The organism is Halolamina pelagica (assembly GCF_900115675.1).
GTDB lineage: Archaea > Halobacteriota > Halobacteria > Halobacteriales > Haloferacaceae > Halolamina > Halolamina pelagica.
Genome location: NZ_FOXI01000012.1, coordinates 1 through 52,456, shown reverse-complemented (window position 1 = coordinate 52,456; position 52,456 = coordinate 1). Strand labels below are relative to the sequence as shown.

The following is a 52,456-nucleotide window of genomic DNA, read 5'->3' as shown; positions in this document are numbered from 1 at the left end:
CGTCGCCGCGATGTTCGCCTACCCGCTCTACGCCGAGGAGGGAGACGTCCAGCGCTACGCGCGGGACGTGGTCGGCCCGAACGCGTGGCTCAACTACACCGACTCCGGCGAGGTCAGTCGCTTCGACCCGCTGAACTACGGGTTCGACGCCGCCGCGGGCTGGGACGGTGACCGGATGCACTTCTACCGGAGCGACGACGGCGAAACTGGCTACGTCTGGCGGCTGGTCTGGGACAGCGACGCGGAGGCGACGGAGTTCCGCGGCGCCTACGAGAGCCTGCTGGCCTACTGGGGCGCCGAACGGGTCGGCGAGGACACGTACCGCATCGCCGACGGCTCGTTCGCCGACGCGTTCCACGTGACCGTCGCGGGCGACACGGTGACGATCGTCAACGCGCCGTCGGTCGACTCGCTGAGCGAGGTCCGCGAGTCGGTCGAGACGGAGGCGTCGACGCCAGCGCCGACCGCGACTGCGGCGCCGGGCGAGGAGACCCCGACGGCGACGGACGCCACGACGACCACCGAGGCCCCCGGCTTCTCCGCCCTCGCCGCGCTGGTGAGCGTCCTGGGCGCGGCGCTGCTGTTCGGTCGTCGGTAGCTCTTTTCCCCTCGCCGGCGCACCCCTCGGTGTGAGGCTTCGACTGCTCGCGGTCGTCTGCTGTCTGGTGCTCGCTGGCTGTGCCGCGCCGGCGGCGCCGTCGCCGACTCCCGAAGCCGACCGACTGGGTGTCGAGAACGGCTACGCGGCGACCGACTCGCTGGCCGTCGACGCGAGCGACGGGCTGAACGAGACCGAACTCGACGCCGTCGTCGCCCGCACGATGGCCCGCGTCGAACTCATCCGCGGGCTGGAGTTCGAGCGGACGGTGCCGGTCGAGGTGATCTCCCGCGAGGAGTTCCTGAACGGGTCGAGCAGCGACACGACCGTCGATTCGCCGTTCGAGCGCGCCCGCGAACAGCGCTACGAGGCGGCGATGCTCGTCGGCGAGAACCGCACCGTCGGCGGCGCGTTCGGCGAGATCTACGGGGGCTCCGTGCTGGGGTACTACTCGCCGTCCGCCGACCGCATCGTGCTGGTGAGCGACAGCGAGACGCCGACGGTCGACCGCGCGACGCTGGCCCACGAACTCGTCCACGCGCTGCAGGACCAGCGGCTCTCGCTGCTGGGCGGCGCCGCCAACCCCGACGTACGGATGGCCGAGACCGGTGTCGTCGAGGGCGACGCCAACTACGTCGAGGCACAGTACGAGGAGCGCTGCGGGGCGGAGTGGGACTGCATCAACCGTCCAAGCGGCGAGGGTGGCGCCTCGATCGCCGACGAGAACCTCGGGCTCTACCTGACCGTCTACGCGCCCTACAGCGAGGGACCGACGCTGGTTCACCGGGTCCGCCAGCGCGGCGGCTGGGCGGCGGTGAACGAGCTCTACGTCCGGCCGCCAGAGTCGAGCGAACAGCTGATCCACCCTTCCGACTACCCGCGTGACCGCCCGGCACGCGTGGTCGTCCCCGACCGCTCGACCGCCGAGTTCGACCGCGCCGGCGCGACGCGGCTGGGCGAGGCGACGCTGTTCGCGATGCTCTGGCAGCAGCGCGCGATCGACCGCGGGACGCTGAGTCGTGATCCCGGACCGTACTCGGCGTACAACTACTCCCACCCCGCCACCGCGGGCTGGGAAGGCGACAAGCTGGTCCCCTACTTCGACGCGGACAGCGACGACCCCGTGGCGGACGGCTACGTCCTCAAGACGCGCTGGGAGACCGAGCGCGACGCCCGGCATTTCGTCCGGGCCTACCGCGGGCTGCTCACCGAGTCGCTGAACGCGACCGCCGGGAACGAGGGCGTCTACCGCGTCGAGAACGGCTCCTTCGAGGACGCGTTCCGCGTCACTCGCGAGGGGCGGACGGTCCGGATCGTGAACGCCCCCACCGTCGACGCGCTGGACGAGGTTCGCCGGGGCGACTGACCGCCGCCGTTCCGCTGTTCTCGGCGCTACCTCCCCACGAGTCGACCGACGACAACGTTTAACTACTCGGTAGTACCACGTGGTAATTGCATGTCCTTCGACGGCTTCACCGACGCGAGCGAGGCACAGGTTACCCGCGCGATCGCCGACGAGTGGCACGACGAGTTCATGGAGTTCACCGACAGCGAGGTGGCGATCGTCGGCGGCGGCCCCTCCGGGCTCGTCGCGGCGAAGGAACTCGCCGAGCGCGGCGTCGACGTGACCGTGATCGAGAAGAACAACTACCTCGGCGGCGGCTTCTGGCTCGGCGGGTTCCTGATGAACAAGCTCACCGTGCGCGAGCCGGCCCACGAGGTGCTGGACGAACTCGGCGTCCCCTACGAGGAGACCGACGAGGTCGACGGGCTCCACGTCGCCACGGCGCCGCACGCGAGTTCCGCACTCATCAAGGCCGCCTGCGACGCCGGCGCGCGCATCCAGAACATGACGGAGTTCACCGACGTGGTCGTCCGCGAGGACCACGAGGTCTCGGGGGTGGTGCTGAACTGGACGCCCGTCCACTCGCTGCCCCGTGAACTCACCTGCGTCGACCCCGTCGCCGTCGAGGCCGACCTCGTGATCGACGCCACGGGTCACGAGGCGGTCGTGGTCTCCAAGCTCCACGAGCGCGGCGTGATCGATGCGGCCGGGATCGAGGAGACCGGCGAAGCCGGGATGGACACGACCGCCGACGGCGAGTACGGCGCGCCCGGCCACGACTCGCCGGGGCACGACTCCATGTGGGTCGGACGGAGCGAGGACGCGGTCGTCGAACGGACCGGCAAGGTCCACGAGGGCCTGCTCACGACCGGCCTCGCGACGGCGACGACCCACGGGCTGACCCGGATGGGGCCGACGTTCGGGGCGATGTTGCTCTCCGGGAAGAAGGCCGCCCAGGTCGCCATCGACGAACTCGGCCACGACGCGCCCCGCGTCGGGATGCCGGGCGCACAGCCCGGGCCCGCCGACGACTGATGGGCCGCCCGGTCGCACTCGCCGTCGCCGGCTCCGACAGCGGCGGCGGCGCCGGGATCCAGGCCGACCTGAAGACCATCGAGGCTCGGGGCGCCTTCGGCGCGTCGGCGATCACGGCGCTCACCGCCCAGAACACTACGGGCGTGCGAGCCAGCGCGGCTACCGATCCCGGGATGGTCCGCGAACAGATCCGCGCGGTCGACGACGACCTGGGGGTCGACGCGGCCAAGACCGGGATGCTCGCGAACGCCGAGGTCGCCGCCGCCGCCGCCGAGGAACTTACTGACGCCGACTTCCCGGTGGTCGTCGACCCCGTCGTCGTCGCCGAGAGCGGCGACCGACTGCTCTCGGCGGCGGGCGAGGCGGTCGTCCGCGAGAAGCTGGTCCCGGCGGCGGCGCTGGTGACGCCGAACGCGCCGGAGGCAGAACTGCTCACCGGGATCGAGGTCGAGAGTGCCGATGACGCCCGCGAGGCCGGTCGCGCGCTCCGGGAGATGGGCGCCGACGCCGCGCTGGTCACCGGCGGCCACCTCGACGGCGCCGCGATCGTCGACGTGCTCGTCGGCGACGAGGTCCGGGAGTTCCGCTCGCCGCGCGTCCCGGACGCGAACAGTCACGGGGGCGGCTGCACGCTCTCGGCGGCGATCGCCGCCGACCTGGCACGGGGGTCCGCCCTCTCGACGGCGGTCGAGAACGCCGAGGCCCTGTTGGACCGCGCGGTCGCTCACGGTCACGACCTCGGCGACGGCACTGGGCCGGTCCACCACCTCGCCGACCTCCGTGCCCGCGCCGACGCGCCACGCGCGCTCCGCGAGGTGCGCGAGACGGTCCGGGCGTTCGAGACCCCGGCGATGGCGCCGCTGATCCCGGAGGTCGGCACCACCGTCGCCGTCGCGCCCGAGACGGCGACCGAGCCGGCCGACGTGGCCGCCTGCGAGGGCCGGCTCACCCGCGTCTCCGACGGCGTTCGCGCCCCCGGCGGCGCCGCACTGGGGGCGTCGAGCCACGTCGCGCGCCTGCTGCTGGGCGTGCGTGAGCACGACCGGCGTGTCACCGCGGCCTGTAACCTCCGGGCGAGCGACGCGGTTCGCGAGGCGGTCGAAAACGAGTTGACGGTCGCGACGGTCGACCGAACCCGGGAGCCCGACGACGCCGCCGGGACGATGGACTGGGTCGCCGAGCGCGTGCTGACCCGGCGGGACGGCGACGCGCCCGACGCCATCGTCGACGACGGCGCCCACGGGAAGGAGCCGATGGTTCGCGTGCTCGCGCCCGACGCCGAGACGCTGCGGGAACTGGTGCTGGGGGTGGCCGAGCTGACTCCGTCAGCGGTCAGATCACCGCCCGGCTGAGCACGACGACGCCCATCCCGCCGACCAGCGCCGCCAGCAGGCTCCCGGTTTTGCGGGTGAGCAGCACCACCGTCGCGCCGCCGAGCCAGGCGGTCGGCCCGCCGGCGACCAGCTCCGGGCCGACGATGGCGACGATGATCGCCCCGGGCAGCACCGAGAGCCCGGCTTCGAGCCGGTCCGAGGGGTCGACGTGGCCCAGCAGCCAGAACCCGCCGGCCTTCGTGAGGTAGGTCAGGGCCGCCATCGCGACGACGACGCCGACGACGACCGGATCCAGATCAACGACCGACACGGGCCACCTCCACGAGGCTGCCGGCGACGCCGCCGGCGAGGATGTACCACCGGCCGGGGAGCGCGCCGGCGGCGACGACGGCGACGACCAGCGCGACGGCCCAGGGCAGCAGCGTCGACTTCCCCTCCCAGAGCTGGGTGGCGATCGCGAGGAACACCGCCGTCAGGACGAAGTCGAGCCCGTAGCGGCTCGGGTCCCGGATCGCGGCGCCGACGTTCGCGCCGAGGGCCGTCGCCCCGACCCAGAACAGCCACGCCGCGATCCCGCTGCCGACGAGGAACGCGCCGCGGCCGTTCCCGTCGGTGAGTTCGCCCATCGTCAGCGCCCACGTCTCGTCGATGAGGAAGAAGACGCTGCCGTAGGACTCCCGGATGCTGAGCCGGGCGAACCACGGGCGCAGCGCCGCCCCCATCAGCACGTACCGCGCGTTGACGACGGCCGTCGTCGTCAGCACCGCCGCGATCGGGATCGGGTCGGCCCACAGCTCCACCGCGATGAGCTGGGCCGCGCCGGCGAAGACGGTCGCGCTCATCAGCGTCGCCTCCGCGGTGCTGAGCCCCTGCCGTGCCGCGACCATCCCGAACGCGACGCCGTAGCCGCCGATGCCGGCCGCGACCGGGAGGCAGCGGACGAACCCCTCGCGGAGCCCCGCCGTGGAGAACGTGACGCCGCCGTCGGCGCCCCCAGCCAGGACGGTATCGCCGCCGTCGGCGTCGCCGGTTACGGCGGGCTCTCCGCCGTCGGTGTCTCTCGCCATCGAGATGTGGTTCCAGTCCGGGGTTTCTAAGCCCTCCGTGTCCGGCGATCCTGTCCCCGTCTCTGTTTCTCTCTCGTCGCGCCGGCCGCGTATCGGTTCGGCCGGGGTTGATGTGGCTCGCCGCCGATGGCCCGGTATGACCGATCCAGCCACACGGCGGGAGTTCACGCTCGACTACGATCCCGGCGAGATCCGGTTCGGCCGCGGCGCCGCCGGCGACCTCGGCGACCTGCTGGCGGCCCGCGGCCTCGCCTCGGCGCTGGTGATGACCGGTGCGAACGTCGGTGCCAACCGCGACGTGATGGACCCCGTTGAGGACGGCCTCGGCGACTCCCTCGCGGGCGTGTTCGACGAAACGACCCCGGCGAAGACCCTCGGCGCGGCGCTCGACGCGGCCGAGCGCGTGCAGGCCGAGGGGATCGAGGCGATCGTCGCGGTCGGCAGCGGCTCCACCCTCGACGCCGCGAAGGTCGCGAGCGCGCTGGGGAGCTACGCCGACCCCGCTGCGGCCGCCGAGCACGCGCTGTCCGCGGGCTCGGTCCCGGTCGCCGACGACGGCCAGCCGACGCCCGTGATCGCGGTGCCGACGACGCTCGCCGGCGCGGACCTCTCGGTGATCGGCGGCGTCGGCCTGACGCTCGATTCCGACGCGGACCCGAGCGAGATCCCGAGCGGCGGCGTGAGCAGCCGCCGGCTGATGCCGACGGCGCTCTGTTACGACCCCGAACTGTTCGAGACGACGCCGCGCTCGGTGCTGACCGCGTCGGCGATGAACGGCTTCGACAAGGCCGTCGAGTGCTGCTACTCGCCCCACGCGACGCCGATCACCGACGGCACCGCGAGCCGCGGGCTGGCGCTAATGCGGTCCGGGTTCGCGGCGCTCCCCGATTCGGACCCCGACCCCGAGCAGTTCGACGACGCGGTCGCGGGCGTGGTCTGCGCCCAGTACGGCATCTCCACCCCCGGCGCCTACCGCGCGTCGATCATCCACGCGTTCGGCCACGGGTTCTCGAACGACTACGACGCCCACCAGGGGACGGTCCACGGCGTGCTCGCGCCCCACGTCCTGCGCTACGTTTTCTCCGAAGTCGACGGCCGGCGGCGCCTGCTCGCGACGGCGCTGGGCGTCGATACGGCCGGGATGGGCGACGCGGAGCTCGCCGACGCGGTCGTCGACGCCGTCGCGGGCGTCCGCGACGATCTCGGCCTCCCGACGGAACTCCGGGCGATCGACGGGCTCGGCCGCGAGCACCTGCCCGACATCGCCGAGACGATCCACGAGGACGGCCTGTTCGCCGAAGCGCCCGTGCAGCCCTCCGTTTCGGAGATCCTGGAGGTGCTGGAGGGCGCTTGGTGAGCCGCTGCGAAGGTTCACCGCCGCCGGAACGACCCACTTTTGCCCGCGCTGGCGGAACTCCGGCCATGACCGAGTTCGACACCGTCGGCGACGACGCCATCCGGCGGGGCGACGCGACCGCGGCGTACTTCCACCGCACCGAGACGGTGCTCGAGCACGCCGGCCGGAACCCGACCGTCGTCGCGGAGCTCGCCGCCGACCAGTTCCCGACCGGCGCGTTCGACCTGTTCGCGGGGGTCAAAGACGTGGCTGCGCTGCTTGAGGGCACCCCGGTCGACGCCGACGCGCTCCCCGAGGGGACGCTGTTCGACGGCGGCCCGGCCCTGCGGATCGAGGGCCCCTACCGCGCGTTCGCCCGCCACGAGTCCCCGATCCTGGGGTTCCTCTCGCACGCCTCCGGGGTCGCCACGGCGGCGCTGGAGAGCCGGGTCGCGGCGCCGGAGCGCCGGCTGCTCTCCTTCGGCACGCGCCACGTCCACCCCGCCATCGGCGCGATGGTCGAGCGGTCGGCGCTGGTCGGCGGCGCCGACGGCGTCTCCCACGTCGCGGCGGGGGAGGTGCTGGACCGCGAGGTCGGCGGGACGATGCCCCACGCGCTGCTCATCTGTTTCGGCCGCGGGAACCAGGAGGACGCCTGGCGCGCGTTCGACGAGGCGGTCGACGCCGACGTGCCCCGCGTCGCGCTCTGTGACACCTACGGCGACGAGGTCGACGAGGTCCTGCGGGCCGTCGAGACGCTGGGCGAGGGGCTGGACGCCGTCCGGCTCGACACCACCGGCTCGCGCCGGGGCGACCTGCGCCACATCGTCCGGGAGGTGCGCTGGGAACTCGCCGCGCGGGACCGCCCCGAGCCCGAGATCCTGCTCTCGGGCGGGCTCGCCCCCGCCGACCTCCGGGAACTCCGGGACGTGGCCGACAGCTTCGGCGTCGGCGGCTACATCGCCAACGCCGACCCCCTCGACTTCGCGCTGGACATCGTCGAGGTCGACGGCGAACCCGCGGCGAAACGCGGCAAGCTCTCGGGCGCGAAATCGGTGTACCGCACGCCCGACGGCGGCCACCACGTCGGCCTGCGCGGCCGTGACGGTCCCGACGACGGCGAGTCGCTGCTGGAACCGCTCGTCAGGAACGGCGAGGTCGTCCGGGAGTTCGACATCGACACCGCCGCCGAGCGGGCCCAAGCGGACGCGGCACGCGTGGGGTTCCGCGAGGACTGAGTGGCGGTTACCGGTCGTCGGCTTCCAGCTGTTCGGGGGCGTGATCGCGGCAGACCGTCCCCTCCTCGGGAACCCGGTGGATCGCTTCGAGCCGCCGGCAGTCGGGGTGTTGGCGGGGTTCGAACACGCTCGCTGGTTCGCCCCGAGAGCTACCCGGCCGCTGCCGGCGCGGACGCGCCGTCCACGGCCGGCTCCCCGACCCACCGAACCGCTTAACCGCGCCACCGACCTACGTTTAGCCGGCAGAGAGAGCCCGGTTCCCGCGCCCCGGCCCGCGAGCAAGGGGCGTGAGGAAAGTCCCCCCACCGTCCGGACGGGCGACCGGGCGCAAGCCCGGAGTCGGAGACGGCTGGCTCTGGAACAGAAACGAGACCGCCTGCCCCGACCCATGACGTGTGCGAACCGACCCGTAAGGGGAGGGAGCTAACCCACGGAGGGCCGACGGGCAGGAACGGATGGAACGGCGAACCCTCGCCGGTGCAAGCCCGTGCCCGAAGGTAGTCCGGACAGCCGGCGACGGCAGGGCGCGGGTGCTCAGCCGAATGTCGGGTCGAAACAGAAGGGGGCTTACTCCTCTCAGCCGCTCACCCTCGAAAGCGGCGGCGCCGGCCTCCCGAACGGTTTTGCCCGGCGGCCCCGTCGCTCCGACGATGGCACTCGATCGTGCAGTCCCGCTCACCGCCGGCGCCGACGGCGGCACCGAGCCCGGACGATGACCGACGACACGGCCAGCGACGGCGTGCTCGATCCCGGGGAGTTGGCGGCCGCGCTCGCCCGGTTCGGCGGCACCGAGTCGGAACGGCGTACCGTCGCCCGACAGGCCGTCGATCTCGCGGACTCGGGGCGCTACCGGAGCGACAGCGGTCGCCGGCTCACCGTCGATCTCGTCGTCGACGAACTGGCCGACGCGGCCGGCGGCTCGCCGGCGGACCGCTGGAACTGGTGGATCGGCGTCCTCTCGTTCGCCTACGGCGGCTACGAGGCGTTCGCGGTTGGGCGGTATCCGGGATCGGGGGAGTAGCCCGTGGCGCGCCGGCTCGCTCCCCACCGTCGCCGAGCAGCCGAGTGACCACCTGCCCCGCTTCCCCCACGCCGATCGTGGCTTCGGACGGGCCCAAACCGATATACTCGCTCCGCCCGATAGGTTCCCCATGCGTACGGACCCACGATCCTCCCGCCGACGGTTCATCGCCGCGCTCTCCGGCGGCGCCGCGTTCGGCCTCGCCGGCTGTCTCGCCACCCCCGGAGCGAACTTCGCCAGCTACAGCACGGTCGGTGACAGCGTCGACGACCTCGACTACGCGGCGGTCCTCGACCGGGCGCGCTCGGCGGGCTACGGGGTCGAGGCACCGTTCTACGTCAACGGCCGCGATCGGATCGGGCTCCCGCTGGACGTGCCCGCGCTGGCGGACCGGTTCGGCGAGGACGCCCGCGTCCTGCACGTTCGGTTCACCTACTCCGAGACCAAGTCCCTCGAGGGGGGTTTCACCGGCGCCGAGGCGCCGCGGCTGACGTTCGTCGACGACGAACTCGGCTTCGCGCAGCCGTTCCGGCCCGTGAACCTGCCGCCGGACGACTGGCTCCGCGAACGGATCGCGCTGCTGTTCCCGGACGCCGAGGCCGACGAGCTGATCGCCGACGCCGAGACGGCGGCCTCGCGGACCGACGACTCGTTGGTCTCCGTCGGCGTCGACGCCGACCCGGACTTCGCCGGCACGCACGCGGCCTTCGCCGAGCGCGCGAGCGAGACGACGGTCCCGGCGACCCAGGGCGACGGCTGGATCAACCTCGGTTACAGCGAGAACGGGACCGAGTTCGGCTCGTTCGCGATCGTCGTCCCCAGCGCCGAGATCGTCACCCGGGACGCGGGCCACCGCTACGAGATCAAACTCGACAGCGCGGGCGGGTTCCGGCTGCAGGTGCGACTCCCGGCCGGCGAGGAACTGCCCGAGTCGGAGTACCGCGGGGTGTTCCGGGAGATGTTCGAGACCGTCGGGCTGCCCGCGGAACGCGTCGACGACTACGAGTTCGAGTACAGCCCGAGCGTCTGGTAGCTCAGTCGGCGATCGACTCCGCCCGCGGCGACCCCTCGACGCCCAGCGGATCGTCGGTCGACGACGCGGTCACCAGCCGCAGGAACTCGCCGGCGTTGGTCAGGAGCTTGTTCTCGGCCTTGCGGAGGTGCTCCTCGTACGTCGACCGGGCCACCGCGGTCTGTTCGGCGAGCTCCCGCAGCGAGGCCCCACGGGGCTGTTCGTAGTAGCCGCTCTCGAGGGCGAACCGCAGCGCCGCCAACTGGCGGTCGGTGAGGTCCTCGAACAGCCGATCGACGGGCGCGAGCATGCTGTGGGGCAGCTGCTGTTCGGCGATGGCGGTCTTCGAGAGCACGTCGATCTCCCGGTCGGCCTCGAGGTCGCGGAACAGCGCCCGCACGTCGCCCTCGTCGAACGCGATCACGGTGTAGTGCTCCCAGCCACGGCGGTAGATCGTCGGCGGCTGGTAGAGGCAGTTGTGCGCCTCGAACTGGTCGACGATCGACTCCTCGAGCGAGCAGAGACACGCCTGCGTGACGACGTGGAGCCCCTCGTCGTCGACTGACTGGTGCAGCACCGTCCCCATGGCGTCGATCTCCGCGAGCAACTCCTCCGTCGGCGTCTCCGCCGAGGTGATTTCCAGCACCTGACAGTCGCTGAGGTACCACTCCCGGATCGTGAGGTCGGGGTGCCGCTCGGAGATCTCCCGGTACGGGCAGTCGTGTTTCACCCGGAAGGAGGCTTCGTAGAGGCTCATACCCCGGCTTGGGGGTCGACGCCCCTAACGGTACCGGTCATGACCGGCACCACCCATATCCCGGTCTGTGGCTTATCGGGGAGTACTGATGACAGACGTGGATCCGGACGAACTCAGTGCACGACTACAGGCCGACGATGACGACGTTCTCGTCGTCGACGTTCGGCACGAATCAGATTACGAGGAGTGGCACATCCCCGGCAGTGTCAACGTCGACGTGTACGACGAACTGCAGGATGACACCGAGACGGCGAAGGACGACCTCGCGGACCTCCCGGCGGAGAAGGAGGTCGTCACCGTCTGTGCCGCGGGCGTCGTCGCGGAGACGGCGGAGCACACCCTCGAGGAGATGGGGTACGACGCCGCGACGCTGGCCGACGGGATGAACGGGTGGAGCCGCGTCCACCGAAGCGCGCCGGTCGAGACCGATCTGGACGGCACGCTCGTCCAGGTCGCCCGTCCCGGGAAGGGCTGTCTCTCGCACGTGCTGGTCTCCGAGGGCGAGGCCGCCGTCTTCGACCCGTCCCACTACCTCGACAAGTACGACGGGATCCTCGACGAGTACGACGCCGAGCTCGTCGGCGTCTTCGACACCCACGCCCACGCCGACCACGTCTCCGGCGGCGCGGAACTCGCCGAGCGCCACGGCGTCCCCTACTACCTCCACCCGAAGGACGCGCTCGCGATCGACGCGACCCCGATCGAGGACGGCGCGACGGTCGACGTGGGCGCCGTCGGCGTCGACGTGATCCACACGCCGGGCCACAGCGAGGGCAGCGTCTCCTTCGACCTCGCTGGTGAGGCCCTGCTCACGGGCGACACGCTGTTCCACGAGAGCGTCGGCCGCGTCGAACTCGGCGTCGAAGCCGGGATCGAGGACTCCGACGTGGAGGGGAACGCGGCGACGCTGTACGAGAGCCTCCAACGACTGCTCGACCGCCCGGACGACGCCCTCGTCCTCCCGGCGCACGACCCCGGCTCGCCCGAGCCTCCGGTGACGGCGACGCTCGCGGACGTCCGAGCGCGGAACGCGGATCTCGACCGCGACCGCGAGGCGTTCGTCGAGACGCTCGCCTCGGACATCCCGGACCACCCGCCGAACTTCGAGCGCGTCAAGCGCACGAACGTCGGGCAGGAGGACGTGCCCGACGACGAACTGTCCGAACTCGAACTGGGCCCGAACCGCTGTGCGGCCGAATAACCGATGAGCCGGACAACTGACCTGAAGCAGGGCATCCGCGAACACCTCGGTCAGTTCTCGCTGCACGTCCTGCTGGTGTTCGCGACCGGGCTGACGATCGGGTCGGAGCGGACCGTCGTCCCCGTACTGGGCGAGGAGGTGCTCGGCGTCGAGTCCTTCCTCGTCATCGGCTCGTTCGTCGTCTCCTTCGGCTTCGTCAAGTCGCTGCTCAACCTCTACGCCGGCAAGTGGGGCGAGGAGTACGGCCGGAAGCCGGTGCTGATCCTCGGCTGGATCACCGCGCTCCCGATCCCGATCATCCTCATCTACGCGCCGAGTTGGAGCTGGATCACCGTCGGGAACGTCCTGCTCGGGATCAACCAGGCGCTGACCTGGAGCATGGCGATCAACGCCAAGATCGACCTCGCGAGCCCCGACCAGCGCGGGCTCGCGGTCGGCATCGACGAGGCGTTCGGCTACAGCGGCGTCGCCGTCGGGGCGTGGATCACCGGCGTCATCGCGGGGCAGACGAACCTCCGCCCCGAGCCGTTCTACTTCCTGGGGATCGTGGTGGTGCTGGCGTTCCTCATCTCGGTGTTCCTCATCAAGGAGACGCTCCAGTTCGCCCAGATCGAGGGTGACGAGGACCACCACGACGCGAACCTCCCGTTCTACGACGTGCTGAAGCGGGCGACCTACGGCGACAAGACGCTGTTCGCGGCCGCACAGGCCGGCCACATCGAGAACTTCGTCGACACGCTGTTCTGGATCGCGGTCCCGCTGTACCTCACCAGTCAGGGGCTCGCGATCGAGGCCGTCGGCGTCGTCGTCGGGATCCACAGCGCGATGTACTTCCTCCAGATCGGGACCGGCGGCCTCGCCGACCGGATCGGCCGTCGGCCGCCCGTCGTCGTCGGGATGTTCATCGCCGGGGCTGGCGTGCTCGGGATGGTGTTCGTCGACAGCTACCTCCCGTGGATACTGCTGTCAGCCGTCTCCGGGCTCGGGATGGCGCTGCTGTACCCGAACCTGATGACGGTGCCGAGCGACGCCGCCCACCCGACCTGGCGCTCGGCAGGGATGGGCGTCTACCGGATGTGGCGTGACTCCGGCTACGGCGTCGGCGCGATCCTGATCGGCCTCACGATGCAGTTCGTGTCGCCCGAGGCGGCGTTCTACCTGACCGCCGGGCTGATGTTCCTCTCGGGCGCGGTCGTGATCGTCTGGATGGAGGAGACCCATCCCGAGTTCGGGACCCACGAGCCGCCGGCCCCGGCGCCGGCGGACGACTGAGCCGCGTCGGACTGCCGCACCTCGCCGCCGAGCCGCCAGCGATCAGTGTCGATCCCGACGACCCTTGCCGCGTCGACGACAGCCGTGTCGACCGGACCGACTGTTCCCGCGTCGATCGGGCTGGTCGTTCCCCGTCGGTTCAGGCGACTGCCGGGCCGCGCCGTCGGGATCGACGGCGTCGGTCGCCGGCTCGGGTTCGGCGTCGATCCGGTTCGCCACGTCGGCGGCCGAACCGGTTTCCAGCAGCGTCTCCACCCGCCGATCGAACTCCGCCTCGCCGATCTCGCCGACCGCGTACTGCTGTTTGAGCGTCTCCAGCGCGGCGCTCTCCTCCGACGAGCCGGCGTCGACGCGCCCGGCGTCACCGTCCCGCTCGGACGGGAGCCACACCGCACCAGCACCGACGAGTACCGTCGGGAGGAGCCAGGTCCACGGGATCGCCGACTCCACGGCGACGAGGGCGGCGCCGACCGTGATCAACCCGAGGATTCGGAGCCGGCCCGCCGGCAGCCTCGATATTGTGCGATTCATACATTATCTTCGACTCCACGATCGCAAAAACCCTTGGAAGGCGGATAGCTGTCGGATTCGTATGCACTATCGGGCAGACGCTCCCCTCTCCCGTTATGGAAATGTGTTTAAGGCCCAATACCGTAACGAAACACGTAATCGGAGATTCCCCTCCGAACGGACGTCGACGCCACGCGCGAGTGACCGACGCCGACCGATTCACCACACCATGACACACAGTCGACGACAGTTCCTCGGAGCGCTCGGCGCCGGTGCCGTCGCCAGCACCGCGCTCACTCGGCGAGCGACAGCACAGGAGACCCCCGTCGTCGAGATGGGGAACAACTACTTCGATCCGATCGGGTTACACGTCGAACCCGGCACGACCGTTCGCTTCGAACTCGCGGCCGGGTCGCACTCCGCGACGGCCTATCCGGATCGGATCCCCGCCGGCGCGACCGCGTTCGACAGCGGCACCATCTCGGAAGGGAGTTTCGAGTACACGTTCGACGAACCCGGCACGTACGACTACTACTGCATCCCGCACAAGTCGATCGGGATGGTCGGCCGCGTGGTCGTCGGGGAGCCCGGCGGCCCCGCCGAGGACAGCGCGATCCCGGACGGCGACGTGCCCGACAGCGACGCGATCGTCGAGCAGGGAGCGATCGCCTACGGGACGTTCACCGACGACGACGGCACCAGCGGCGGATCGATGGGCCCCGGAATGGGTTCGGGAGGGATGGGGTCCGGAATGGGGGCAGGCCAGATGGGGCCGGGACCGACGGGTGGCTGGGCCGGCGGCTGGCTCGGTGGCCTGCCGTTCGTCGGCGGCGCACTCGCTCTCGGCGCCGGCGGCCTCTACTGGGCACTGGGTCGCGACGGCGACGGGTCGGCGGGTGACGCCGACGCGATCGCGGCGCTCGAGGACCGCTACGCTCGCGGCGAGATCGACGAGGAGGAGTTCCGCCGCCGCCGGGCCCGGCTGGAAGCTGACGAGTAGCGTCGGCCGGGCCTCGAAGGGCGCGCCCGTGATCGGCACTCCCCAGCCCCGGAAGGAGTTCTTTCGACGGCGTCAAACGGCCCCGCTCACAACCAGTTCCTGATGGAGCTTCGGGTTCTCGGCGGCGCCCGCGAGGTCGGCCGCAGCGCGATCCTCGTCGACGACTCGCTGCTGCTGGATTTCGGCCTCCTGACCGCCGAGCCGCCGCAGTACCCCGTGGCGACGCCGACGCCCGACGCCGTCGTCGTCTCCCACGGCCACCTCGACCACGTGGGGGCGATCCCGTCGCTCCTTTCGGGGTCGAACCGGCCGTCGATCCACTGGACGCCGCCGACCCGCGAGCTCGCGCTCACGCTCGCACGCGACACGCTCAAACTCCACGGCCACTCCCCGCACTGCCCGTTCACCGAGAACGACGTGAAACGGGTGACGGAGGTCTCCGAGACCCACGGCTACCGCGAGTCCTTCGCCGCCGCGGGCTACGAGGTGACGTTCTACAACGCCGGCCACATCCCGGGGAGCGCACACGTGCTCGTCGACGATGGCGAGACCCGACTCCTCTACACCGGCGACTTCCACGTCGACGAGACGGCGGCCGCCGACCCGCCCGCGGGCTTCGACGCCGGCGAGCCGCCGATCGGTCAGCGCCTCGTCGCGGGATCGACCGCACGCCCGGACGCCGACGTGGTGCTCTGTGAGAGCACGTACTCTGACGTGGATCACGAGCCGCGAGCCGCCGTCGAACACCGGTTCGCCCAGAGCGTGAAGACGACGCTCTGGGAGGGCGGCACCGTCGTCGTCCCCGCGTTCGCGATCGGGCGAACTCAGGAACTGCTGCTCATCTGCGAGCAACACGACATCCCCTGTTACGTCGACGGGATGGGCAAGCGCGTGACCGAGATGCTTCGTCAGTACCCCGAGTACGTCCGGGACGCCGACGCGCTCCGGCGCGCGAAGTCCCACGCCCGGTTCGTGACCGGCCGCGACGGCCAGCGCAAACGTATCGCCGACCAGCCCGCGGCGATCGTCACCACGAGCGGGATGCTCTCGGGCGGGCCGGCGATGACCTACATCCCCGAGATCCGGGCCAACCCCGTGAACAAGGTCACGCTGACCGGTTACCAGGTCGAGGGAACCCCCGGCCGCGAACTGCTCGAGACCGGGCGCGCGGAGATCGACGGCCGGGTGATGCCGGTCAGCGCTGGGGTCGAGGGGTACGATTTCTCGGCCCACGCCGACCACGACGGCCTGCGGCGCGTGCTCGACGCCTACGACGACGCCGAGATCCTCGTGAACCACGGCGACCGCTGCGGGGCGTTCGCGGCGGAACTCCGCGAGGACGGCTACGACGCGTCGGCGCCGGAACTCGGCGCGACCTACTCGGTCTGACCGGCGAACTGCTGCTCCAGCCAGTCGAACTGCTGCTCCAGCTCCCGGCGGCGCTGGCGCTTGATCACCGTCGCGTCGAGCAGTTTCCCGACCAGCGCCACGTCGATGGCGAACTCGGTCTCGGCGGTCACCTCGGTCCCCTCGGCCGTCGGCTCGAGCGTGTACCGCGTCACCATCTCCTCGAAGATGCCGTCGTGCTGGCGGTAGGCGAGTGCCGTGTCCGGGTCGTCGAACAGGTCGAGAACGAGTTCGATCGTGGCGATCCCGACGCCGTTGGTGATCGTGATCCGGTCGCCGTCGCCGGCCTGCGGCCGGCTGCCGGAGGGGCTTTGCCCCTCCCTGTCGACGGCCACCTCGTCGAACCCCGCGGCGCGCATGAACGCGCCCACGTCGTCCATCCGTTCCCGTACCGCGTCCGGCGGCGCCGCCACGTCACGCGAGACACTGACCGAGTTCATACCCCCGGCTAGGACCTCCCGACTGAAAGCTCCCGGCACGAACATCTCCGCGGGAGTCAGGCGTTCCCGTCGGCTATCTGCCCCGCCAGCCGCTCCGCCGACCGGAGCCGCCCGGGGATCCCGGCTCTCGCGGCGTAGTTCGCACAGAGGTCGATCCCGGGCGGCAGGCCCACTGCCTCGAGGGCGTCCCACGTCCGGTCGTAGGCGGGCATCCCGCGCCGGAGCCGGGTGGCGTCGACGGCCGTCGCCGCGACGCCGGTCAGCGCTTCGAACTCCCGCTCGGCGACCTCGCGGATCGTCGACGCCGGCGCCGTGACGAGCTCCGGGTCCCGTGCGCCGCCGAGGTAGGCGGTGTGGCGGCGCCCGCGGTCGAACAGCGTCCCGGTGCAGGTCACGCCCAGCGTGCGGAAGGGCTCCTCGTACTGGACCTGGAACCCGCTGGCGTCCAGGGGCGCCGCCGACTCGAGGTGGACGACCGCCAGCGGGTTGTACGCGAGCCGATCCAGCGCGTCGGCGCTCTCGGGCGCGAGCCCGGCGAGCAGGTCGGCCGTCACGTCCGCCGGCGTCGTGACCACCACGCGGTCGACGGCTGTCTCGCCGCCCGGCGTCGCGATCACGTAGCCGTCGTCGGCTTCCCGGACCGACTCGACGGGCGTCCCGAGGCGGACGCGATCGCCGTGACGCTCGGCCAGCGCCCGCGGCAGCGCCCCCAAGCCGTCCTCGAACGTGACCACCGGGGGCGGGTCCGGCCCCCGGAGTTTCGCCCGCGCGGCGGCGACCAGCAGGCTCCGGCCGACGCCGCGCTTCTCGAGGGCCCGCCCCAGCGAGTGGCGCATCGGCATCTCGGCGGGGTGACTGCCGTAGATCCCGCCGTACAGCGGGCCGACGACGTACTCGGCGGCCTCGGCGCCAAGCATCCGGGTCAGCCCCGCCTCGACGCTCTCGTCGCCCCGCGGCGGCCCCGTCAGCGGTTCGAGCAACAGGCGGAGCTTCCCCCGGGGCGAGAGCAGGTCGGTCGAAACGCCCTCGCGGAGCGAGAACGGGACCCGCCGGAGCCGCCCGTCGCGGTAGACGTACAGCGGCGCGTCAGCCGCCTCGACGACCGCGTCGCCGAGGCCGAGGTCGTCGACCAGCGACGCGACCGGTGGCGAGAGCCGGGTGCGCTGTGGGCCGTCCTCGACGACGCGGCCGTCGACGACCCGGCTGCTGATCACGCCGCCGGGTTCGGAATCCGCTTCGAAGACGACGCTCTCGACGCCCCGCTGGCGGAGGTGGTGGTGGAGCGCGAGCCCGCTGATCCCGCCGCCGACGATGCCGACAGTCATCACTCCAGCCTTCGTCGCTCCCGGCCTACTACCCACGGCCGAAGATGTTCCCCCGTCGGCCGCGCCATCGGGCCGAACGTTGCCGGTTCGCCCCACCCATCGGGTCGAACGTTCTCCCCCGACCGCGTGTGCCCGTCCGAACGTGTTCGGAACCACGCACAGGACGACCCGTCGCCTGGTGGGGGACGATGCCCGGGCACCAGCGATCGACCGGCGGCCGTCCGTCCCCGAACGATTTGTCTCCCGAGCCGAACACACGCCCGTGACGACCGCACCGGCGACCGTCTCGCGCTGGACGCGCCTGTTCGTCGTCGCCAGTCTCGGGTGGCTCGTCTGCTGGCAGGCGGCGGCCGTCGCGGGCGCGGGCCGGCGAGTGACGGTGACGCTCGGCCTCTACGGCTTCGTGCTCCACACGGTGTTCGGCAAGGGGTACGCGCTCGTCCCCTCGTACTTCGACCGGCGCCTCGCGTTCCCGCGGGCGCCGGCGGTCCACCTCCCGCTGGCCCTCGCCGGCACCGTCGTCCTGGCGGCGACGGCGGTCGGCGTCATCCCGTCGGGGTGGCACGCCCTCGGCGCCGGCCTCTGGGCGCTCGGCTGTTTGGTGTTCGTCGGGACCCTCGGCTGGAGCGTCCGGGACAACCTCACCGGCCGGGAGACGGGGACCGCGGACGCGAAAGCCGACAGGCGGGGGATCGACCGGCTCGCCAACGCGTTCGTCCCGGTCGCGGCCGGCTACCTCCTCGTCGCGGCGTTCCTCCCGATCGCCCGCGCGCTGGGGATCGCGGGCGCGTCGGCGCCCGCCGCTGGGCCGGCCCACTCCCACCTCCTCGCGGCCGGCACCGCCGCGCTGCTTTTGTTCGCCGTCGGCTTCCGGCTCCTCCCGCGGTTCCTCGTCGCCTCCCCGCGGCCGCCGCTGGTCGCCGGTGTCCTCACTGCCGGCGCACTCGGCCCGGTCGCGCTCGCGTCGTCGTTCGGCGCCGGCTGGCTGTTCCGTCTCGGGGCCGGCCTAGAGGCGGCGGCGCTCGTGGGGTTCGCCGTCGCCTACGTCGACATGTTCGCCCGGAGCGACCGGCGGCGCCTCGGGCTGGTCGTCCTCATCGCGGCCGCCGCCGCGGCGGCCGGCGTCGCCGCCCTCGGCCTCCACATGGCCTGGGGCGGCCTCCGCCCGGCCGTCGCCGACGCCCACGCCCGGCTCGCGCTCCTGGGCTTCCTCGGGCTCGCCGTCGTCGGCGTCAGCTACCAGTTCTACCCGCCCGCGATCGCCTCGGTCCGCGGTGTGGGCGACCGGACGGCGGCAGTCTCGGTCGCGCTCGTCGTCGCCGGCGTCGGCCTCGAAACCGGCGGCGCCCTGGCGGGGATCCCGGCCGCGGCCGGGCTCGGCCGGTGGCTGGCGCTGGCCGGGACGGTCGGGCATGCGACGGTGTTGCTCGCGGTGTTCTGGACGCGCCGGACGCGGCGGTGACGGCTGTCCGGCGCCGACGACTCAGTCGGCCGGCGTCCCGTCGGGGAGTGGCCCGTCGTACCCCTCGGGCACGTACGGACAGAGCGGGTCGCTCTCGAGGGGGTCGCCCGTGGTCGCGTACGCCCGCGAGCGGCTGCCGCCACAGACGTTCCGGAACTCGCAGGCGCCGCATTTCCCCTGGAGGGCGTCCGGATCCCGGAGGCTCTCGAACAGCGGCGAGTCGCGGTAGAGGCCGACCAGACTCTCCGCCCGCACGTTCCCCGCCGGCTCCGGCAGGAACCCGGAGGGGTAGAGTTCGCCGGTGTGGCTCACGAACGCGAAGCCGTCGCCGGCGGTGATGCCGGTCCGGCGGCCGACCCCGTCGCGGTCGGGCTTCTCGGTCCCGGAACGCTGCTGCTGCATCGCGACGCGGCGGTACTGCGGCGCCTCGGTGGTCTTGATCCCGAAGTCGGCCTCGTCGCTCACCTCGACCAGCCACTCCATCACGCGGTCGGCGCGCTCCGGGGGGATTGGGTCGAGCACCTGCCCGCGACCGACCGGGACGAGGAAGAACACCGACCAGAGCACGGCGTCGAGGTCCTCGACCAGATCGCGGATTCGCGGGAGCTGCTCGACGGTCTCGGCGCAGACGGTCGTGTTGATCTGGAGCGGGAGCCCGGCGTCGCGGGCCGCCCGCGCGGCGTCGACCGTCTGCCGGAAGCTGCCGTCCTCCTTCCGGAACCCGTCGTGGGCTTCGGGGCTGGCGCCGTCGAGGCTGAGTGCGAGCCGGCGGAGGCCCGCGTCGGCGACGGCGTCGATGCGCTCGGGGGTGAGCGAGGCGGTGCCGCTCGGGGTCAGCGTCATCCGGAGCCCGCGGTCGACGCCGTACTCGATCAACTCCAGGGCGTCGTCGCGGTAGAGCGGGTCGCCGCCGGAGAGGACGACGAGCTGGTTCTCGCCGAACGCGCGGGCCTCGTCGAGCAGTTCCTTCCCCTCCTCGGTCGTGAGTTCGTCGGGGTGGCGCCGGGGCTGGGCCTCGGCACGGCAGTGTTTGCAGGCCAGTTCACACGCCTGGGTCAGCTCCCAGACGAGCACGAACGGTCGTCGGCTGGTGTCGATGTCGCGTGGTGGCATCGGGATAGCGAGATCGTCAGTTCACGTGGACGCGCACGACGTGCCCGCCACAGCCGCACTGTTCGACGTACTCCCACTCCACGTCGTCGCCGAACTCTCGGTCGAGCGCGTCGTAGAGGTACGTCTCGGGGTGGCCGTGGTCGCCGTGGGTCACGAGGTTGACGTGGTTCCCGGCGGTGGTGTGCTCGACTGCCTCGATCCCCTGCTCGACGAGGAGTTCGCGGTCCGCGGCGTGCTCGGGCCCTTCGAGGTTCGCGGACCAGGAGTTGTCGTGGACGCGGTCGGTGACGGGGTCCGGCGTCTCGTGATCGTGCTGGGACATGGCGCTACCGCAGGTTCGGTCCACACGACCAAGTCCGATCGCCCGAACGTGTTCGCCGTCGAGGCCGTGCCCGATTCAGCCCGGAACGGCTTGCCACGGCGCCGGGAACACGCCGATCAGGGTCAGCACGACCGGCGCGAACCAGTAGGCGGCGACGAACTGGGCGGTGAGACCATCTCGCCCCCACAGGAACAGCGCGAGCAGCACGAACGGGACGACGAGGAGGCCCCAGACCGCGAGGGCTTGCTGGCTACTGGTGACCACACGCGAGGATACGACCCCGTCGCCGTAAAAGTCCGGAACCGCGACGGCTCGAGCGATGGATACCTCTCGTAACCCGGTAACTGGCAGTAACTGCTAAGTCGTCGTGGCGCCACCTCCACCTATGACGAGCGAACCCGACGACCCGGAGAAACTCCCGGTGTGGTGTGCGGGCGAGGAGTGGTGTCCCGTGACGACGACGGCGATGTTGGTGGGCAAGAAGTGGCACCCGGTCGTGATCGACCGGCTGCTCGTCGACGGTCCCTGTGGCTTCAGCGAACTCGAGGCGCGCGTCGACGGCGTCTCGAGCAAGGTGCTGTCGGAGGTGCTCGACGACCTGGAGAGCAAGCAGCTGATCGATCGGGAGATCGTGAACGAGAAGCCGGTCAGGACGCAGTACTCGTTGACCGAGCACGGCGCGTCGCTGGAGTCGGTCATCGACGCCATGCACGAGTGGGGCGAGGAGCACCTCGTCGAGGCGGCCGAGCCGAGCGCGTCGCTCGCCTGACTCAGCCGAGAGTCCCGTTCAGCACCTTCGCGGCGACGAGGATCGGGTCCCACACCGGGCTGAACGGCGGCGCGTACGCCAGGTCCAGCCGTTCGACCTCGCCGACCGTCGCGTCGCCGTCGAGCGCCGTCGCGAGCGTGTCGATCCGGATCGCCGCCCGGTCCTCGCCGGCGATGCTCCCGCCGAGGAGACGCCCAGTCTTGCGATCCGCGGTCAGCGTGACCGTCGTCTCGGCGCCGCCGGGGTAGTAGCCCGACCGCGAACCGGCGGTGACCGTCTCGGAGACGGGGTCGAAGCCGGCCTCGCGGGCGTGATCGTGGTCGAGAATGCCGGTCCGGCCACACTCCATCTCGAACGCCTTCACGACTGCCGTGCCCGCGATGTCGCCGACGGGTGTCGGCGTGCCGGCGACGGTCTGCCCGACCGCGCGCCCGGCGCGGTTCGCCGTCAGCCCCAGCGGCACCCAGTCGGGCTCGCCGGTGACGGTGTGGCGCATCTCCGCGCAGTCACCCGCCGCGTGGACGCCGTCGAGGTTGGTCCGGCCGTAGTCGTCGACCGCGACTGCGCCGGAGACGCCCAACTCGACCCCGGTCCCGTCGAGCAGCGCCGTGTTCGGCTCGATCCCGATCCCGACGACCGCGGCCTCGACGGGGACGCGCTCGCCGTCCGCGACGACCCCCGCGACGGCACCGTCGTCGCCGACGAGTTCGTCGACCTCGGTGTCGAGGTGCAGCGTCACGCCGTGGTTTCGTAGCGCCTCGGCGGCGCGCTCGGCGGGCGCCTCCCCGAACGGCGGGAGCAGGCGCTCGGGGCGCTGGAACAGGTGGACGTCGAGGTCGTGGGCGCTGAACGCCTCGGCCATCTCGACGCCGACGTAGCCGCCGCCGACGATCGCCGCCGACTCGGGCGGCTCGCGGTCGGCGTACGCCTCGACCAGCTCGCGATCGACGAACTCGCCGGCGCCGCCGAACCCGTCGGGGTCGAACTCCTCGGGCGGCGTCAGGAACGCGCGCAGCGCCGCCGCGGCGTCCATGCTGTGGATCGTGAACGCGCCCGCGAGGTCGGCGCCGTCGATGGGGTCGGAGACCGCGTGGGCGCCCGTCGCGACCAGCAGCTCGTCGTAGGCCTGTTCGAACTGCTCCCCGTCGGCCTCGACAGTGACGGTCTGTTCCTCAGCGTTGACGGCGACGACCTCGTGGTTCCGGCGCAGGTCGATCCCGCGCTCGCTGATCTGCTCGGGCGAGAGCGAGAGCATGTCGGCCAGCGACTCCACCTCGCCTTTCACGTAGTAGGGCATCCCGCAGTGGGCGTAGGAGACCCACTCGCCCCGCTCGAAGACGACCACCTCGCGATCCGGGTCCTCGCGCTTGCACTTGCTCGCGGCGCTCAGCCCCGCAGCGTCACCACCGACGACGACGAACGGATCGGTCATGGGTCGAGGGGCGGGCGCGAGCCACCTAATGCTACGTGTCCCGATCGGGGGGTCCCACCGGGGTCCGTCGCCGCCGTCATCAGCCGAGGACCCCCGCACTGAGCCACCCTCCGAGTACGAGCCCGTAGATCAGGTGGAAGAGCAGGAACCCGCCCGCCTGCTCGGGCTCCGGGTCCGTTGGGAGGACGACGTGCATCCAGAAGCCGGCGGCGCCGGCGAACAGGACGACGCCGTAGGCCAGCCCCCAGAGCACGCCGACCGTCACGCTCGCGACGCTCACGAACCCCAGTACGGGAACGAGCGCCGCGAACACGCCGCCGGCGGCGATCCCGTACGCCACGTGGAGCAACATCCCCGGCGTCGCGTACTCGTCGGGGTCGCCGTCGCCGACGTACGTCGCCAGGAACAGCGCCGTCGGCGGGGGCGAGTCGTCGCCCAGCGCCACCATGAACGCCGTCATCGCGATCGTCGCCACGAGCCCGCCCGCCAGTCCCCCGAGTAACGTTACCATACTGAGTTACCTCTAGTAACCCAGTTGGTCGCAGGGTGCATAAGCGTACTCTGAGGCCGGCGTAACGCGGTTACCCCGTGGTAACTGGTGATTGATTAGTCGCCAGTCCCACACTCCCGTATGGAAGAGTACGATCTCCTCGTCATCGGTTCCGGGTCCGGTCTGGACGTGGCCAACGCCGCCGTGAACCAGGGCCTGTCCGTCGCCGTCGTGGAAAAGGGGCCCCTCGGCGGCACCTGCCTCAACCGCGGCTGCATCCCCTCGAAGCAGTTGCTCTATCACGCGGACGTCTACGAGACGATCGAGCGGGCCGACGAGTTCCACATCGACGCCCGGGTTGAGGGCGCCGACTTCGCCGGGATCGTCCGCGAGGTCAACGCGGACGTCTCCGGTTCCGCGGAGTCGATCCAACGGGGGCTGCGCTCCTCGGACCAGCACCGCCTGTTCGAGGGAGAGGGTCGGTTCGTCGACGACCACACGATCGAGGTCCACGGGGGCGAGGACGACGGCTCGTCGGCACAGGCAGCCGACGGGGACGACGGTACCCAGGTCCGCGCGGAGACGATCCTGATCGCCGCGGGCACGCGGCCGGGCATCCCGCCGATCGACGGCATCGAGGACGTGGACTACCTCACGAGCAGGGAGGCGCTGCAGTTGGAGGCGCCGCCCGACCGGCTGACGATCGTCGGCGGCGGCTACATCGCCGCCGAACTCGGCCACTTCTTCGGCACGTTCGGCACCGACGTGACGGTCGTCGGCCGGCGGCCGAACCTCCTCCCCGACGCCGACCAGCAGGTCGCCGCGGCGTTCACCGAACTGTACGGCGAGCGGTTCGGGGTTCAGACGGGCTACGCAGCCACGGGCGCCCACGAGGCCGACGGCGAGATCACCGTCGAGGCGATGCCGTACGAGTACGACGACGACGGCGAACGCGGGAGCGTCGTCAAGGACGGCGAGGCGCTCAGCGTCACCAGCGACGAGCTGCTCGTCGCCGCCGGCAGGGTGCCCAACACCGACACGCTCGACCTGGAGAACACCGCGGTCGAGACCGACGACGACGGGTTCGTCGAGACCGACGAGTACCTCCGCACCGACGCTGAGGGCGTCTGGGCGCTGGGCGACATCGTCGGCGAGTACCTGCTGAAACACAGCGCGAACCACGAGGCCCGGGCGGTGATGCGGAACCTCTTCGGCGACGACCCCGAGCCCGTCGACTACTCGGCGATGCCCTTTGCGGTGTTCGGCTCGCCCGAGGTCGCCGGCGTCGGCGCGACCGAGGAGGACCTCCAGGCCGAGGATCGGGAGTACGCGACCAACACGTACCGCTTCGACGAGACCGCCCGCGGGAAGGCGATGCACGCCGACGGGTTCGTGAAGGCGATCATCGACCTCGAGGGGGAGATCCTCGGCTGTCACATCGTCGGCCCGGACGCGTCGACGCTGATCCAGGAGGTCGTGACGGCGATGACCGCGGGCAGCGGGACCGTCCGGGACATCCGCGAGTCGATCCACGTCCACCCCGCGCTCCCGGAGGTGGTCCAGCGCGCGTTCTCCGGACAGTTCACGCGCGGCGGCGACAGTGGCCACCACCGTCACCACTGACACCGCGGTAACACCGACGTAACCCCGTTACCGCGCGGTTCGCTCGCGCTTTTCCCGTCGGGGGCAGTACCACCGTTCGTATGACGAAAGCAGCAGTCGTGATCCTCGCAGGGACGGACGGCCACGCGAACCTCGGTCGGCTGGTCAACGGCCTCGAAACCGCCAAGGAGTTCGCCCGGAACGACGACGACGAACTCGAACTCATCTTCGACGGCGCGGGCACGCAGTGGATCCCCGAACTCGAGGACGAGTCGAGCGACTACCACGACCTCTACGCGGCCGTGAAGGACGAGGCGTCGGCGTGTGACTACTGTTCGGGCGCCTTCGGCGTCGACGAGGCCGTACAGGACGCCGGCGTCGTCCAGCTCGACGACCACGACGGCCACCCGAGCATCCGCTCGCTGGTCGACGACGACTACGAGATCATCACGTTCTAACGGTGTGGACTGTGTCCGAGCGGAAACGGATCGGCCGAGCGCGGGAGGCTTTTCCCGGCCGGCGCCGAACTGACCGGTGATGCCCCCCTCCGACCCCGACGACGAGACGCCGGTCCCCTCGACGGACCGTCGGTCGCGGGTCGGCGAGCCGGTCGTCCGCGCCGACCCGGAGATCACCGGCGAGCGCGCCGACGAGGCGATCGACTTCGACCCCGACGACCCCGAGAGCGTCGAGCGGGCGGCCGAGGTGCTCGCGGCCTTTGCCGACGGCGACGCCACGGGCGACTACCTCGACATGCTCCGCGGGGCGGCGGCGTGTGCGGCGCTGGTCCGCGGCGTCGGCTCCTACCGCGACGCCGCAGCGCGCGCCGACGGCGTCTCCGTCTCGTTCATCCGGACCTGGGCGCGGGTCCACGACCTGCCGCAGTCGGTCCGGCGCCACGTCGCGCGGGGGGACATCGCCCCCTCGGCGGCGAAACACCTCGCCCGGGTCGACGGCACGGCACGGCTGGATCTGGCCTGGGCGACTCTCGACCACGACCTCACCGTCCGCGAGGTGCGCTCGCTGGCGAGCCGGGTCAACGACGGCGTCCCGGCACGCGAGGCGCTGCGTGAGGAGGGGATCGAGCTCGGCGGGATCGACCTCTCGCTGCCGGTCGAGCAGTACCGCGAACTCCGGCGTGAGGCGTCGATGCGCAACGAGACGCCGGGCGAGCTGCTCGCCGAGGCGCTCGCCGAGCGCTACGACTGAAGGTATCGGACGGCGGTTTCGGCGATCGTTTCTCTGGCCCCTTCCACGTCCGCCCAGCGGATGGTTTCGTCGGGGAAGTGCGCCTGCTCGATGCTGCCGGGACCGAACACGACCGTCGGGATCCCGGCGGCGACGTAGTGTCGCGAGTCGGCGCCGTAGGTCGCTCCCCGCGGATCCGTGTTCGGGAGCCCGGTCTCCTGCATCGCCGCCTGGAGGTGCCGGACGATCGGTTCGTCGGCGTCGGTCTCGGCGGGTTCGAACTGGATGGAGAAGCGCTCGAACGACGGCGGGTGCTCGGAGAGCCACTCGTCGCCGTCGACGACCGCCTGGAGCGCCTCCTCGTACTGCGCTTCCACCTCGTCGACGGTCTCGCCCGGCGCGACGCCGAAGCGCATCTCGGCGGTGAGCGAACTCGGGACCGAGGACGCCCAGTTGCCGGCTTCGACGATGCCGATCACGATGGGCCACGGGACGGGGTACTCCTCGTAGAGCGGGTGGGTGACGGTCTCGCCGCGCTCGGCTTCGAGCCCCTTGAACGCCGCACGGATCCGCTCGAAGTGCGGGAGCACGTCCTCGCCGCGCCAGCGCGAGGCCGCGTGGGCCGCCCGACCCTGGATCTCGAGGCGCTTCATCACCGTCCCCTCGACGGCCGTGACGGGGGTCAACTCGGTCGGTTCGGCGACGATGGCGGCGTCGCGCTCGAAGGGGTAGGGGTTCGAGAGCGCGGCCGCGGCGGCGCCGATGCCGCCCTCCTCCTCGCCGGCGACGGCCTCGACGACGAGCCGGCCGTTCAGGTCGGCCGCCTCGGCGCGCTCGGCGGCGTCCAGCGCGGCGAACACGCAGGCTGCGACGGGCGCCTTCATGTCGACGGCGCCGCGGGCGGTCAGGGTCTCCGCGCCGTCGTCGGTTTCGCCCCACACGGGCTCGAACGGGTCAGACGACCACGCGTCCTCGTCGGCCGGCACCACGTCGAGGTGGCCGTTGAGGACCAGCGTCGGTCCGGCGTCGGGGTCGCCGAACTCCAGCACGCCGGCGACGCTCGGGCGGTCCGCGGTGTCGATCAGCGCGGGATCGTCGGGGAAGGAGGGGTGGCCCGCGAGCGCGTCGGCGTCGGCGAGCCACTCGTCGGTCTCGAAGCCGAGCGCGTCCAGTTGCTCCCGGGTCCACGCCGCGGCCTCGGCCTCCCCGCCGTCGACAGTCGGGAACTCGATGAGGTGTTCGGTGAACGTCCGGATGTCCATGACGGGGCGTTGGCCGGCGGGGGCTTAGCTTCCGGGGAACCGTAAACGCTTACCCGGTGGTCGTACTGGGTTGGAGTGAGGGCTGATAGCTCAGCTTGGCAGAGCGTCTGGCTTTTAACCAGACGGTCGGGGGTTCGAATCCCTCTCAGCCCGCTTCTCCGGCGAAGGACGTTACCCGTGAGAGGCGTCGCCGTCGACGCCTCAGTTCTCCCCCTGATAGCTCCCGTCGTACGTCCCCTCGCTGTCGGCATCGGCCAGCACGAACTGCCCGATCCGGGCGCCCCGCTCGATCTCGATCGCTCGTCCGACCTGCAGCAGCCCCTCGCCGCGGCCCTCGTAGCCGGCGTCCCAGACGGCGGTGTCCAGCGAGCAGGTGTTGCGCAGCAGCGTCGAGCGCGGGAGCACGAAGCCGACGCTGTCCTCGGGGACCGCCAGACGCTCGCCGTACCGAACCACGTAGTCGCCCGGTTCGAGCCGGTAGATCGGCGGCTCGCCGCCGTGGGGTTCGACCTCGGATCGCTCGCCGACGGACTTCCCGTCGCGCCCCACGTAGCCGGGGCTGGTCTGTTCGAACACGGCGTCGAGGGTCAGGTCGACGCCGTTTGGCTGGACCGCGTCGTCGTCGGCGCCGTCGACGGCGGCGGCGACGCTGGCTCCGGAGCAGAACATGGTCGGAGGTTCGGCCCCGGCGGCAAAACCCTGCCGAAGGCGTCGTGAGCGCCTCTCGCCCGTCGTCGTGCCGGCGTGGGGATCTCTCCTCGTTCTCGCCGGATTTATCACCGTTCCAAGCCCATCTAAGGACGATATGGGAAAGACAATCACGGAGCAGATCCTCGACGACCACCTCGTCGAGGGCGACCTCACCCCCGGTGAGGAGATCGGTATCGAGATCGACCAGGTCCTCGCACAGGACACCACCGGGACGATGGTGTGGCTGCAGTTCGAGGCGCTGGAGATGGACGAGGTCCAGACCGAACTCGCCGCGCAGTACTGCGACCACCAGACCTACCAGTTCGACTTCAAGAACACCGACGACCACCGCTTCCTACGCTCGGCGGCGGGCACCTTCGGCGCCCACTTCTCCCGGCCGGGTAACGGTATCTGTCACAACGTCCACAAGGAGAACTTCGCCGCACCCGGCAAGACGCTCCTCGGTTCCGACTCGCACACGCCGACGCCCGGCGGGCTCGGCCAGCTCGCGATCGGCGCGGGTGGCCTCGACATCGCCGTCGCGATGGGCGGGGGCGCCTACTACGTCGAGATGCCCGAGGTCGTCAACATCCGCCTCGAGGGCGAACTCGGCGAGTGGGCCACCGCGAAGGACGTGATCCTCGAGCTGCTCCGCCGGCTCTCGGTCAAGGGCGGCGTCGGCAAGGTGTTCGAGTACACCGGCCCGGGCGTGGAGACGCTCTCGGTGCCCGAGCGGACCACCATCACCAACATGGGGACCGAACTCGGCGCCACCTCCTCGATCTTCCCGACCGACGAGCGCACGAAGGAGTGGCTCGACGAGGTCGGCCGCTCGGAGGACTACGTCGACCTCCAGCCCGACGCGGACGCGGAGTACGCCGACGAAATCGTCGTCGACCTCTCGGAGATCGAGCCCATGATCGCCGAGCCGTCGATGCCGGACAACGTCGTGCCCGTCCGCGAGGCGGCCGGCCAGTCCGTCGAGCAGGTGATGATCGGCTCCTGTACCAACGGCGCCTACGAGGACATCCTCCCGGCCGCGAAGATGCTGGAGGGCCGCGAGGTCGACAAGAAGACCGAGATGATCATCGCGCCCGCCTCCAAGCAGGCCTCCGAGATGCTCGCCCGCGAGGGCTGGACGGCCGAACTGATGGCCGCCGGCGTCAACTTCTCCGAGGCGACCTGTGGTGCCTGCATCGGGATCGGCCACGTCCCCGGCAGCGACACCGTCTCGCTGCGGACGTTCAACCGCAACTTCGAGGGCCGCTCGGGGATCGAGGACGACTCCGTCTTCCTCTGCTCGCCGGAGGTCGCGACCGCGTCCGCGATCAAGGGCGAGATCGTCGACCCGCGCGATCTGGCCGACGAACTCGGCGACCTCGAGGACCCCGGCTTCGAGCTCGGCCGCGGCTACGACGAGCACGACGCCGACCTCATCTCGCCCGACGAGGCCGTCGACGACGAGCTCATCAAGGGCCCCAACATCGGCGACGTGCCGCTGAAGGACGCCCTGGAGTCGGACATCGAGGGTGAAGTGCTGCTCCGGATGGGCGACAACATCACGACCGACCACATCATCCCGGCCACGTCGGACATCCTGAAGTTCCGCTCCAACGTGCCCAAGCTCTCCGAGTTCACGCTCTCCCGCGTCGACGAGAGCTTCGCCCAGCGCGCGCTGGACGCCGACGGCGGCTTCCTCGTCGCCGGCGAGAACTACGGCCAGGGCTCCTCGCGTGAGCACGCCGCCCTCTGCCCGATGTACCTCGGCGTCGAGGGCGTGCTGGCCCAGAGCTTCGCCCGCATCCACAAGGCGAACCTGTTCAACTTCGGCCTCGTCCCGCTGACGATCGACGAGGACGACTACGAGCGAATCGAGCAGGGCGACAACGTCGAGATCGTCGACGACGTGGGCGCCGGCGTCCGCTCCGGCCAGGAGGAGTTCACCTTCCGCGTCAACGACGAGTGGGAGGGCACCGCCCACCTCGACGCCTCCGAGCGCGAGCGCGAGATCCTCGCGGCCGGCGGCAAGCTCTCGTGGACGAAGCAGCAGGCCCAGGACGGCAGCGGCGCCGCACCCGCGGACGACTAAGCCAGGCACGGCTCGCGATCGAGAGTGACCGCCGTGTCACTCTCGAGGAGCGTGTTGCCGTGACTGTGCGACTGAACCCGTTCGCGGCTCGCGACCCACGGTTTTCCGTTCTTTTCCCGTCACCGAGCGACTGCGCTGCCCCGGCCACGGCGTTTATGCCGCCAACCGGCCTACACGAACGTGTGACTTCAACCCCGGAGGCGTCGGACGCTGGGGACCTCGTCGTCCGCGAGGCGGACCGGGCGGACCTCCTCGCGGTGTTCCGCATCGAGAAGGCGGTGTTCTCCCAGCCGTGGCCGTTCGCCTCCTTCGAGCGGTTCCTCGGCGCCCCCGGCTTCCTGGTCGCGGTCCGGGACGGCGCCGTCGTCGGTTACGCCATCGCCGACGTGAGTTCGACCCAGGGTCGGGACCTGGGGCACCTGAAGGACATCGCCGTCCACCCCGAGGTACAGGGCAGGGGGATCGGGCGGGCGCTGCTCCGGCGCGTCCTGCTCACGATGGCCGTCGGCGGCGCCAGCGTCGTCAAACTCGAAGTCAGAGAGGGCAACGAGGTGGCCCAGTCGCTGTACGAGGACGTGGGGTTCGATCGCGTCCGACGGGTGCCCGGCTACTACGACGACGGCGAGGACGCCTTCGTGATGGTGCTCGACATCGAGGCGTGGAACCACCCCGCTTAGAGCACGTCGAGGACGACCACGGCGAGGGAGAGTTGGCCCAGCCCCGCGAGCACCATCACGACGCCGGCGGCCTGCCGGATCCGTCCCGTGTACGCACCGACCGAGCGCCAGCCATCGACGCCGGCGCCGGTCAAAAGCGTCACGCCCGCGAGCGGGGCGGCGACCCCGAGCGCGTACGCCCCGAGTGCGACCCCGCTCGCGGCGCCCTCGAGCGCGAGCGCCTGCGTGACGACGCCGAGGAACAGCGGGACGACACACCCCGCGGCCGCGATCGCGTACACCGCGCCGAAGGCACCGAATCCGACCAGCGTGTTCGGCCGGCGCGGCAACGGGATCTCGAGGAGCGGTGCGCCCCCACGGAGCGTCACGACGCCGAAGACGACGAGGCCGACGCCGACGAGCGGTTCGAACAGCGGTAGCGCCCGGGTCAACGGCCGGCCGATCGAGAGCACGAGGCCGCCAACGACTGTGAGCGCCAGTAGCGTCCCCGCGGCGGCCGCGACCGCGGCCGGGACCGCCGCCACGCGCTGATCGCTTTCGCTGAGGTAGTAGCCGACGTAGCCCGGCAGCAGCGGGAACGCACACGGGGCGAAAAACGTCGTCACGCCCGCGCCCGCGGCGAAGCCAACGACGCCGACGGTCCCCGCGTCAGCCATCCCCGGTCACCGCGTCCAGTTCCGTCCGGAGCCTGTCCGCGTCGACGAGGCCGCCGTGTTCGAACTGCACGGTCCCGTCAGCGTCGGTGATCGCGATGTACGGCAGTCCGTCCGCCCCGAAGGCGGCCATGAGGTCGCTGCCGGGGTCGAGCCCGACCGTCCACGCGCCGCCGTTCTGGGTCCACCAGTCGGCGATGTCCTCCTTCGTCAACGAGTCGCCGAGGCGCTCGTTGGTCACCGAGACGAACGCCACGTCGTCGTACTCCCGCCGAACCTCGTCCAGGATCCCGACCTGCTCGTCACAGGGCGCACACCACGTCGCGAACAGGTCGACGACCGTCACGCGGTCCGGCGTCGGTACGGGGGCCGTTCCCGCTTCGGAGCCGGGGGCGTCGATCGTCTCCACGCGGATCGGGAGGTCGCCGGTGCCCGCGCCGGACAGGTCGCGGGTCGCCCAGAGGCTCCCGCCGGTCAGGCCGACGCCGGCGAGCGCGGCGAGCGCCTGGCGTCGGTTCATGCCTCGCGGAGTTCGGTCAGGTCGTCGATGATCGCCCCCTGGTCGGGGGAGGAGGTCTGGTACGCCCGTTCCACGTAGCCGTCGGCGTTGACCAGCAGCGTCAGCGAGGTGTGGGCGAACATGTAGGTCTCCATGTCCTCCGGTTCGGTGCGCCGGAAGTCGACGCCGAACTGCTCCTGGACGACCGTCTTGGCCCGCTCCTTCGACTCGGGGCGGAGGAACTGCCAGCCGTCCGCGGCGGTCGTGACGTTCATCTCCTCCCCGTAGGCCTCGAGCCGGTCCGCGGTGTCCCGGGCGGGGTCGAACGTCACCGGCGCGAACGCCACCTCGTCGGCGTACTCGTTCGTCTGTGCGTGGGCCTGGACGTTCCGGAGCGTGCCGATCAGGACGGGACAGACCGTCTGGCAGTGGCTGTAGAAGAAGGTGAGCAGCCCCGGCGTCCCGAGATCGCGAAGGTTTCGCGATCCGCCGGCCAGCGGTGCGGGGAGGCTCACGTCGGCGATTCGCTGCCCCCACGCCGGGTAGGGCACGTCCTCGCTCTCGAAGGGGCGGTCGGGTTCGGCGAGCACGACGTTCGGGTTCGCGTCTCCGAGCCCCACGGCGCCGAGACAGCCCGCCGTCGTCCCGACGGCAGCGGCGGCGCCGGTCGACCTGATGAACGTCCGTCGATCCATACAGGCGGTTGGTCTGCGGTCCGCTTAGGCGGTTTGGTGGGAACGTCGAAACGCCCGACTCACCCGCCGACGAGCCGATCGAGCGCATCTGTTTTCCCCCTCCGGGGCGACCGTCCGGTATGGGATACCGCTGTCCGGTCTGTGGCTCGCCACAGCAGGACGACGAGCACCTGGCGAACCACCTCGCGATGACCGCGATGCTCCACGCCGAGGACCACGAGGCCTGGCTCGACGACCGCGTCGCCGACTGGGGCGACTACACCCCGCCGGAACTCGCCGCCGAGATCGTCGACGACGCCGAGGAGATCGACTACGACGCGGCGACGGCCGAGGACGCCGAGGTCGAGATCCCGACCGAGGACGGCGGCGATCACGATCACGACCACGCGGGCACGCACCCGACCGAGGAGATCGCCGACCCCGCGGAGGTCCCCGACTCCGGCTTCATCGACGAGGCGGCCGAGCAGGCCGTCGCCGAGGCCCGGGAGATGACCCGCAAGCGCCGCGAGAACGCGACGGACGGCGACGACGACGCGACCGGCGGTGCCGACGACGCGGCCGACGGCGACGACGCCTGATCGCCCCGCATCGCCAGCGGTAAGCCGGCGCCGCCCGGACGGTCGCGTATGCGAACGGAAGGTGTCTTCTCCCCCGAGACGGAGGCCGACGCGGTCGAGGCGTTCGAGTCAGTCGGCCCCGCCGCCCGGACGGTCGTGCGCGAGACCGCGAAGGCGATGTCGTTCGACCGCGAGGAGTACGACGAGCGCGTCACCGGCGAGGTGGTCGAGACCGCCCGCGACGCGCTGTTCGCGTCGCTGCTCGCCGTCACCGTCGGCGACCGGGAGGAGTGGGAGGCCTGGCGCGAGGACCACCCCGAGTACGAGGTCCGGGAGAACGGCTCCGAGCAGGTCGACCGCGTGGTCTGGCACGCCTCGCCCGCCGCGGGGACGGCCGTGGCGGCGACGTTCCAATCCGAGGAGGACGCCGCCGTCGCCACCCTCCGGCGGCAGGCGTTCGGCCGGATCTACCGGCCGCTGTTCGACGACGACGCCGGCGAGAACGACGAGTAGCGCGATGAGCGACTACCCACCCGAGGACGGTCGTCGCCACGAGTCGCTTCCGGAACCGCATCCTGACTGGCGAGTGATCGAGAGCAACGCGGAGTACGAGACCGGCTGGTTCGTCGGCGGCTACGACCTGATCGAACAGCCCGACGGCAGCCGGAAACGCTACTACTGGGCCGAACTCCCGACCGCGGTGGTGGTCACCGCGATCACCGACGACCAGGTGCTGTTCGTCGAGCAGTACCGGCCGACGATCCGGCACGAACAGCTCGAACTCCCCGCCGGCGTCGTCGAGGCCGGCGAGTCGTTCACCGCCGCGGCCGAGCGAGAACTCGAGGAGGAGACGGGGTTCCGCGCGGACTCGCTGTCGTTGCTGGAGGAGGTCTGGGTCGCGACCGGCCTACTCAGGCACAAGCGCGCCTACGTGTTCGCGGAGGGGCTCGAACCCACCGAGCAGGACCTCGACGCCAACGAGTTCCTCACCCCGCGGGCGGTCCCGACCGAGGAGGCGATGTCGACGGTCCGCTCGCGGCCGACCAACGACGCCACGCTGCAGGGGCTCTCGCTGGCCGACGCCGAAGGGCTGCTGTAGCCGGTCCGCGCTCCCCGGCCGGGGGCGACGACTGGGGACGGTTCGTGGGCTTCAACCCGTCGGCTCCGTTACGGCGGGTATGGACGAGATTTCGCCCGGTTCGGTCGCCGAACTGCTGGCCGACGGCGCCGCGCCGACGGTCGTCGACATCCGCAACCCGGCGGCGTTCCGGCGGGGCCACATCCCCGGCAGCCTGAACCTCCCGTTCGGGCAGCTCCCCGACCGGGTGGCCGAACTCGCCGACGCCGACCACGTCGTGACCGTCTGCCCGCACGGGAAATCGAGCGTCCAGGCCGCGAAACTGATCGAGTCCTACGAGGGGACCGCCGACGCCACCGTCGAGAGCATGGCTGGCGGCCTGAGTGCCTGGGACGGGCCGATCGAGTCCGGCTCCGACGACGGGCGATCGGAGCCGGACGAGGGGCCGGCGCCGTTCTGAGCCGCCGACGTTACTCTTCCTACCGACTCGAACGGAGGCGTCGCAGCCCGAGCGCGCCGGCGATCGCGGCCACGGCGGCCGGCGCGCCGAAGCCGGGGGCGCTGGTCTCGCTGGGCGAGGCCACGCGCACCGCGACGGCCTGCCCGCCGGCGCCGACGCTTCGCTGCCCAGCCTCGGACAGTTCGATCGTTGCGGTGACGGTCTCGCGCCCGTCCGGTCCGACTGAGACGGTCCGCGTCGTCACCGTCTCGCCGTCGCGGGTGAACGCGACCGTCGCGTTGCCGGGCACCGACTCGTCGTTGGTCACGGTGGCGGTCACCGTCACCTCGCCGCCGGGCTCGACGGTCGCCGGCTCGACCGTCAGGTCGGTCACGCTCGGGCTCGCGGGCTGACGGACGGTGACGGTGAAGCGCTCGCCGGCGACCGTGGCGGTGTAACGCCCCGTTTCCGTGAACCGGTGGACGAGCGAGACCGCCGTTCGGCCGTCGGGAGCGAGCGTCCCGTTGGCGGCGGCGACCGCCGCGTCGTCGACTCGGAGCGTGACCACGTACTCGCCGGTCGCGCCGCCGAGGTTCTCGACGACGGTCCGGACGGAGAGCCGCTCGCCGGCCGCGAGCGTGACGGGGGCGGGGGTCGTCGCGTTGCGGTACGGGTCGGTCGCCCGCAGATCGGTCGCCGGGTCGAAGCCGACGCGCAGCAACGCGGCGTCGCCGCCGAACGCGTCCCGGTGGGCCTCGCGGTCCCACACGTCCGGGGCGTCGCTGGTGGTGGTCAGTCGCTCGGCGGCGTCACGCGTGGACGGCGTGCCCGCCTCGGCGACGGCCGCGAGGACGTCCCCGTTCGTGACCGTGCTGTGGTCGTTCAGCGACGCGAGCACGCGCTGGAGCGTGGCGCCGCCGTCGGTCGCCAGTCTGAGCCGGCGGTCGAGTTCGCCGCTGACCAGCGCGCCCTTCCAGTAGTGGGCGTTGTTCGCCCAGTCGCTCGGATCGGCGAGCACCGACCCCGCCTGCGGGCTCCGGGTGCCCCGTTCCAGGTACTCCGAGAGGGCGGCGAAGCCGACGCCCTCCTGCTGGTGGCTCAGGAGTGCGGCGTACCACGTCGCGGTGGCCTCGGTGATCCACCGACCGCTCTCGGAGGTCCGGAAGGACTGCCGGGTGTGGACGTACTCGTGGAGCCACGTGCTCCCGACGGCGTCGATCGGGCGGTTCGCCTGGGCCCAGAAGTCGGTGTCGCCGACCTGTACCCCCTGGACCGCCCAGTCCACACGCCCGGTCGGCGCCGCGACGGCGAACACGGTCGCGTCGCGGTCGCCGACGTTGAGTTCGCGCGAGGCGTTCCCGAGCCCGTCGAGGATCCGTTCGGGCGGGTCCGCGAGGTCGGCGTCGTCGGGCACGATCAGCCGGATCTCCTGGCCGGCGACCTCCCGAGTGTACTCCTCGTGCGGGCCGAGGAAGGCGGTCGCGCCGCCGACGGCGCCCGCGCCGTCGACGCGAGTCGTGCGCTCGACGCTGACGGATCCGGTGGTTCGCCACTCGAAGCCGACGTTGGGCTGCTGGATCAGCGCCCACTCGCCCACGTCGGTGTAGAGGTACGACCCGCCGCTCGCCATCGGCCCCGCCCGGTCGCTGGTCCGGTTGACGGCCAGCTCGTAGCGGAGCCGCGGCTCGGCGGTCTCGCCGTCCCACTCCCAGGTGTCGCCCTCGAGGTTGCTGAACCCCTCGGCTGCGGTCACCGTCGACCGCGAATCGAGCGTGACCCTGAGTTCGGTCACTTCGTCGGGCGTGTCGAACGTCTGGACGACGCCGACGGAGCCCGGTTGCTCGGGCGTGAGCGAGAGGACGGTGTCGACCGCGATGGTCGCCGACGCGGTCTCGGCGGCGCCTGCCTCCCCGACGGGGCCGTCGACGGCCGGCGCTCCGGCGACGGCGACCGCCGGTTGGGCGCCGACGAGCAAGAGCACGATCGCGAGAGCGGCGGCTCTGAACACGATACTTCTCAGTGCGGGTCCGACATAGTTCCCACGTACTGCGGTGTGAGAATCAGGTCGGCACAGGGAGGTCAGGCAACGTTGAAGCCTTTGTCGCGGAGGAAGTCCTCCACGCGGCCGCTGTGGTTCCCCTGGAGCTCGATGGCGCCGTCCTCGACGGTGCCCCCACACGCGAACTTGGACTTCAGGTCGGAGGACAGGCTGTCCATGTCCACGTCTTTCGGATCGAACCCCTCGATGATCGTTACCTCCTTGCCGTACCTGCGCTCGTCGATGCGGATGCTGATCTGCTGGGACTCTTTCGCCACGTCCTCGCAGACGCAGAGTTCCTCAGGCAGCCCGCACGTCGAGCAGACTTCACCCATTACGACCGGAAAGTAGCTGCCACAGCTACAAAACAGTATCGGGGTGCTACAACAACCGCCACGCACCGAGCACGAGCACGCCGATGCCGACGGCCATCACGATCGTGCCGATCCCGCGCGAGACGCGGGCGTAGTTCTCCCTCTCCGGAACGGGCTCCATACCCGGTGAGACGGCCTGAATTCCGCCGGCGATCAGGAGGAACCCGCCCGCGAGCACGTACTGCCAGAGTGCGTACGCCATGCGAGAACCCTCTCCCCCGCTCGTGATAACCGTTGTCCCGGACTCGCGGGTTCGGCGCCGCGACCTACTCCCGCTCCTTGTGGATCATCTTGTGGACGTACGAGCGCCCGGCCATCCCACCGAGCAGCAGTTCGCGGACGGTGAGCTCCCGGTCGAACCCGTCGCGGCGGGCGATGTCCAGTCGCTCCTCGGTGGTCTGGAAGTAGTTGACCACCGTGACGAGCACGACGCCGCCGGCGGTGTTGCCCAGCAGGACGGGGAACACGAACCAGAGGAGTCCCGGGAGGAACACGTCGTAGCCCGCGAACGCCAGGTACGCAAGCTCCGTGAAGGAGACGACGGAGTGATACAGGTTCCCCAGCGGCACCGCGAGGAAGGCCAGGTAGACGATCACCAGCCGGGTGAAGCTGTCGCGGACGGCGTACACCAGCCAGACGACGCCGGCGACGATCACGCCCGCGAACGCCGCCTTGAAGAAGAGCGGCCAGAAGTCGGTCCGGACCCCTTTCTCGGCGAGGTACGTCGCGGCGTCCATCGCCTCGGGGGAGAGCACCCCGGTCCGGGCGAGGACGAGGGCGCCGAACCCGCCGCCGGCGAAGTTCCCGACGATGACGATGCCCCAGATCTTGAACAGCCGCGGGAGGCTCATCAGCCGCTCCAGCACCAGCACGACCGGCGGCAGCGTGTTCTCGGTGTACAGCTGGTAGCCGCCGAGGATGATGAACACGAATCCCAGCGGGTACAGCAGCGCGCTGAGGATCGGGTGGCCGTCCGTCGCCGCCGTCAGCGACGCGTACAGCAGGAACGTGACGGTGATCGAGAACCCCGCGGCGAGGCTACTGAAGAACAGTTCGCGCTGGCCCGTGGTGGCCTCCTCGTCGGCGGCGGCGATGATCCGCTGGAAGATCTCGTGGGTCTCGAACTGGTCGCGGAGCACCGCCCCCGCCGCGGGGGCGCCGTGTTCGGACTGGTCGATCGCCTCCCGAACGCTCTCGTCGGCGGAATCGCCGTCCGGCATTGCCCGTGGCTACGGAGCCCAGTACGTAACTCCTGTGACTCTCACCGCGACTCAGAACGGGACCACCGCGCGGACCAGGATCGCCAGCCCGACCAGCGCGGTGATCCCGGCGATGATCTGAGTCGCGTCGATCTCCCACTCGTCGGCGACGGCGTCCTCGTTGCCGTCCTCCATCGCCGCCTTCCGGGCGGCCTGATAGGGGGCGACCACGTGGATCCCCCCGGACAGGAGGAGGAACGTGCCGGCGAACAGCGCCTGCCACGGTTCGTAGGCCATTCGGGCGATAGTTCTCGCTGGTCGTGGAAATGGGTTCCGACGGCGTCGACGACGCTCCCAGGTTGCCGTGCTTTGGTCGTTCGGTGGTGGCTCGGCGCGGGGCGGGGGAGTGGCTGAATCGAGAGCGGAGTGAACTGATTGGGCCGGGAGTCGAGGCGGCGGCCGGACCGGGAGTCGAACACGGCGAGAAAATGCTCGCTCACTCCGTTCGCTGCGCCTTTCTCGCCTGCTCGACGCCCGGCGACGGCTCTTCACGTCTCACTTCGCTCGACGAGAAGAGCCTGGACCGAGCTTGCAATCCTAAGTTGAAAGCTGTAGTTATAAAAGACGCCGGATCACCAGTACTAGCATGGCGAACGAGACTCGCTACGAGAACCTCGTCAATCGAATCCACGAGAGCGACGACATCGCGGAGGGTGATCGCGACATCCTCGACGAGTTCCGACGCCAGCTCGACCTGCTCTCCAGTCGCTACTCCCTGAACCGGAAGATCAAACTCCTCCGGCATCTGGTCCTCGTGGCTGAGAGACACGGCGACGTTGCGAGCCTGCTGGACGACCGAGACCACGCCGAGGAGACTGTTGCGTGGATTAACCGGGAGTTCTCCAACGAGGAGACGAACCGTGACTACCGAGCCGCGATCCGCGTCTTCGGCCGTCACGTGACCGACGGTGACGAGATCCCCGATAGTCTGTCCTGGGTCCCCTCGGGAACATCCTCCACGTACGATCCCGCTCCCGATCCGGGCGAGATGCTTCGGTGGGATGACGAAGTGCAGGATATGCTCGACGCGGCGATGAACACTCGCGACGCGGCCGCTGTTGCCCTGCTGTTCGATGCCGGACTCCGTGGTGGCGAGTACGCCAGCCTCACCGTCGGTGACATCTCCGACTCCGAATACGGCCTCCAGGTCACAGTCAACGGGAAGCGTGGCCAGCGTTCGATCACGCTGATCCCGGCGGTCCCCTACGTCCGTGACTGGCTCCGGAATCACCCGGCCGGCGACGACCCATCGGCCCCGCTGTGGTCCAAACTCGGCCGCAACGAGGAGGTCTCCCGTACGATGAAGAATCAGCTCCTGAAGCGCGTCGCTGAGCGTGCGGAGGTAACGAAACCGGTCACGCCGACGAACTTCCGGAAGTCCAGCGCGGCCCATCTGGCCTCGAAGGGGATGAACCAAGCCCACCTCGAGGATCATCACGGCTGGGTGCGCGGAAGCTCGGTCGCCTCGCGCTACGTCAGCGTCTTCGCAGAGGAGTCGGACCGCGAACTCGCTCGCGTCTACGGTGCCGAAGTTCCTGATCAGGAGGACGACAAGATCGCCCCGATCGAGTGCCCGCGGTGTGGCGAACAGACGCCACGCGAGCGGTCGCTCTGCGTTTGGTGTGGGCAGGCGCTCGAGCCCGGAGCCGCTGAGCAGGCGGAGGCCGTCGACGACCTCCTGGTCGAAGAGATCGCCCAGTCTGGCCCGGAGCGAGCCGAACAGCTGATGGAGATGCGGAAGGAGGTCCGGGAAGATCCCGAAGCGCGTGCGGACCTGATCGACCGCTGGCTCGACCTTAATTGACATCGATGCGGCCCTCCTTGATGCCGTCGAGCAGTGTTTGAGCCATGCTCTGGGCGCGGTCGCTGAAGCCGTCGTCCTCGACGATCTCCTCACAGATGTCCCGGAGATTGCGGTCGCTACGTTCCTCCTGGGTGGGGAGATCGATACTCATACCGACCACCCCTCTGCATCGTGGTCCGACCCCTTCGCGAACACCGTCAGCGCGCGGTGCTTCTCCGACTCCTGGAAGAACGCCTCGTCGCGGAGCTCGACGATCAGCCACCAGCGGTGATCAGCGTCGAGCTCGAAGATGAACCGATCTGCCTGCGCGGTGTTCTTGATCCGGCCGTCCTCGAAGCAGCGACGGATGATGTCGCCGTCGACACTGGGGTTCTGCCGGTGGTTCATCCGGTAGCGGAAGTGGTCCGTGATGCGGTACGCCGAGGGCTCTCGGGGCGGCGAGACGGAGGTCGACAGCTTGTAGACTGCCTCTGGAGAGCTATCGTGCTTGCTCATGCCGACTCACCCCCGAGCATCGCCTCCTTTGCGTCGGTGAGTCGCTGCCACTCGGCAGGGTCGCCGCCCTGATCAGGGTGCGCCGACTTCGCCTGCTGCCGGTACGCAGCTTTCACGACCGGCTCGTCGGCGTCCGGTGCGACTTCGAGGATCTCGTGGGGCGCCGCCGTCGCGACGAGCGCGTCCTCGTCGTCGCCGGAGGGCAGCCGAGCCGCAGCAAACTCCGCGTCGCCGGTCTTCACCGGTCGCTGGGCCCGCATCCGCGTCTCGTGAACCCAGAGATAGACCGAGCGGAGGTTGTCCCGAAGTCGCGAGTAGTCGTCGCAGGCGACGGCAAACTGCTCGCCGTCGTCACTCCACCGGAGGACGAACCCCGGATCGTCCGGGTTGGCGTTATGGAGCGGGAGGCCGTTCGACTTCGTGTGGGTGTTACCGATCGACCCGCGCCACTCGTCGACATCCATGCGCTCCATCTCGGTCGCGAGCGCGTCGGTCGTCGTCGCGATCGAGGCGTCGAACCGCGGGTTCTTCTCGCGCTGGCGAGCGGGTGTACGCTCCCACCCACGCGGCCAGTCGAGTCGGCTCATCGCCCACCTCCGTGGAACTCGGTCAGGTGACGCTGCCGGATGTCCATGCGCGCCTCGGCGGTGCGGCGCTGGCCGACCCGTTCGAGCTTCGCGAGCTCGGCGTCGGAGTAGGCGCCAGCCATCAGGCCTCACCTCCTGCGGCCTCGACGAACTCCTCGAGGAGTCCAGCCACCTCGCTCCCGAAGGCGTTGGAGACGACTTCTCGAAGACAGATTCGCTGCTGGGCGCCGAGTTCGTTGGCTTCGACGGCCAGCTCCTCGAGGACGTTGGTCAGCCACTCTCGCTGCAGACGCTCGTTCGGCGTCGCCTCCTCGACTGGGTAGCGGAGCAGCCGGCTCGCTGGGTAGGCGTAGGTCTTGCTCGGCGGACTGATCGCGTCGTCGCCGTCGGGCAGGAACACGCAGTGGTAGACGAGTTCGTCCTCGTCGACGCCGAACAGATCGGCTGTGCGGTCCGATCGGACCTTCGGGTGCTCGCCGGCGCGTTTGCTCGCGACGCCTGTCACCTGGAGCGATGTGGTGCGGGAAAGGTCGACGACCACGTCGCCCACGCCGATCTCGGCGTCGCGATAGGCCGACCACATCTCGTCACTCGGGAACGCGTGGTCGGGACCGCCGTCGTCGGATCGGCTCAAGCCGACTCACCTCCATCGGACGCGACTTCCTCACGAGGAACGACCTGGTAGCGACGGCGGGCGTGATAGGCGAGCAGCGATGCGGCCATCGCCAGCATGCCGAAGCCGGTGAAGAAGACGACGCCGGCCGACTGGAACAGGGCGTCGGTGACACTCCCGCCGAACACGACACCCAGCGCAACCCAACCGGACAACGCGAGTCCGGCTGTGATCGAAAGAGCCCCCGTAGCGAACACCGTGCGGATGGCTTCCTGTGCAGTCGGGCGGGCCGGGTAGTCGAACAGGACGTTCATGCCTGGTCACCCCCGTCGGCGACGGGCTGCTCCATCCCGCAGGCATCGGCGAGCAGGCGCGCTCGCTGTTCGAGCATCGCCTCGGCCTCGCTGGTGAGCTGGTACTCGTTGGTCCGGCGATCGAGTTGGCCCTTCTCGATCAGGCCAGCCTCGACGAGGTCGTCGAGGTTGGGGTAGAGCCGGCCGTGGAGGATCTCCTCCCCGTAGACGCGTTCGACCTCGTCCTTGATCGCCAGTCCGTAGGTGGTCTCGCTGTCGTTCTCAAGCCGACGGATCGCCTCGAGCAAGTCGCGCTTGAACCCGGTGAGGTCCGTCCAGGTGGTACTGCCATCGGCGACCGGTCGGTAGTGACAGCCCGGACACTCGCCCTCGATCAGGTACTCAGGATCCACGTCGTCGCCGCAGGTCTCACACGTCGACGCGAGATCGTCGAACGACTCCGGCACGCCGCCATCGGCGACGAGTTCCTGTCGAACCTCGACGATCCGACTGCACTCCGGACAGACGGGATAGTGATCGCGACGGTCGCACTCGTCGCCCGCCCAGCTGCAGTGGCGACACTCGTAGTCGGATTCGTGACCGCCGTCGGTGACGAGCCGCCCGCGTGCGCCCTCGTGGATCCGTGCGGCCGTCCTCACGTCGCCTGTCGCGTTCAGCGCGCGGATCGCGGCGTTCGCGAAGGCGTTGTCGGTGTTGTCGGCGACCGCCATCACCACCACGTCACAGCCACAGGAGCGCGTGCTCCGGCCGGGGCCAGCCGTCGTGGCGTGGGTGTACGGTTGGCCGCAGTGATCGCAGATCTGGTTGTTCTGGGAAGCCGGTGCGCCAAAGCCGTCTTTACCAGTCATCGTCGACCCCCATTGCCGGGGTCTGCCCCACGGCTCCCGCTATCTGAGTTTTTCTCCAACCCTGCCCTCTCCTGTTGCCCGTGGTGGAGAGCAGAATGTTCTCCTCGCCCCATCACCTCGATATTGCATGGTCGATTGTCCCACGGGATGCCGTTCTCGTGATGAACGACATTCCCACCGACGGCCTCTGGACCGTATTCAGCGATTGCTAGGAGTCGGTGAACCCGGAAATGGTCGTGATTCCCCTCCGTATCGGCCGTGCTCCATCGTTCGTAGCCATTTTCAGTATGGCCGAAGGTCGCGTATTCGACCCGGCGCGCCTTCTTGATCTCGTCCAACCGATCACGGCGCTCGATACCGTGGCGGTCCATCCATCTGTAAATCGTAGAGGAATGAACTCCGAACCGGTCGGCGATCTCGACGCCAGTAAGCCCTTCGTCCCAGTACAGGCAGCGAAGCGCCTCAGCGTCTTTGTAGGATGGTGAATTAGCAGTACAACTATCCGGCTGTGTATCGTCAGGATTCATTGGTCTTGGTCGTCGCGGAGATGACCCTCTCCAGGGGTGGTCTGCGTGCGATTCGAGGCCGTGACCCGCACGCCGCCGCCCAGTTTGCTTGGATGGCACGGGGCGTCGGCGTGTGCCAGGTCACTGCCACCGACCGTCGTTGCGGGAGGTTCAAGCCCCCGCAGTGCGTGTGTTTGCATGTGGTTATACGGCGCGGCGAGGCGTCGACGGGGCCCAGACCCCGGCGGCGCCCTTCTACCGTAGGCACCGACTATCGCCTCACCAGCGGCGCGCATTGCAAGCATACAGGGCAACCTACATATAGGTTGCGCCGTACTCTGCAAGTATGCCTTGTAATGGGCCGAGCTGCACAGGAAAGGGAAGTGATACATTCGGTGGTTCTATGGATACTGCGGAGAACGCCGAAACAATGGGTAAGGAGGAGCGGAAACAGCAAGTTCTCCAGATTCTTAATGAATCTGGGCTGGCGCTCACTCCATACGTACTCTTCCGTAACGCGAAGATGCGTGGGTCCACGTTTGAGCGCCGGACTCTCTCGAATTACTTGGCTGAGTTGGTAGATGAAGGCCGCGTGGAGAAGATCGAGCAGGAAGAGGAGACTAACCTCTACAGAATCACCGAAAAAGGCCGTGAGTCGCTCTCCACCAGTTAGGTACTCAGTACTGGGCCCATTTTCGTAGAACTGCGCAATCACTAAGTACCTAGCGACGCATACGTTGAGTTGAGAACACCGGGCGCTCGCGGGCCATTTCGCCGAATGAATGGTCGGCCGCGTGCTGTCACACGCGGCCCGGTTGTTCTCGGAGAGGCGAGAACGATGTCGACTACGCACTCCAGCCGTGAAAACGGCACCGACCGAGTTGAACTGCCTGCCAACTGGATCGAGACTGACACCACCGAGCTCGCGCGCTTCGAGCGTGATGACGGCGCCGTGCTCCGCGTCCGGACCGAGCTGCCGACCCGCAGCGCTGCCGCGTTCAACCGCGGCGAGCGCGTCGACGCCACGGGCACGGTCCGAGTGATCTTCCACGCCGAGCCGCTGCCGAGCTCGTCGAGCGAGATCCACGCCGGCGGCACTGAACAAGACGCCCGCGACGCTGCGCTCGCGTTCATCCGCGAGCACGCGGAGGACCGCTGATGGCCCGCGAGCAGGTGCTGACCTACGAACAGCGCCAAACCAACTACGACCGCGTCGCGCTGGCGTTCGACGGCGAGGATCACGAGCTCGTCGAGCGCGTCGACGGCGACTACGAGCCGGTGGACGAATGAGCCGCTGTCCACGCACGACCCGCGAGCGCGCGCAGGTGGTGCAACGCGGGCTCGAGGCGATCGACGACGTGCTCGGCGCTGCCGTGCTCGACCCCAACGAGGGCCCGCGCGCGGAGTGGACGATCGAGGCGACGATCACCGGCGACCGACTGCCGGCCGCGGCGGTGCAGATCCTGGCCGACCAGGACTGCGGCGTGATCTCGACGACACTGCGGGCGCCGGACGTGACGCAGGCGGTCATCGCTGCTTGACCCGATCGACGCCGAGACGGTGGGCGATAGCCTCGGCCCACTCCGGTACGTCACCGACCGGCTCGGCGATTTCGTTTTCGACGCGGAACGTCACTGTTTCACCGCCACGATGCAGCCGGACGAGATCGGTGTCGCCGTCGCTGCCCAGTTCCATTTCCACTTTATCGCCCGGTGGGCCGATGCGCTCGACCTCCCAGTCGTCCTGGCTCGTCGCCATATCTCACCCGACGGCCTCAACCTCCGTATAAGGCCGAAGGGGGGGTTTTCGAAAACCCTCTCCCCAGGGATTTAACACGGAGTTTTGCAAACCCCCTCTGCAGCCCTTTATGTAGGACCCACGTTTCACCACACAACCATGTACGTGGAACCGGACAAGCTGAAAGAGAACTATCTCCCGAACGCCATGCCGGGCCGGGAGCCGGAACTCCAGCGGATCAGCGACGTGCTCGAACCGGCGACCGAGGGCGAGCCGGCCGGCTCGGTGTGGGAGATCGGGCCCAGCGGCGTGGGCAAAACGTCGACGGCGAAGTTTCTGCTCGACGAAGCCCAGCAGTGGGGCGTCGACTACGAATACGTGCCCTGCACGTCGAAGACGCGCTGGCAAGCACTCCGAGATATCGCTGACGCCCACCCCGCCCCGATCGCGCAGCCGAGCGCGAGTACGGGCGAACTCGCGGACTGGATCGCATCCCGCGAGCAACCGTTCGTCGTGATCCTCGACGAGATCGCCGGCCTCGACGAGCCCGAGCTGCTGGCGGACCTCGCCCGCGCCGAGTGGCTCTCGCTGATCCTGATCGGCCACAAGCGATCGAACGCACTGGGGCAGGTGCCGGATCACGCCGACCGACTGCGCTTTGCGGAGATCGTCGAGTTCGACCCCTACGACACGACCGCGCTGTTCGACATCCTCGACGCTCGCCGGACGGTCGCCCTCCAGCGCGGCGTCATCGACGATAGCCAACTGGAGCGGATCGTCGCCGAGGCCGGCGGGTCGGCCCGATTTGGCGTGCAAGCACTCCGGAGCGCCGTGGATCTGGGCATCGAGCGCGGGCACACGACTGTCCAGCCGGCGGATGTCGACGACTGTTTCGAGCGCGCGCACGATCGCATCCGGAAACAGCAGTTGGAGAGTCTCGGCCGCGATCACCATCTCGTCTACCGAGCGATCCGGGAGCACGGGCCCCTACGTCCGCAACGGATCTACGAGCACTACCAGAATCTCGGCGGCGAGAGCACACGTCAGTCGGTGGTGAACTACCGAAAGAAGCTGGACGAGTACGACTTGATCGAGTGCGTTGAGGCTGGCTGGGTTGTCGTCGACGAGACGCTGGCGGCGCCGCGGCGGGAAGCGCGGGTTGCTTAGCGCGGTAATCTAAGCAACTGGCTTAGCGAAACAGTCTAAGCTAGACCCAGCTCCCGCACCGCCGCCGCGCTCACGTAGATATCCGTCTCGGAGGCTGACGCCGACGCGGCCGTCACGTCCTCCACGAGCTCGACGAACTGGCGCTGATAGACAGCGGGCCGATCTTCGCCGAAGGAGATCCACGGGTCACCATCCTGCTCGCGCCGGCGATTCTGCAGGTACTCCGTGAGCCACGCCCGCTTGATGCCCTCGGGCGCTCGATCGAGATATGGCGGCAGTTGCACGTCGGGGCGCTGCTTGTCGTCGCCCTTCGGCGCGCCGAGGCTGTAGAGGACGCGACCCAGTACCGATCCATCTGCGCTGACACCGAGGAGTGTCCCGTTGATGTTGGTCCCCGCCTCGTCGTACTCTCGAGCTTCGAGATCGAGCATCGTCAGCGCTGCCTCCACTCGGTCGCGTGCCCGATCGTCGTCGACGACGAACTGGACGCCCCATCGCTCGCCGTGGATCGACCCCGAAGACAGCACCCACGCGATGAGCCGGTTCATCGCGCGAAACTCGACGCTGTCGAACGACATCGGTATCCACCCGCGCGTTTCGGCAGTCTGCAGCCCTTGGACGACGTAGGGAACCGCGCCATCGTCGGTCCAGCGCCGGATGTTCGACCGTGGGACACCGAGCTTGTTCGCGAGGCTACTACTCCCCGCGTTTGGGCGCTTCGCCCGGGCTTTCTGAAAGTCGTTGTACAGATCGACGAGTGCGGCGGGATTCTCCGAGTGCGAGTACGTGCGAGCGAAGACGGCGACGAAGGTGTCGTAGTCACTCGGATCAGCGACGACATCGGCGTCGACGCGTGCGAGCCCGTCGCCGTACTCGTCGGTTATCGGCATTCGTACAAAGAAATTAACGGTGGGTTAATCAGGCTGGCTACGACCCGACAGTCGCGTCCAACAGCACGGATTCGGACGGGACGTGGATGAGCCGGATACGGTCTCCACCGGACACCCCAATGCTGGTTTGGGCCGTCTCGCCGACGGAGAATTCATCCTCCGCAGCGTATCCTGCACCTGCGTTGTCCAGAGTTTGAGCTGACCCACCGTCCACCGTGATCCTGAGGTCGCCAGCGACGATGCTGTCGCCACCGTTGTGCGAGATCTCGAGATCCGAGTTCCCGGCCGAGCTGGCAATCTCTAGCTGCGCCTGCGGCGCCTGATTGAGGCTGTCGCCAAGGCCTAAAACGAAGGTCCCTATCACAGCGGCCAGAATCACCGTGATTGCGACCATGAGGATCACGCCGATCACAGGACTGACACCACTATCGTCGTCGAGTAACGCTTTGAGTTTCGATTTCATGGTTGTTAGTACTCCTTCTCGAAGAGGATCGATTCCGACGGATCGTGAACGATAGTCAGAGTGCCACTAGTGGGTTCGCTACTGAATCCCGTAACAACCGCTTGGGTGCCCCCGACACTCAATTCTCCTGAAAACTGGTTAGCACTCCCACCTGCAGCAGTACCGCTCCATTTGACGGTAATGTCGCCCCCGTCCAGGGTGTCGCCGCCGTTGTGGACGAGGTCGATTTCACTGTCTGTACTATCGTACTCGGCCTCCAGCTGCGCCTGCGGCGCCTGCTCGAGACTGTCGCCAAGGCCTAAAACGAAAGTACCGATCACAGCGGCCAGAATCACCGTGATCGCAACCATTAGTATCACTCCGATTACAGGTGACACGCCACGATCGTCGTCGAGTACTGCTTTGAGTTTCGCTTTCATTGTGTTTTCCTACGACCCGGCGGAAGGCACACATTACCACACGAGAGCGTGCCTGCCTGGTCGCATCTACCCATAGAAATTCAGTGAGGGGGTAAAAGGAGTAGGTCCTAATTATCACATGCGAAAACAATTAGATTATCGACATCTTTTGAGAGTCGGCGGCAGGGATCACCGCCGACCCCTGCACCGAGTCGTAGGAAAGGCCCCAGTACTGGAGCCACCGGATCATCGCACTGCTGTGGCTAAAACTCCATCGTCGTCGATGATTGCGAAGTGCCACAGACACACGGGTGATTTTTGACACCGCCTGAATTGCGTTTTTAAACTCGGCCCCCCTGTATCCGCTCGAGAAGGCGTCGCAGTCCGGACACCACCGCGGTGATGTAACCCGAAGACCACTGCCAGCGGAGAAAAGCCGCCGGCCAGGGTCGACGGGAAACGGGCGAGCCCAGGTCGCAAGGCCATGCGACGACCGAATGAATAGCTGCTTCTCCAGATCCACAATGCCCAGCACACGCGACGACACAGATAGCGACGGCTACCCCCGAAACAACTACTGGGGTGAGATGACCGACTATGACGACGACGATCGCGGCCAGGACGCCGGCGAGTACGGCGTCGGCGACGGCGCCGACGACAATCCCGGCCCGGCCGGGACGTGGCACCCAGATCCGAACGATCAGGACCGCATCATCGCGAAGGGGATCCTGCTCGAGACGGCGACGGTGTTGTGCTCGACGACGCTGTTCGAGACGCCGGCGCTCCCCGGTGGCCGACTCCAGCAACTCTGCGCGTGGCTCTTCGAGGAGGAGTGCCTCGAGCACGATCCCGACGCACACCACCACCGGAATTGCGAAGTCGAACTCAGCGAGCCGACGATCCGGCCGCCGACGGAGACCGTTCGCGATCAACGCCACCGCAAGCGCGTCAACGAGGAGATCGGCTACATCTCCGGCGGGTACTCGACGGGCGTGATCGTGAAGCCGCGATCGAAGGAGGAGCTCGCCGAGGTGCTCGACGAGTGGCTGGATGGGCGCAAGGACAACGTCTCGGAGGAAATCAAGCAGGACGCTCGCGAGAAGCTGTTCGAGCTGAAGCGTGCGGGCGATCACTCCGACGTGGATATCCTCACGATCGTCATCGCGTTCGTCCGCAGCGAGGAGAAGCGCGAGATCATGCAGATGATCTCCCGGCTCGAGGACGGCGGCCAAATGTCCGAGGCAGTCTCAGCGATGAAGGCCGCTGCCGCGGGGTATCGCTGATGTCCACCGCAACCCCGCCACGCCACAACCGCCGTTCGACCGGCGCCACACTGGCGTTTACCCTCGTCGTCGCCTCGTTTGCGTTCGGGACACTCGGCGGCGTGATCGCGCTGTTCGAGGGGCTCTCGTTCGGCGCCGAGGCGTCGCTGACCATCCTGCCGCTGGCCGTCGTCGCACCAGTTGGCGGCGTGATCGGCGTCGTGTTTTTCTCGCCACTCGCCGTGCTGCTCGCCGCGTCGTAATCGAGGTTCACCATCCATGTCCGAAACATCCACACTGAGTCGCATCGCCCGCCAACTCACCCTGCGCCGGCTGGAACTCACGGCGCTGTCGACGACGGCGTTGGCGTTCATCCTGACCGTCGCGCTCGTCGGGACGGGGCAGGTCCACGAGGCCAACCCGGCAACCGCTGCGCTCGCCGACCACGTCGGCTGGGCTGGTGCCGGCGTGCTCGGGATCGGCTACACTGCCGGCGCGTTCGCGCTGTTCCGTCGCACTTGGTCCTACCGCTACCGCGGCGTACGTGTTGCCCACGTCGGCGCGGTACTCGTCGCTGCGCCGGGCGTCGCCGATCTCGCTGTCAACGCCGTTCGGCTCGCCCAGGTCGGCCTGCCCTCGGTGGCGCTCAAGGCGATCGTCGCCACGGCGTCGCCGGTCGTGCTTGCGACGGTCGTGGCCGTCGGGCATCCAGTCGCGCCTCAGGTGATCGAGGCTGTCTCCGGTACGTCGATTCGAACTGCTGGCAGGCAGGCTCTGCCTGGGGTTGTCGCCGTCCTCGTCGTCACGTCGACGTTCGTCGGCGGGATCGCATTCCTCGGGACGCAGCCTGTGACAGAGGAACAGTCCGGGACAGCGGCCGCGGCGGCAGGGGATAAGATTTGGAATACCTCGACAGGCGATAATGTCCTCTCCTCGCCGACGTTAGCAAATGGGACAGTGTACGTCGGATCGTACGATGGCTCACTGTATGCGTTTGACGCCGATACGGGGACTCAGAAGTGGAGCACAGCAACAGGGGGTTCCATATACCAGTCCTCACCAACAGTAGCAAACGGGACGGTGTACCTCGGATCGTACGACGGCTCACTGTATGCGTTTGACGCCGATACGGGGACTCAGAAGTGGAGCGCAGCCACTGGCGACAGTATATCTGGGTCTCCGACGGTCGCTAACGGGACAGTGTACGTCGGGTCTGCCGATAACTCGTTATACGCGTTTGACGCCGATACGGGGACTCAGAAGTGGAGCGCAGCCACTGGCGACAATATCAAATCCTCGCCGACCGTGGCAAATGGGACGGTATACGTTGGATCATGGGATAACTCGTTATACGCGTTTGACGCCGATACGGGGACTCAGAAGTGGAGCGCAGCCACTGGCGACAATATCAAATCCTCGCCGACCGTGGCAAATGGGACGGTATACGTTGGATCATGGGATAACTCGTTATACGCGTTTGACGCCGATACGGGGACTCAGAAGTGGAGCACAGCAACGGGGGGGAATATTCACTGGACATCCCCGACTGTGGCAAATGGGACGGTGTATGTCGGGTCTTACAGTCAGTCGTTACACGCGTTTGATGCCGATACGGGAACCGAGAAGTGGAGCGCAGCGACTGGCGACAATATCAAATCCTCCCCGACAGTCGCTAACGGGGTGGTGTACGTCGGGTCTGACGACAATTCGCTCTATGCATTCGATGCTGGTACGGGAACTCAGGAGTGGAGCTTTGCGACTGGGGGCCGTATTGACTCCTCTCCGACAGTGGCAAATGGGACGGTATACGTTGGATCATGGGATAACTCGTTATACGCGATCGACGCCGATACGGGGTCTCAGAAGTGGAGTGCAGCCACTGGGGGAAGTGTCAGGTCATCGCCGACAGTCGCTAACGGGGTGGTGTACGTCGGGTCAAACGACAATTCGCTCTATGCCTTCGACACCTCCCACTCAAAGGACTCCTCCGGTTCACGACACGAGCTCCACACGCTCGGTCACGTTGGGCCTGTTGAAGGGAGCACTTCTCTCTCCGGTCTGACAACCTCTGCAACCGATTCCACCTCGACGTATCTAACCTGGAGCGCGAACCAGGTTAGTACGACTCGGGTAGAATACAAGCCGACGTCGGCGTCGACATGGTCGACGTTCTCGACGCTTTCCGGTTCAACCACTAGCGAGACTCTCACCGGTCTCCTGAACGGTGAGGCGTACGACGTTCGCGTCGTCGCCGACTCCGACAGCACGATCAAGAGCACGACCTCGGCCACCACCACGCTCCCAGCCGACGACCAACCTGTACTCTCGACGCCGGCGGAGGGCCAGATCACCGTCGACCGTGAGACGGTGACAACCAACTACGGCGAGGTCGAAGTCCAGTACCGCGAGACGAACACATCGACATGGACCACCCACACCACCGTCCCGTACGACTTCACGACCATCGACATCGAGAACCTCTCCGACGAGGAAGAGTACACGGTCCGTCTGCAGACCCAGACCGAACACACGACCGGTAGCTGGACGGATCTGGTGTCGACGGGAACGTTGACACCAACGGGTCCGATCAGTGGCACGGTTGAGAACCAGAACGGCCAAGCGATCGAAAATGCAACGGTGAAAGTCTTCACCGTCACGAATGCCACTGAGGGTGTCACTGATCCTGCGTCGGGGATCGATGAACTCACTGATCTCTCGGACCCAATGCCGGACTCGTTCGCCGAACAATCGGACTCGGACTTCCAGTTGCTGGGTGACGGCGGCAC

The 52,456-nt window shown here is 69.2% G+C and carries 64 protein-coding genes, 1 tRNA gene, 1 other RNA gene and 1 pseudogene (1 of these 67 cut by a window edge); 34 read left to right on the top strand and 33 right to left on the bottom strand.

The genetic code is table 11. The features are described from left to right. From BMZ83_RS13015 to thiD, 4 genes are all read left to right on the top strand, one after another. Positions 1 to 598 carry the final stretch of an Hvo_1808 family surface protein gene (locus tag BMZ83_RS13015; protein WP_074879358.1) on the top strand. 1,052 nt of this gene lie to the left of the window's left edge, so 598 of the gene's 1,650 nt are visible here — the last part of the coding sequence; its start codon lies off the left edge, out of view; the stop codon is at positions 596 to 598. Positions 599 to 629: 31 nt separating this feature from the next. Then, positions 630 to 1,964 carry an Hvo_1808 family surface protein gene (locus tag BMZ83_RS13010; protein WP_074879355.1) on the top strand — a complete coding sequence of 445 codons (1,335 nt, stop codon included), beginning with the start codon at positions 630 to 632 and terminating at the stop codon, positions 1,962 to 1,964. 90 nt (positions 1,965 to 2,054) lie between these two features. Continuing rightward, the gene (locus BMZ83_RS13005) at positions 2,055 to 2,978 is read left to right on the top strand and encodes a sulfide-dependent adenosine diphosphate thiazole synthase (RefSeq protein WP_074879353.1); all 924 of its coding nucleotides are present in this window, start codon (positions 2,055 to 2,057) and stop codon (positions 2,976 to 2,978) included. Continuing rightward, positions 2,978 to 4,330, top strand: a complete 1,353-nt coding sequence (gene thiD / locus BMZ83_RS13000) for a bifunctional hydroxymethylpyrimidine kinase/phosphomethylpyrimidine kinase (protein WP_074879348.1) — start codon at positions 2,978 to 2,980, stop codon at positions 4,328 to 4,330. The genes BMZ83_RS13005 and thiD overlap by 1 nt, the downstream gene beginning before the upstream one ends. Here the strand turns inward: thiD and BMZ83_RS12995 are convergent. Next, complete coding sequence (locus tag BMZ83_RS12995) at positions 4,311 to 4,622, bottom strand: AzlD family protein (RefSeq protein ID WP_206674354.1); 312 nt, start codon at positions 4,620 to 4,622, stop codon at positions 4,311 to 4,313. The two genes, thiD and BMZ83_RS12995, sit on opposite strands and share 20 nt — an antisense overlap. Beyond that, positions 4,609 to 5,379 (bottom strand): AzlC family ABC transporter permease, encoded by a 771-nt coding sequence (locus BMZ83_RS12990; RefSeq protein WP_074879343.1) that lies wholly within the window; start codon positions 5,377 to 5,379, stop codon positions 4,609 to 4,611. Before BMZ83_RS12990 ends, BMZ83_RS12995 begins: the two co-directional genes overlap by 14 nt. Positions 5,380 to 5,515: 136 nt before the next feature. Between BMZ83_RS12990 and BMZ83_RS12985 the strand changes: the two genes are divergently transcribed. From BMZ83_RS12985 to BMZ83_RS12965, 5 genes are all read left to right on the top strand, one after another. Continuing rightward, complete coding sequence (locus BMZ83_RS12985) at positions 5,516 to 6,736, top strand: iron-containing alcohol dehydrogenase family protein (RefSeq protein WP_074879342.1); 1,221 nt, start codon at positions 5,516 to 5,518, stop codon at positions 6,734 to 6,736. A gap of 65 nt (positions 6,737 to 6,801) precedes the next feature. Beyond that, a complete protein-coding gene (locus BMZ83_RS12980; protein WP_074879339.1) occupies positions 6,802 to 7,953 on the top strand; it encodes a nicotinate phosphoribosyltransferase in 1,152 nt (383 codons plus the stop codon). A 241-nt stretch (positions 7,954 to 8,194) separates the two neighbouring features. Then, positions 8,195 to 8,535, top strand: an RNA gene (rnpB, locus tag BMZ83_RS12975) — RNase P RNA component. Positions 8,536 to 8,665: 130 nt separating this feature from the next. After that, positions 8,666 to 8,974: a hypothetical protein gene (locus BMZ83_RS12970; protein ID WP_074879337.1), complete on the top strand. Its 309-nt coding sequence runs from the start codon at positions 8,666 to 8,668 to the stop codon at positions 8,972 to 8,974. 130 nt (positions 8,975 to 9,104) lie between these two features. Beyond that, on the top strand, positions 9,105 to 10,007 hold the full coding sequence (locus BMZ83_RS12965) for a hypothetical protein (RefSeq protein ID WP_074879335.1): 903 nt from the start codon (positions 9,105 to 9,107) through the stop codon (positions 10,005 to 10,007). A 1-nt stretch (position 10,008) separates the two neighbouring features. On the opposite strand, the gene BMZ83_RS12960 is transcribed toward BMZ83_RS12965, so the two are convergent. Next, on the bottom strand, positions 10,009 to 10,743 hold the full coding sequence (locus tag BMZ83_RS12960) for a helix-turn-helix domain-containing protein (RefSeq protein ID WP_074879333.1): 735 nt from the start codon (positions 10,741 to 10,743) through the stop codon (positions 10,009 to 10,011). An 88-nt stretch (positions 10,744 to 10,831) separates the two neighbouring features. On the opposite strand from BMZ83_RS12960, the gene BMZ83_RS12955 reads away from it, so the two are divergent. After that, entirely contained in the window at positions 10,832 to 11,944 is a 1,113-nt protein-coding gene (locus BMZ83_RS12955) for an MBL fold metallo-hydrolase (RefSeq protein WP_074879331.1), read from the top strand. A gap of 3 nt (positions 11,945 to 11,947) precedes the next feature. After that, entirely contained in the window at positions 11,948 to 13,216 is a 1,269-nt protein-coding gene (locus BMZ83_RS12950) for an MFS transporter (protein ID WP_074879329.1), read from the top strand. 42 nt (positions 13,217 to 13,258) lie between these two features. Here BMZ83_RS12950 and BMZ83_RS17245 read toward each other — a convergent pair whose 3' ends face one another. Beyond that, positions 13,259 to 13,747, bottom strand: coding sequence for an SHOCT domain-containing protein (locus BMZ83_RS17245; protein WP_079990192.1), 489 nt, complete (start codon positions 13,745 to 13,747; stop codon positions 13,259 to 13,261). A gap of 208 nt (positions 13,748 to 13,955) precedes the next feature. Between BMZ83_RS17245 and BMZ83_RS12940 the strand changes: the two genes are divergently transcribed. Both BMZ83_RS12940 and BMZ83_RS12935 read left to right on the top strand, forming a co-directional pair. Beyond that, positions 13,956 to 14,726, top strand: coding sequence for a plastocyanin/azurin family copper-binding protein (locus tag BMZ83_RS12940; protein ID WP_074879327.1), 771 nt, complete (start codon positions 13,956 to 13,958; stop codon positions 14,724 to 14,726). A gap of 102 nt (positions 14,727 to 14,828) precedes the next feature. After that, on the top strand, positions 14,829 to 16,115 hold the full coding sequence (locus BMZ83_RS12935) for an MBL fold metallo-hydrolase (protein WP_074879325.1): 1,287 nt from the start codon (positions 14,829 to 14,831) through the stop codon (positions 16,113 to 16,115). On the opposite strand, the gene BMZ83_RS12930 is transcribed toward BMZ83_RS12935, so the two are convergent. After that, the gene (locus BMZ83_RS12930) at positions 16,103 to 16,573 is read right to left on the bottom strand and encodes an SRPBCC family protein (protein WP_074879322.1); all 471 of its coding nucleotides are present in this window, start codon (positions 16,571 to 16,573) and stop codon (positions 16,103 to 16,105) included. The two genes, BMZ83_RS12935 and BMZ83_RS12930, sit on opposite strands and share 13 nt — an antisense overlap. 56 nt (positions 16,574 to 16,629) lie before the next feature. Beyond that, on the bottom strand, positions 16,630 to 17,898 hold the full coding sequence (hemG, locus tag BMZ83_RS12925) for a protoporphyrinogen oxidase (RefSeq protein WP_074879320.1): 1,269 nt from the start codon (positions 17,896 to 17,898) through the stop codon (positions 16,630 to 16,632). Between the two features lie 262 nt (positions 17,899 to 18,160). Between hemG and BMZ83_RS12920 the strand changes: the two genes are divergently transcribed. Then, positions 18,161 to 19,360 (top strand): hypothetical protein, encoded by a 1,200-nt coding sequence (locus BMZ83_RS12920; RefSeq protein WP_074879319.1) that lies wholly within the window; start codon positions 18,161 to 18,163, stop codon positions 19,358 to 19,360. Between the two features lie 21 nt (positions 19,361 to 19,381). Here BMZ83_RS12920 and BMZ83_RS12915 read toward each other — a convergent pair whose 3' ends face one another. The 3 genes from BMZ83_RS12915 to BMZ83_RS12905 all read right to left on the bottom strand — a co-directional run bounded on the left by BMZ83_RS12915 (position 19,382) and on the right by BMZ83_RS12905 (position 21,059). Then, entirely contained in the window at positions 19,382 to 20,473 is a 1,092-nt protein-coding gene (locus BMZ83_RS12915) for a TIGR04053 family radical SAM/SPASM domain-containing protein (RefSeq protein ID WP_074879317.1), read from the bottom strand. A 16-nt stretch (positions 20,474 to 20,489) separates the two neighbouring features. Beyond that, positions 20,490 to 20,795, bottom strand: coding sequence for a CGCGG family putative rSAM-modified RiPP protein (locus tag BMZ83_RS12910; protein ID WP_074879315.1), 306 nt, complete (start codon positions 20,793 to 20,795; stop codon positions 20,490 to 20,492). A gap of 75 nt (positions 20,796 to 20,870) precedes the next feature. After that, a complete protein-coding gene (locus BMZ83_RS12905; RefSeq protein ID WP_074879314.1) occupies positions 20,871 to 21,059 on the bottom strand; it encodes a hypothetical protein in 189 nt (62 codons plus the stop codon). A 121-nt stretch (positions 21,060 to 21,180) separates the two neighbouring features. Here BMZ83_RS12905 and BMZ83_RS12900 point away from each other — a divergent pair, with 121 nt between their 5' ends. Then, positions 21,181 to 21,564, top strand: coding sequence for a winged helix-turn-helix transcriptional regulator (locus BMZ83_RS12900; protein ID WP_074879312.1), 384 nt, complete (start codon positions 21,181 to 21,183; stop codon positions 21,562 to 21,564). A gap of 1 nt (position 21,565) precedes the next feature. On the opposite strand, the gene BMZ83_RS12895 is transcribed toward BMZ83_RS12900, so the two are convergent. Both BMZ83_RS12895 and BMZ83_RS12890 read right to left on the bottom strand, forming a co-directional pair. Then, positions 21,566 to 22,996 (bottom strand): FAD-dependent oxidoreductase, encoded by a 1,431-nt coding sequence (locus tag BMZ83_RS12895; protein WP_074879311.1) that lies wholly within the window; start codon positions 22,994 to 22,996, stop codon positions 21,566 to 21,568. A gap of 79 nt (positions 22,997 to 23,075) precedes the next feature. After that, positions 23,076 to 23,507 (bottom strand): hypothetical protein, encoded by a 432-nt coding sequence (locus BMZ83_RS12890; RefSeq protein WP_074879309.1) that lies wholly within the window; start codon positions 23,505 to 23,507, stop codon positions 23,076 to 23,078. 120 nt (positions 23,508 to 23,627) lie between these two features. Between BMZ83_RS12890 and BMZ83_RS12885 the strand changes: the two genes are divergently transcribed. From BMZ83_RS12885 to BMZ83_RS12875, 3 genes are all read left to right on the top strand, one after another. Next, on the top strand, positions 23,628 to 25,109 hold the full coding sequence (locus BMZ83_RS12885; RefSeq protein ID WP_074879307.1) for a dihydrolipoyl dehydrogenase: 1,482 nt from the start codon (positions 23,628 to 23,630) through the stop codon (positions 25,107 to 25,109). A gap of 80 nt (positions 25,110 to 25,189) precedes the next feature. After that, positions 25,190 to 25,546, top strand: coding sequence for a DsrE family protein (locus BMZ83_RS12880; protein ID WP_074879305.1), 357 nt, complete (start codon positions 25,190 to 25,192; stop codon positions 25,544 to 25,546). 79 nt (positions 25,547 to 25,625) lie between these two features. Further along, a complete protein-coding gene (locus BMZ83_RS12875; protein WP_074879303.1) occupies positions 25,626 to 26,297 on the top strand; it encodes a DUF7119 family protein in 672 nt (223 codons plus the stop codon). Here the strand turns inward: BMZ83_RS12875 and BMZ83_RS12870 are convergent. Further along, positions 26,288 to 27,538, bottom strand: a complete 1,251-nt coding sequence (locus BMZ83_RS12870; RefSeq protein WP_074879301.1) for a M20/M25/M40 family metallo-hydrolase — start codon at positions 27,536 to 27,538, stop codon at positions 26,288 to 26,290. The genes BMZ83_RS12875 and BMZ83_RS12870 overlap by 10 nt on opposite strands. A gap of 79 nt (positions 27,539 to 27,617) precedes the next feature. Between BMZ83_RS12870 and BMZ83_RS12865 the strand changes: the two genes are divergently transcribed. Then, positions 27,618 to 27,691: transfer RNA gene (locus BMZ83_RS12865), tRNA-Lys, on the top strand. 48 nt (positions 27,692 to 27,739) lie between these two features. On the opposite strand, the gene BMZ83_RS12860 is transcribed toward BMZ83_RS12865, so the two are convergent. Then, positions 27,740 to 28,207, bottom strand: coding sequence for a deoxyuridine 5'-triphosphate nucleotidohydrolase (locus BMZ83_RS12860; RefSeq protein ID WP_074879299.1), 468 nt, complete (start codon positions 28,205 to 28,207; stop codon positions 27,740 to 27,742). A gap of 136 nt (positions 28,208 to 28,343) precedes the next feature. Between BMZ83_RS12860 and BMZ83_RS12855 the strand changes: the two genes are divergently transcribed. Continuing rightward, positions 28,344 to 30,317, top strand: a complete 1,974-nt coding sequence (locus BMZ83_RS12855; protein WP_074879297.1) for an aconitate hydratase — start codon at positions 28,344 to 28,346, stop codon at positions 30,315 to 30,317. A gap of 182 nt (positions 30,318 to 30,499) precedes the next feature. Next, entirely contained in the window at positions 30,500 to 30,994 is a 495-nt protein-coding gene (gene rimI / locus BMZ83_RS12850; protein WP_074879295.1) for a ribosomal protein S18-alanine N-acetyltransferase, read from the top strand. Here rimI and BMZ83_RS12845 read toward each other — a convergent pair. From BMZ83_RS12845 to BMZ83_RS12835, 3 genes are read right to left on the bottom strand one after another with little or no spacing between them, the layout of a single operon-like run. Continuing rightward, entirely contained in the window at positions 30,991 to 31,650 is a 660-nt protein-coding gene (locus BMZ83_RS12845; RefSeq protein WP_074879293.1) for a cytochrome c biogenesis CcdA family protein, read from the bottom strand. The two genes, rimI and BMZ83_RS12845, sit on opposite strands and share 4 nt — an antisense overlap. After that, positions 31,643 to 32,167 (bottom strand): TlpA family protein disulfide reductase, encoded by a 525-nt coding sequence (locus BMZ83_RS12840; protein WP_074879291.1) that lies wholly within the window; start codon positions 32,165 to 32,167, stop codon positions 31,643 to 31,645. Before BMZ83_RS12840 ends, BMZ83_RS12845 begins: the two co-directional genes overlap by 8 nt. Then, entirely contained in the window at positions 32,164 to 32,841 is a 678-nt protein-coding gene (locus BMZ83_RS12835; protein WP_074879289.1) for an SCO family protein, read from the bottom strand. The genes BMZ83_RS12840 and BMZ83_RS12835 overlap by 4 nt, the downstream gene beginning before the upstream one ends. A gap of 119 nt (positions 32,842 to 32,960) precedes the next feature. Between BMZ83_RS12835 and BMZ83_RS12830 the strand changes: the two genes are divergently transcribed. The 4 genes from BMZ83_RS12830 to BMZ83_RS12815 all read left to right on the top strand — a co-directional run bounded on the left by BMZ83_RS12830 (position 32,961) and on the right by BMZ83_RS12815 (position 34,936). Further along, positions 32,961 to 33,419, top strand: coding sequence for a DUF5810 domain-containing protein (locus BMZ83_RS12830; protein ID WP_074879287.1), 459 nt, complete (start codon positions 32,961 to 32,963; stop codon positions 33,417 to 33,419). 48 nt (positions 33,420 to 33,467) lie between these two features. Beyond that, entirely contained in the window at positions 33,468 to 33,911 is a 444-nt protein-coding gene (locus BMZ83_RS12825; protein ID WP_074879285.1) for a DUF5809 family protein, read from the top strand. Between the two features lie 4 nt (positions 33,912 to 33,915). After that, a complete protein-coding gene (locus BMZ83_RS12820) occupies positions 33,916 to 34,497 on the top strand; it encodes an NUDIX hydrolase (protein ID WP_074879283.1) in 582 nt (193 codons plus the stop codon). A gap of 79 nt (positions 34,498 to 34,576) precedes the next feature. Further along, positions 34,577 to 34,936, top strand: a complete 360-nt coding sequence (locus BMZ83_RS12815; protein ID WP_074879281.1) for a rhodanese-like domain-containing protein — start codon at positions 34,577 to 34,579, stop codon at positions 34,934 to 34,936. 19 nt (positions 34,937 to 34,955) lie between these two features. Here the strand turns inward: BMZ83_RS12815 and BMZ83_RS12810 are convergent, their stop codons facing one another. The 5 genes and pseudogenes from BMZ83_RS12810 to BMZ83_RS12790 all read right to left on the bottom strand — a co-directional run bounded on the left by BMZ83_RS12810 (position 34,956) and on the right by BMZ83_RS12790 (position 38,823). Beyond that, a complete protein-coding gene (locus BMZ83_RS12810; RefSeq protein ID WP_177191575.1) occupies positions 34,956 to 36,896 on the bottom strand; it encodes a hypothetical protein in 1,941 nt (646 codons plus the stop codon). A 98-nt stretch (positions 36,897 to 36,994) separates the two neighbouring features. Next, positions 36,995 to 37,288: a stress response translation initiation inhibitor YciH gene (yciH, locus tag BMZ83_RS12805; protein ID WP_049979481.1), complete on the bottom strand. Its 294-nt coding sequence runs from the start codon at positions 37,286 to 37,288 to the stop codon at positions 36,995 to 36,997. A 46-nt stretch (positions 37,289 to 37,334) separates the two neighbouring features. After that, complete coding sequence (locus BMZ83_RS16945; protein ID WP_074879279.1) at positions 37,335 to 37,529, bottom strand: hypothetical protein; 195 nt, start codon at positions 37,527 to 37,529, stop codon at positions 37,335 to 37,337. 94 nt (positions 37,530 to 37,623) lie between these two features. Beyond that, a pseudogene (locus tag BMZ83_RS12795) lies at positions 37,624 to 38,547 on the bottom strand (formate/nitrite transporter family protein); the annotation flags it as partial. A 51-nt stretch (positions 38,548 to 38,598) separates the two neighbouring features. Next, positions 38,599 to 38,823 carry a hypothetical protein gene (locus tag BMZ83_RS12790; RefSeq protein ID WP_074879275.1) on the bottom strand — a complete coding sequence of 75 codons (225 nt, stop codon included), beginning with the start codon at positions 38,821 to 38,823 and terminating at the stop codon, positions 38,599 to 38,601. A 349-nt stretch (positions 38,824 to 39,172) separates the two neighbouring features. Between BMZ83_RS12790 and BMZ83_RS12785 the strand changes: the two genes are divergently transcribed. Beyond that, complete coding sequence (locus BMZ83_RS12785) at positions 39,173 to 40,390, top strand: tyrosine-type recombinase/integrase (protein WP_074879274.1); 1,218 nt, start codon at positions 39,173 to 39,175, stop codon at positions 40,388 to 40,390. Here BMZ83_RS12785 and BMZ83_RS16940 read toward each other — a convergent pair. Genes BMZ83_RS16940 through BMZ83_RS12755 form a run of 8 tightly spaced genes read right to left on the bottom strand, consistent with a single transcriptional unit; the run spans position 40,383 to position 43,774 of the window. Next, positions 40,383 to 40,541, bottom strand: a complete 159-nt coding sequence (locus tag BMZ83_RS16940) for a hypothetical protein (protein ID WP_166623269.1) — start codon at positions 40,539 to 40,541, stop codon at positions 40,383 to 40,385. The two genes, BMZ83_RS12785 and BMZ83_RS16940, sit on opposite strands and share 8 nt — an antisense overlap. After that, positions 40,538 to 40,885 (bottom strand): hypothetical protein, encoded by a 348-nt coding sequence (locus BMZ83_RS12780; protein ID WP_074879272.1) that lies wholly within the window; start codon positions 40,883 to 40,885, stop codon positions 40,538 to 40,540. The genes BMZ83_RS16940 and BMZ83_RS12780 overlap by 4 nt, the downstream gene beginning before the upstream one ends. Continuing rightward, positions 40,882 to 41,472 (bottom strand): J domain-containing protein, encoded by a 591-nt coding sequence (locus tag BMZ83_RS12775; protein ID WP_074879270.1) that lies wholly within the window; start codon positions 41,470 to 41,472, stop codon positions 40,882 to 40,884. The genes BMZ83_RS12780 and BMZ83_RS12775 overlap by 4 nt, the downstream gene beginning before the upstream one ends. Beyond that, a complete protein-coding gene (locus BMZ83_RS17380; RefSeq protein ID WP_255458118.1) occupies positions 41,469 to 41,594 on the bottom strand; it encodes a hypothetical protein in 126 nt (41 codons plus the stop codon). Before BMZ83_RS17380 ends, BMZ83_RS12775 begins: the two co-directional genes overlap by 4 nt. After that, positions 41,594 to 42,106: a hypothetical protein gene (locus tag BMZ83_RS12770; protein WP_074879268.1), complete on the bottom strand. Its 513-nt coding sequence runs from the start codon at positions 42,104 to 42,106 to the stop codon at positions 41,594 to 41,596. The genes BMZ83_RS17380 and BMZ83_RS12770 overlap by 1 nt, the downstream gene beginning before the upstream one ends. Next, complete coding sequence (locus tag BMZ83_RS12765; protein ID WP_074879265.1) at positions 42,103 to 42,399, bottom strand: hypothetical protein; 297 nt, start codon at positions 42,397 to 42,399, stop codon at positions 42,103 to 42,105. Before BMZ83_RS12765 ends, BMZ83_RS12770 begins: the two co-directional genes overlap by 4 nt. Then, positions 42,396 to 43,247, bottom strand: a complete 852-nt coding sequence (locus tag BMZ83_RS12760; RefSeq protein WP_241729571.1) for a PadR family transcriptional regulator — start codon at positions 43,245 to 43,247, stop codon at positions 42,396 to 42,398. The genes BMZ83_RS12765 and BMZ83_RS12760 overlap by 4 nt, the downstream gene beginning before the upstream one ends. Continuing rightward, positions 43,244 to 43,774 (bottom strand): HNH endonuclease, encoded by a 531-nt coding sequence (locus BMZ83_RS12755; protein WP_074879262.1) that lies wholly within the window; start codon positions 43,772 to 43,774, stop codon positions 43,244 to 43,246. Before BMZ83_RS12755 ends, BMZ83_RS12760 begins: the two co-directional genes overlap by 4 nt. Before the next feature lie 382 nt (positions 43,775 to 44,156). Between BMZ83_RS12755 and BMZ83_RS12750 the strand changes: the two genes are divergently transcribed. The 4 genes from BMZ83_RS12750 to BMZ83_RS12740 all read left to right on the top strand — a co-directional run bounded on the left by BMZ83_RS12750 (position 44,157) and on the right by BMZ83_RS12740 (position 45,294). Further along, positions 44,157 to 44,426: a helix-turn-helix domain-containing protein gene (locus BMZ83_RS12750; RefSeq protein WP_074879260.1), complete on the top strand. Its 270-nt coding sequence runs from the start codon at positions 44,157 to 44,159 to the stop codon at positions 44,424 to 44,426. 165 nt (positions 44,427 to 44,591) lie between these two features. Then, on the top strand, positions 44,592 to 44,912 hold the full coding sequence (locus BMZ83_RS12745; protein WP_074879259.1) for a hypothetical protein: 321 nt from the start codon (positions 44,592 to 44,594) through the stop codon (positions 44,910 to 44,912). Next, complete coding sequence (locus tag BMZ83_RS17375; protein ID WP_255458117.1) at positions 44,912 to 45,043, top strand: hypothetical protein; 132 nt, start codon at positions 44,912 to 44,914, stop codon at positions 45,041 to 45,043. Before BMZ83_RS12745 ends, BMZ83_RS17375 begins: the two co-directional genes overlap by 1 nt. Next, entirely contained in the window at positions 45,040 to 45,294 is a 255-nt protein-coding gene (locus BMZ83_RS12740; RefSeq protein ID WP_074879257.1) for a hypothetical protein, read from the top strand. Before BMZ83_RS17375 ends, BMZ83_RS12740 begins: the two co-directional genes overlap by 4 nt. Here BMZ83_RS12740 and BMZ83_RS12735 read toward each other — a convergent pair. Then, complete coding sequence (locus BMZ83_RS12735) at positions 45,281 to 45,511, bottom strand: hypothetical protein (protein WP_074879255.1); 231 nt, start codon at positions 45,509 to 45,511, stop codon at positions 45,281 to 45,283. The two genes, BMZ83_RS12740 and BMZ83_RS12735, sit on opposite strands and share 14 nt — an antisense overlap. A 138-nt stretch (positions 45,512 to 45,649) precedes the next feature. Here BMZ83_RS12735 and BMZ83_RS12730 point away from each other — a divergent pair, with 138 nt between their 5' ends. Next, entirely contained in the window at positions 45,650 to 46,657 is a 1,008-nt protein-coding gene (locus BMZ83_RS12730; protein WP_074879252.1) for a Cdc6/Cdc18 family protein, read from the top strand. A 35-nt stretch (positions 46,658 to 46,692) separates the two neighbouring features. Here the strand turns inward: BMZ83_RS12730 and BMZ83_RS12725 are convergent, their stop codons facing one another. Genes BMZ83_RS12725 through BMZ83_RS12715 form a run of 3 tightly spaced genes read right to left on the bottom strand, consistent with a single transcriptional unit; the run spans position 46,693 to position 48,360 of the window. Further along, positions 46,693 to 47,547: a hypothetical protein gene (locus tag BMZ83_RS12725; protein WP_074879250.1), complete on the bottom strand. Its 855-nt coding sequence runs from the start codon at positions 47,545 to 47,547 to the stop codon at positions 46,693 to 46,695. 37 nt (positions 47,548 to 47,584) lie between these two features. Beyond that, a complete protein-coding gene (locus BMZ83_RS12720; protein WP_074879248.1) occupies positions 47,585 to 48,010 on the bottom strand; it encodes a type IV pilin in 426 nt (141 codons plus the stop codon). Positions 48,011 to 48,015: 5 nt separating this feature from the next. Then, positions 48,016 to 48,360 carry a type IV pilin gene (locus BMZ83_RS12715; protein ID WP_394327206.1) on the bottom strand — a complete coding sequence of 115 codons (345 nt, stop codon included), beginning with the start codon at positions 48,358 to 48,360 and terminating at the stop codon, positions 48,016 to 48,018. Positions 48,361 to 48,932: 572 nt separating this feature from the next. Here BMZ83_RS12715 and BMZ83_RS12710 point away from each other — a divergent pair. The 3 genes from BMZ83_RS12710 to BMZ83_RS12700 all read left to right on the top strand — a co-directional run. Continuing rightward, entirely contained in the window at positions 48,933 to 49,691 is a 759-nt protein-coding gene (locus BMZ83_RS12710) for a hypothetical protein (RefSeq protein WP_074879244.1), read from the top strand. Continuing rightward, positions 49,691 to 49,933 (top strand): hypothetical protein, encoded by a 243-nt coding sequence (locus BMZ83_RS12705; protein WP_074879242.1) that lies wholly within the window; start codon positions 49,691 to 49,693, stop codon positions 49,931 to 49,933. The genes BMZ83_RS12710 and BMZ83_RS12705 overlap by 1 nt, the downstream gene beginning before the upstream one ends. A gap of 16 nt (positions 49,934 to 49,949) precedes the next feature. Continuing rightward, a partial coding sequence (locus tag BMZ83_RS12700) for an outer membrane protein assembly factor BamB family protein (RefSeq protein ID WP_143076964.1) occupies positions 49,950 to 52,456 on the top strand: 2,507 nt, incomplete at its 3' end.

Coding starts and splice junctions, on each gene's coding strand:
- BMZ83_RS13005 (WP_074879353.1), top strand. CDS start 2,055: ATGTCCTTCGACGGCTTCACCGACGCGAGCGAGGCACAGGTTACCCGC.
- thiD (WP_074879348.1), top strand. CDS start 2,978: ATGGGCCGCCCGGTCGCACTCGCCGTCGCCGGCTCCGACAGCGGCGGC.
- BMZ83_RS12990 (WP_074879343.1), bottom strand. CDS start 5,379: ATGGCGAGAGACACCGACGGCGGAGAGCCCGCCGTAACCGGCGACGCC.
- BMZ83_RS12985 (WP_074879342.1), top strand. CDS start 5,516: ATGACCGATCCAGCCACACGGCGGGAGTTCACGCTCGACTACGATCCC.
- BMZ83_RS12980 (WP_074879339.1), top strand. CDS start 6,802: ATGACCGAGTTCGACACCGTCGGCGACGACGCCATCCGGCGGGGCGAC.
- BMZ83_RS12970 (WP_074879337.1), top strand. CDS start 8,666: ATGACCGACGACACGGCCAGCGACGGCGTGCTCGATCCCGGGGAGTTG.
- BMZ83_RS12965 (WP_074879335.1), top strand. CDS start 9,105: ATGCGTACGGACCCACGATCCTCCCGCCGACGGTTCATCGCCGCGCTC.
- BMZ83_RS12960 (WP_074879333.1), bottom strand. CDS start 10,743: ATGAGCCTCTACGAAGCCTCCTTCCGGGTGAAACACGACTGCCCGTAC.
- BMZ83_RS12955 (WP_074879331.1), top strand. CDS start 10,832: ATGACAGACGTGGATCCGGACGAACTCAGTGCACGACTACAGGCCGAC.
- BMZ83_RS12950 (WP_074879329.1), top strand. CDS start 11,948: ATGAGCCGGACAACTGACCTGAAGCAGGGCATCCGCGAACACCTCGGT.
- BMZ83_RS17245 (WP_079990192.1), bottom strand. CDS start 13,747: ATGAATCGCACAATATCGAGGCTGCCGGCGGGCCGGCTCCGAATCCTC.
- BMZ83_RS12940 (WP_074879327.1), top strand. CDS start 13,956: ATGACACACAGTCGACGACAGTTCCTCGGAGCGCTCGGCGCCGGTGCC.
- BMZ83_RS12935 (WP_074879325.1), top strand. CDS start 14,829: ATGGAGCTTCGGGTTCTCGGCGGCGCCCGCGAGGTCGGCCGCAGCGCG.
- BMZ83_RS12930 (WP_074879322.1), bottom strand. CDS start 16,573: ATGAACTCGGTCAGTGTCTCGCGTGACGTGGCGGCGCCGCCGGACGCG.
- hemG (WP_074879320.1), bottom strand. CDS start 17,898: ATGACTGTCGGCATCGTCGGCGGCGGGATCAGCGGGCTCGCGCTCCAC.
- BMZ83_RS12915 (WP_074879317.1), bottom strand. CDS start 20,473: ATGCCACCACGCGACATCGACACCAGCCGACGACCGTTCGTGCTCGTC.
- BMZ83_RS12910 (WP_074879315.1), bottom strand. CDS start 20,795: ATGTCCCAGCACGATCACGAGACGCCGGACCCCGTCACCGACCGCGTC.
- BMZ83_RS12900 (WP_074879312.1), top strand. CDS start 21,181: ATGACGAGCGAACCCGACGACCCGGAGAAACTCCCGGTGTGGTGTGCG.
- BMZ83_RS12895 (WP_074879311.1), bottom strand. CDS start 22,996: ATGACCGATCCGTTCGTCGTCGTCGGTGGTGACGCTGCGGGGCTGAGC.
- BMZ83_RS12890 (WP_074879309.1), bottom strand. CDS start 23,507: ATGGTAACGTTACTCGGGGGACTGGCGGGCGGGCTCGTGGCGACGATC.
- BMZ83_RS12885 (WP_074879307.1), top strand. CDS start 23,628: ATGGAAGAGTACGATCTCCTCGTCATCGGTTCCGGGTCCGGTCTGGAC.
- BMZ83_RS12880 (WP_074879305.1), top strand. CDS start 25,190: ATGACGAAAGCAGCAGTCGTGATCCTCGCAGGGACGGACGGCCACGCG.
- BMZ83_RS12875 (WP_074879303.1), top strand. CDS start 25,626: ATGCCCCCCTCCGACCCCGACGACGAGACGCCGGTCCCCTCGACGGAC.
- BMZ83_RS12870 (WP_074879301.1), bottom strand. CDS start 27,538: ATGGACATCCGGACGTTCACCGAACACCTCATCGAGTTCCCGACTGTC.
- BMZ83_RS12860 (WP_074879299.1), bottom strand. CDS start 28,207: ATGTTCTGCTCCGGAGCCAGCGTCGCCGCCGCCGTCGACGGCGCCGAC.
- BMZ83_RS12855 (WP_074879297.1), top strand. CDS start 28,344: ATGGGAAAGACAATCACGGAGCAGATCCTCGACGACCACCTCGTCGAG.
- BMZ83_RS12845 (WP_074879293.1), bottom strand. CDS start 31,650: ATGGCTGACGCGGGGACCGTCGGCGTCGTTGGCTTCGCCGCGGGCGCG.
- BMZ83_RS12840 (WP_074879291.1), bottom strand. CDS start 32,167: ATGAACCGACGCCAGGCGCTCGCCGCGCTCGCCGGCGTCGGCCTGACC.
- BMZ83_RS12835 (WP_074879289.1), bottom strand. CDS start 32,841: ATGGATCGACGGACGTTCATCAGGTCGACCGGCGCCGCCGCTGCCGTC.
- BMZ83_RS12830 (WP_074879287.1), top strand. CDS start 32,961: ATGGGATACCGCTGTCCGGTCTGTGGCTCGCCACAGCAGGACGACGAG.
- BMZ83_RS12825 (WP_074879285.1), top strand. CDS start 33,468: ATGCGAACGGAAGGTGTCTTCTCCCCCGAGACGGAGGCCGACGCGGTC.
- BMZ83_RS12820 (WP_074879283.1), top strand. CDS start 33,916: ATGAGCGACTACCCACCCGAGGACGGTCGTCGCCACGAGTCGCTTCCG.
- BMZ83_RS12815 (WP_074879281.1), top strand. CDS start 34,577: ATGGACGAGATTTCGCCCGGTTCGGTCGCCGAACTGCTGGCCGACGGC.
- yciH (WP_049979481.1), bottom strand. CDS start 37,288: ATGGGTGAAGTCTGCTCGACGTGCGGGCTGCCTGAGGAACTCTGCGTC.
- BMZ83_RS16945 (WP_074879279.1), bottom strand. CDS start 37,529: ATGGCGTACGCACTCTGGCAGTACGTGCTCGCGGGCGGGTTCCTCCTG.
- BMZ83_RS12790 (WP_074879275.1), bottom strand. CDS start 38,823: ATGGCCTACGAACCGTGGCAGGCGCTGTTCGCCGGCACGTTCCTCCTC.
- BMZ83_RS12785 (WP_074879274.1), top strand. CDS start 39,173: ATGGCGAACGAGACTCGCTACGAGAACCTCGTCAATCGAATCCACGAG.
- BMZ83_RS16940 (WP_166623269.1), bottom strand. CDS start 40,541: ATGAGTATCGATCTCCCCACCCAGGAGGAACGTAGCGACCGCAATCTC.
- BMZ83_RS12780 (WP_074879272.1), bottom strand. CDS start 40,885: ATGAGCAAGCACGATAGCTCTCCAGAGGCAGTCTACAAGCTGTCGACC.
- BMZ83_RS12775 (WP_074879270.1), bottom strand. CDS start 41,472: ATGAGCCGACTCGACTGGCCGCGTGGGTGGGAGCGTACACCCGCTCGC.
- BMZ83_RS17380 (WP_255458118.1), bottom strand. CDS start 41,594: ATGGCTGGCGCCTACTCCGACGCCGAGCTCGCGAAGCTCGAACGGGTC.
- BMZ83_RS12765 (WP_074879265.1), bottom strand. CDS start 42,399: ATGAACGTCCTGTTCGACTACCCGGCCCGCCCGACTGCACAGGAAGCC.
- BMZ83_RS12760 (WP_241729571.1), bottom strand. CDS start 43,247: ATGACTGGTAAAGACGGCTTTGGCGCACCGGCTTCCCAGAACAACCAG.
- BMZ83_RS12755 (WP_074879262.1), bottom strand. CDS start 43,774: ATGAATCCTGACGATACACAGCCGGATAGTTGTACTGCTAATTCACCA.
- BMZ83_RS12750 (WP_074879260.1), top strand. CDS start 44,157: ATGGATACTGCGGAGAACGCCGAAACAATGGGTAAGGAGGAGCGGAAA.
- BMZ83_RS12745 (WP_074879259.1), top strand. CDS start 44,592: ATGTCGACTACGCACTCCAGCCGTGAAAACGGCACCGACCGAGTTGAA.
- BMZ83_RS17375 (WP_255458117.1), top strand. CDS start 44,912: ATGGCCCGCGAGCAGGTGCTGACCTACGAACAGCGCCAAACCAACTAC.
- BMZ83_RS12740 (WP_074879257.1), top strand. CDS start 45,040: ATGAGCCGCTGTCCACGCACGACCCGCGAGCGCGCGCAGGTGGTGCAA.
- BMZ83_RS12735 (WP_074879255.1), bottom strand. CDS start 45,511: ATGGCGACGAGCCAGGACGACTGGGAGGTCGAGCGCATCGGCCCACCG.
- BMZ83_RS12730 (WP_074879252.1), top strand. CDS start 45,650: ATGTACGTGGAACCGGACAAGCTGAAAGAGAACTATCTCCCGAACGCC.
- BMZ83_RS12725 (WP_074879250.1), bottom strand. CDS start 47,547: ATGCCGATAACCGACGAGTACGGCGACGGGCTCGCACGCGTCGACGCC.
- BMZ83_RS12720 (WP_074879248.1), bottom strand. CDS start 48,010: ATGAAATCGAAACTCAAAGCGTTACTCGACGACGATAGTGGTGTCAGT.
- BMZ83_RS12715 (WP_394327206.1), bottom strand. CDS start 48,360: ATGGTTGCGATCACGGTGATTCTGGCCGCTGTGATCGGTACTTTCGTT.
- BMZ83_RS12710 (WP_074879244.1), top strand. CDS start 48,933: ATGCCCAGCACACGCGACGACACAGATAGCGACGGCTACCCCCGAAAC.
- BMZ83_RS12705 (WP_074879242.1), top strand. CDS start 49,691: ATGTCCACCGCAACCCCGCCACGCCACAACCGCCGTTCGACCGGCGCC.